Annotated in this window: 47 protein-coding genes and 1 tRNA gene (1 of these 48 running past the window's edge); 25 read left to right on the top strand and 23 right to left on the bottom strand. The window is 69.4% G+C overall.

The window, feature by feature from the left end:
• On the bottom strand, positions 1 to 662 hold the 5' portion of the coding sequence (locus B7K20_RS11145) for an NADH:flavin oxidoreductase/NADH oxidase (protein WP_084102599.1). Its footprint begins 430 nt before the window's first position; only the first 662 of its 1092 coding nucleotides appear in the window; its start codon is at positions 660 to 662; the stop codon falls past the left edge of the window.
• A 431-nt stretch (positions 663 to 1093) separates the two neighbouring features.
• Here B7K20_RS11145 and B7K20_RS11140 point away from each other — a divergent pair, with 431 nt between their 5' ends.
• The 7 genes from B7K20_RS11140 (at position 1094) to B7K20_RS11110 (ending at position 8808) form a co-directional block, all read left to right on the top strand.
• Positions 1094 to 2116 (top strand): ABC transporter substrate-binding protein, encoded by a 1023-nt coding sequence (locus B7K20_RS11140; RefSeq protein ID WP_200809083.1) that lies wholly within the window; start codon positions 1094 to 1096, stop codon positions 2114 to 2116.
• A 114-nt stretch (positions 2117 to 2230) separates the two neighbouring features.
• Positions 2231 to 3775 (top strand): sugar ABC transporter ATP-binding protein, encoded by a 1545-nt coding sequence (locus tag B7K20_RS11135; protein ID WP_084102598.1) that lies wholly within the window; start codon positions 2231 to 2233, stop codon positions 3773 to 3775.
• The gene (locus B7K20_RS11130) at positions 3772 to 4851 is read left to right on the top strand and encodes an ABC transporter permease (RefSeq protein ID WP_084102597.1); all 1080 of its coding nucleotides are present in this window, start codon (positions 3772 to 3774) and stop codon (positions 4849 to 4851) included. Before B7K20_RS11135 ends, B7K20_RS11130 begins: the two co-directional genes overlap by 4 nt.
• A complete protein-coding gene (locus B7K20_RS11125; protein WP_084102596.1) occupies positions 4848 to 5864 on the top strand; it encodes a sugar ABC transporter permease YjfF in 1017 nt (338 codons plus the stop codon). The genes B7K20_RS11130 and B7K20_RS11125 overlap by 4 nt, the downstream gene beginning before the upstream one ends.
• A gap of 74 nt (positions 5865 to 5938) precedes the next feature.
• The gene (locus B7K20_RS11120) at positions 5939 to 7477 is read left to right on the top strand and encodes a sugar ABC transporter ATP-binding protein (RefSeq protein ID WP_084102595.1); all 1539 of its coding nucleotides are present in this window, start codon (positions 5939 to 5941) and stop codon (positions 7475 to 7477) included.
• Positions 7478 to 7489: 12 nt separating this feature from the next.
• Entirely contained in the window at positions 7490 to 8512 is a 1023-nt protein-coding gene (locus tag B7K20_RS11115) for a LacI family DNA-binding transcriptional regulator (protein ID WP_084102594.1), read from the top strand.
• Positions 8509 to 8808 (top strand): hypothetical protein, encoded by a 300-nt coding sequence (locus B7K20_RS11110; protein WP_084102593.1) that lies wholly within the window; start codon positions 8509 to 8511, stop codon positions 8806 to 8808. Before B7K20_RS11115 ends, B7K20_RS11110 begins: the two co-directional genes overlap by 4 nt.
• 19 nt (positions 8809 to 8827) lie before the next feature.
• Here B7K20_RS11110 and B7K20_RS11105 read toward each other — a convergent pair.
• A tRNA-Arg gene (locus B7K20_RS11105) sits at positions 8828 to 8900 on the bottom strand.
• A 166-nt stretch (positions 8901 to 9066) separates the two neighbouring features.
• On the opposite strand from B7K20_RS11105, the gene B7K20_RS11100 reads away from it, so the two are divergent.
• The 6 genes from B7K20_RS11100 (at position 9067) to B7K20_RS11075 (ending at position 15896) form a co-directional block, all read left to right on the top strand.
• Positions 9067 to 10656, top strand: a complete 1590-nt coding sequence (locus tag B7K20_RS11100) for a dynamin family protein (protein WP_084102592.1) — start codon at positions 9067 to 9069, stop codon at positions 10654 to 10656.
• On the top strand, positions 10653 to 12008 hold the full coding sequence (locus B7K20_RS11095; protein WP_084102591.1) for a GTP-binding protein: 1356 nt from the start codon (positions 10653 to 10655) through the stop codon (positions 12006 to 12008). Before B7K20_RS11100 ends, B7K20_RS11095 begins: the two co-directional genes overlap by 4 nt.
• On the top strand, positions 12005 to 12817 hold the full coding sequence (proC, locus tag B7K20_RS11090; protein ID WP_084102590.1) for a pyrroline-5-carboxylate reductase: 813 nt from the start codon (positions 12005 to 12007) through the stop codon (positions 12815 to 12817). Before B7K20_RS11095 ends, proC begins: the two co-directional genes overlap by 4 nt.
• Positions 12818 to 12951: 134 nt before the next feature.
• On the top strand, positions 12952 to 13443 hold the full coding sequence (locus tag B7K20_RS11085; protein ID WP_084102589.1) for a single-stranded DNA-binding protein: 492 nt from the start codon (positions 12952 to 12954) through the stop codon (positions 13441 to 13443).
• A 133-nt stretch (positions 13444 to 13576) separates the two neighbouring features.
• Positions 13577 to 15259: an energy-dependent translational throttle protein EttA gene (ettA, locus tag B7K20_RS11080; protein WP_084102588.1), complete on the top strand. Its 1683-nt coding sequence runs from the start codon at positions 13577 to 13579 to the stop codon at positions 15257 to 15259.
• Positions 15260 to 15380: 121 nt separating this feature from the next.
• Positions 15381 to 15896 carry a thioesterase family protein gene (locus tag B7K20_RS11075; protein WP_084102587.1) on the top strand — a complete coding sequence of 172 codons (516 nt, stop codon included), beginning with the start codon at positions 15381 to 15383 and terminating at the stop codon, positions 15894 to 15896.
• On the opposite strand, the gene B7K20_RS13365 is transcribed toward B7K20_RS11075, so the two are convergent.
• The 5 genes from B7K20_RS13365 to B7K20_RS11050 all read right to left on the bottom strand — a co-directional run bounded on the left by B7K20_RS13365 (position 15829) and on the right by B7K20_RS11050 (position 21319).
• On the bottom strand, positions 15829 to 16422 hold the full coding sequence (locus B7K20_RS13365; RefSeq protein ID WP_255372769.1) for a DapH/DapD/GlmU-related protein: 594 nt from the start codon (positions 16420 to 16422) through the stop codon (positions 15829 to 15831). The two genes, B7K20_RS11075 and B7K20_RS13365, sit on opposite strands and share 68 nt — an antisense overlap.
• Before the next feature lie 168 nt (positions 16423 to 16590).
• Positions 16591 to 17514 (bottom strand): glycine betaine ABC transporter substrate-binding protein, encoded by a 924-nt coding sequence (locus B7K20_RS11065; RefSeq protein ID WP_084102585.1) that lies wholly within the window; start codon positions 17512 to 17514, stop codon positions 16591 to 16593.
• Between the two features lie 143 nt (positions 17515 to 17657).
• Positions 17658 to 18605, bottom strand: a complete 948-nt coding sequence (locus tag B7K20_RS11060) for a proline/glycine betaine ABC transporter permease (RefSeq protein WP_084102584.1) — start codon at positions 18603 to 18605, stop codon at positions 17658 to 17660.
• Entirely contained in the window at positions 18605 to 19876 is a 1272-nt protein-coding gene (locus tag B7K20_RS11055) for a glycine betaine/L-proline ABC transporter ATP-binding protein (protein ID WP_234985810.1), read from the bottom strand. The genes B7K20_RS11060 and B7K20_RS11055 overlap by 1 nt, the downstream gene beginning before the upstream one ends.
• Positions 19877 to 20260: 384 nt before the next feature.
• The gene (locus B7K20_RS11050) at positions 20261 to 21319 is read right to left on the bottom strand and encodes a glycosyltransferase family 2 protein (RefSeq protein ID WP_084102583.1); all 1059 of its coding nucleotides are present in this window, start codon (positions 21317 to 21319) and stop codon (positions 20261 to 20263) included.
• 105 nt (positions 21320 to 21424) lie between these two features.
• Here B7K20_RS11050 and B7K20_RS11045 point away from each other — a divergent pair, with 105 nt between their 5' ends.
• Genes B7K20_RS11045 through B7K20_RS11035 form a run of 3 tightly spaced genes read left to right on the top strand, consistent with a single transcriptional unit; the run spans position 21425 to position 24436 of the window.
• Positions 21425 to 22468: a hypothetical protein gene (locus tag B7K20_RS11045; RefSeq protein ID WP_084102582.1), complete on the top strand. Its 1044-nt coding sequence runs from the start codon at positions 21425 to 21427 to the stop codon at positions 22466 to 22468.
• A gap of 1 nt (position 22469) precedes the next feature.
• A complete protein-coding gene (locus B7K20_RS11040) occupies positions 22470 to 23465 on the top strand; it encodes a DUF6473 family protein (RefSeq protein WP_084102581.1) in 996 nt (331 codons plus the stop codon).
• Positions 23462 to 24436, top strand: a complete 975-nt coding sequence (locus tag B7K20_RS11035) for a sulfotransferase (RefSeq protein WP_084102580.1) — start codon at positions 23462 to 23464, stop codon at positions 24434 to 24436. Before B7K20_RS11040 ends, B7K20_RS11035 begins: the two co-directional genes overlap by 4 nt.
• Before the next feature lie 52 nt (positions 24437 to 24488).
• Here B7K20_RS11035 and B7K20_RS11030 read toward each other — a convergent pair whose 3' ends face one another.
• Positions 24489 to 25817 carry an oligosaccharide flippase family protein gene (locus B7K20_RS11030; RefSeq protein ID WP_084102579.1) on the bottom strand — a complete coding sequence of 443 codons (1329 nt, stop codon included), beginning with the start codon at positions 25815 to 25817 and terminating at the stop codon, positions 24489 to 24491.
• Between the two features lie 182 nt (positions 25818 to 25999).
• On the opposite strand from B7K20_RS11030, the gene B7K20_RS11025 reads away from it, so the two are divergent.
• The gene (locus B7K20_RS11025; protein WP_084102578.1) at positions 26000 to 27016 is read left to right on the top strand and encodes a glycosyltransferase family A protein; all 1017 of its coding nucleotides are present in this window, start codon (positions 26000 to 26002) and stop codon (positions 27014 to 27016) included.
• Between the two features lies 1 nt (position 27017).
• On the opposite strand, the gene B7K20_RS11020 is transcribed toward B7K20_RS11025, so the two are convergent.
• The 5 genes from B7K20_RS11020 to B7K20_RS11000 form a co-directional block, all read right to left on the bottom strand.
• Complete coding sequence (locus B7K20_RS11020) at positions 27018 to 29090, bottom strand: family 16 glycosylhydrolase (protein ID WP_084102577.1); 2073 nt, start codon at positions 29088 to 29090, stop codon at positions 27018 to 27020.
• Positions 29087 to 29998: a glycosyltransferase family 2 protein gene (locus tag B7K20_RS11015; protein ID WP_084102576.1), complete on the bottom strand. Its 912-nt coding sequence runs from the start codon at positions 29996 to 29998 to the stop codon at positions 29087 to 29089. The genes B7K20_RS11020 and B7K20_RS11015 overlap by 4 nt, the downstream gene beginning before the upstream one ends.
• Positions 29995 to 31002, bottom strand: coding sequence for a glycosyltransferase family 1 protein (locus B7K20_RS11010; RefSeq protein ID WP_144018658.1), 1008 nt, complete (start codon positions 31000 to 31002; stop codon positions 29995 to 29997). The genes B7K20_RS11015 and B7K20_RS11010 overlap by 4 nt, the downstream gene beginning before the upstream one ends.
• A complete protein-coding gene (locus B7K20_RS11005; protein ID WP_084102574.1) occupies positions 30999 to 32093 on the bottom strand; it encodes a glycosyltransferase in 1095 nt (364 codons plus the stop codon). Before B7K20_RS11005 ends, B7K20_RS11010 begins: the two co-directional genes overlap by 4 nt.
• Before the next feature lie 240 nt (positions 32094 to 32333).
• Positions 32334 to 32939, bottom strand: coding sequence for a YveK family protein (locus tag B7K20_RS11000; protein WP_084102573.1), 606 nt, complete (start codon positions 32937 to 32939; stop codon positions 32334 to 32336).
• 65 nt (positions 32940 to 33004) lie between these two features.
• On the opposite strand from B7K20_RS11000, the gene B7K20_RS10995 reads away from it, so the two are divergent.
• From B7K20_RS10995 to B7K20_RS10985, 3 genes are all read left to right on the top strand, one after another.
• Positions 33005 to 34375, top strand: a complete 1371-nt coding sequence (locus B7K20_RS10995) for a hypothetical protein (RefSeq protein WP_084102572.1) — start codon at positions 33005 to 33007, stop codon at positions 34373 to 34375.
• A gap of 172 nt (positions 34376 to 34547) precedes the next feature.
• The gene (locus B7K20_RS10990) at positions 34548 to 35690 is read left to right on the top strand and encodes a glycosyltransferase family 4 protein (RefSeq protein WP_084102571.1); all 1143 of its coding nucleotides are present in this window, start codon (positions 34548 to 34550) and stop codon (positions 35688 to 35690) included.
• 235 nt (positions 35691 to 35925) lie between these two features.
• Positions 35926 to 37263 (top strand): sugar transferase, encoded by a 1338-nt coding sequence (locus B7K20_RS10985; RefSeq protein ID WP_144018657.1) that lies wholly within the window; start codon positions 35926 to 35928, stop codon positions 37261 to 37263.
• Between the two features lie 18 nt (positions 37264 to 37281).
• Here B7K20_RS10985 and B7K20_RS10980 read toward each other — a convergent pair whose 3' ends face one another.
• The 3 genes from B7K20_RS10980 to B7K20_RS10970 are packed head-to-tail and all read right to left on the bottom strand — an operon-like array spanning position 37282 to position 39748.
• Positions 37282 to 38160 (bottom strand): acyl-CoA thioesterase II, encoded by an 879-nt coding sequence (locus B7K20_RS10980; protein ID WP_234985809.1) that lies wholly within the window; start codon positions 38158 to 38160, stop codon positions 37282 to 37284.
• Complete coding sequence (locus tag B7K20_RS10975; RefSeq protein WP_084102569.1) at positions 38161 to 38598, bottom strand: globin; 438 nt, start codon at positions 38596 to 38598, stop codon at positions 38161 to 38163.
• A gap of 16 nt (positions 38599 to 38614) precedes the next feature.
• On the bottom strand, positions 38615 to 39748 hold the full coding sequence (locus B7K20_RS10970; RefSeq protein WP_084102568.1) for a mechanosensitive ion channel family protein: 1134 nt from the start codon (positions 39746 to 39748) through the stop codon (positions 38615 to 38617).
• 113 nt (positions 39749 to 39861) lie between these two features.
• On the opposite strand from B7K20_RS10970, the gene malQ reads away from it, so the two are divergent.
• Entirely contained in the window at positions 39862 to 42003 is a 2142-nt protein-coding gene (gene malQ / locus B7K20_RS10965; RefSeq protein WP_084102567.1) for a 4-alpha-glucanotransferase, read from the top strand.
• Positions 42004 to 42029: 26 nt separating this feature from the next.
• On the opposite strand, the gene pepN (B7K20_RS10960) is transcribed toward malQ, so the two are convergent.
• The 3 genes from pepN (B7K20_RS10960) to B7K20_RS12975 form a co-directional block, all read right to left on the bottom strand.
• A complete protein-coding gene (pepN, locus tag B7K20_RS10960) occupies positions 42030 to 44585 on the bottom strand; it encodes an aminopeptidase N (protein ID WP_084102566.1) in 2556 nt (851 codons plus the stop codon).
• Between the two features lie 147 nt (positions 44586 to 44732).
• Positions 44733 to 47321 (bottom strand): aminopeptidase N, encoded by a 2589-nt coding sequence (pepN, locus tag B7K20_RS10955; RefSeq protein ID WP_084102565.1) that lies wholly within the window; start codon positions 47319 to 47321, stop codon positions 44733 to 44735.
• A 71-nt stretch (positions 47322 to 47392) separates the two neighbouring features.
• Complete coding sequence (locus B7K20_RS12975; RefSeq protein WP_144018656.1) at positions 47393 to 48049, bottom strand: hypothetical protein; 657 nt, start codon at positions 48047 to 48049, stop codon at positions 47393 to 47395.
• Between the two features lie 126 nt (positions 48050 to 48175).
• On the opposite strand from B7K20_RS12975, the gene B7K20_RS10945 reads away from it, so the two are divergent.
• A complete protein-coding gene (locus tag B7K20_RS10945; protein WP_084102563.1) occupies positions 48176 to 49546 on the top strand; it encodes an MFS transporter in 1371 nt (456 codons plus the stop codon).
• Here B7K20_RS10945 and B7K20_RS10940 read toward each other — a convergent pair.
• Positions 49531 to 49914 (bottom strand): MarR family transcriptional regulator, encoded by a 384-nt coding sequence (locus tag B7K20_RS10940; protein WP_159449398.1) that lies wholly within the window; start codon positions 49912 to 49914, stop codon positions 49531 to 49533. The two genes, B7K20_RS10945 and B7K20_RS10940, sit on opposite strands and share 16 nt — an antisense overlap.
• 234 nt (positions 49915 to 50148) lie before the next feature.
• Positions 50149 to 50616, bottom strand: a complete 468-nt coding sequence (locus B7K20_RS10935) for a tRNA (cytidine(34)-2'-O)-methyltransferase (protein WP_084102561.1) — start codon at positions 50614 to 50616, stop codon at positions 50149 to 50151.
• Positions 50617 to 50706: 90 nt separating this feature from the next.
• Here B7K20_RS10935 and B7K20_RS10930 point away from each other — a divergent pair, with 90 nt between their 5' ends.
• Positions 50707 to 52614, top strand: a complete 1908-nt coding sequence (locus tag B7K20_RS10930; protein WP_234985808.1) for an ABC transporter ATP-binding protein — start codon at positions 50707 to 50709, stop codon at positions 52612 to 52614.
• Positions 52615 to 52626: 12 nt separating this feature from the next.
• Here the strand turns inward: B7K20_RS10930 and B7K20_RS10925 are convergent, their stop codons facing one another.
• Entirely contained in the window at positions 52627 to 54384 is a 1758-nt protein-coding gene (locus B7K20_RS10925) for a chloride channel protein (protein ID WP_200809081.1), read from the bottom strand.
• A 69-nt stretch (positions 54385 to 54453) separates the two neighbouring features.
• On the opposite strand from B7K20_RS10925, the gene B7K20_RS10920 reads away from it, so the two are divergent.
• A complete protein-coding gene (locus B7K20_RS10920) occupies positions 54454 to 54906 on the top strand; it encodes a MarR family winged helix-turn-helix transcriptional regulator (protein ID WP_159449397.1) in 453 nt (150 codons plus the stop codon).
• Positions 54907 to 55177: 271 nt separating this feature from the next.
• Here the strand turns inward: B7K20_RS10920 and B7K20_RS10915 are convergent, their stop codons facing one another.
• Positions 55178 to 57115, bottom strand: coding sequence for a M13 family metallopeptidase (locus B7K20_RS10915; RefSeq protein WP_084102559.1), 1938 nt, complete (start codon positions 57113 to 57115; stop codon positions 55178 to 55180).
• Between the two features lie 78 nt (positions 57116 to 57193).
• Between B7K20_RS10915 and B7K20_RS10910 the strand changes: the two genes are divergently transcribed.
• On the top strand, positions 57194 to 57643 hold the full coding sequence (locus tag B7K20_RS10910) for a ribose-5-phosphate isomerase (RefSeq protein ID WP_084102558.1): 450 nt from the start codon (positions 57194 to 57196) through the stop codon (positions 57641 to 57643).
• Positions 57644 to 57671 lie beyond the last annotated feature (28 nt).

Below are 57671 nucleotides of genomic sequence, written 5' to 3'. Positions count from 1 at the left end.
CGGCGCACCTCGCGCACCACCTCGAGGAGGAAGCGGGCGCGATTTTCCAGCGAGCCGCCGTAGTCATCGGTGCGGTCGTTGCTCAGCGGAGAGAGGAACTCGTGGAGCAGGTACCCGTGCGCGGCGTGGACCTCGAGCACCTCGAAGCCGGCGTCGAGCGCGCGGCGGGCGGCCTGGCCAAAGGCGACCACGGCATCGGCGATCTGATCCTGGCTCATGGGTGTGGGATCGGCAAGCCCGTCGAAGGCGAGGTCTGACGGAGCGAGGGGAGTCCAGCCGCCCTCGCCGTGGCCGACGTGCCCGTGCCCCGACCAGGCGCGATACGTCGAGGCCTTGCGGCCCGCGTGAGCGAGCTGGATCCCGGACTTCGCGCCCTGCGCGTGCATGAAGGTCACGATGCGCGCCCACGCATCGCGCTGCTCGTCGTTCCAGATGCCCGTGTCCCACGGGGTGATGCGGCCCTCGGGAGCCACGGCGGTCGCCTCGGCCATCACGAGGCCCGCGCCGCCGCGGGCGATGCCTCCCAAGTGTGCGAGGTGCCAGTCGGTGGGAACGCCGTCGCGCTTCTCGACCGAGTACTGGCACATGGGCGCGGTCCACAGGCGGTTGCGGAAGGTCGTGGAGCGGAGGGTGAACGGTGTGAACAGTGCGGACGCGGGCATGACGGCCTTCCTCGACTCGGGTGGGGGCTTGATCTCAACGCTACGCCTGGGGTGAGGGATTCCAGGGTGTGGGGGCCGTGCACTCGTGTGTCCCAGGAGCCGATGAGTGCACGGTTTGTGTGCTGGTGCTCCTGAGGAGCCATCGAGTGCGCGCTTTTCGCCGAAAGCGGGCACTGGGTGGCTCCCAGGAAGCGCGCGGTGGAGTGGAGGCGCCGCGAGGTGAACCCTCACATTCGGCAGCCCCCGAACTGCCGCAAATGACCCCTTTTGCGCCACGAGGGCACCGTCTCCGTTACGTAATCGTGATGTGAGACCTCTTGTGAACGCTCACAATGTGAGCGCTATCATTCGAGTGCGGCATCGCTGACGATGCCGGGGATATCACCAGCCTTCCGGCATTGACGCCGGGATAGAACGAGGAGGTTCTAGGCATGAAGAAGCGTTTCCTGTCCACCTTTGCCCTCGCCGGGGTTGCCGCCCTGACGATGGCCGGTTGCACCACCGAGACGGGCACCACCACCGAGGAGACCGCCGGAGAGACCACCACCGAGGCCGGTGGCGGCGAGGAGGCGGCGTCGGACGTCATCACCGTCGGCTTCGCCCAGACGGGCGCCGAGTCCGGATGGCGCAGCGCCAACACCGAGTCCATGCAGACCGCGTTTTCCGAGGACAACGGCTTTGAGCTGATCTTCAACGCCGCGGACAACGACCCGGCCGCGCAGATCTCCGCCGTGCGTAACTTCATCAACCAGGGTGTGGACGCCATCGTCATCGCCCCGGTCGTGGAGGACGGCTGGGACGACGTGCTGGCCGAGGCCGCATCGGCCGAGATCCCGGTCATCCTGGAGGACCGCACCGTGTCCGCCTCCGAGGACCTCTACGCCAGCTGGGTCGGTCTCGACTTTGAGGCCGAGGGCGTGAAGGCCGGCGAGTGGGCCGCGGAGCAGTACGGCGACACCGAGACCAAGATGGTCGTGCTCGAGGGCACCACCGGATCGGCGCCCGCCAACGACCGTGCCGCGGGCTTCGCGTCCGCGATCGAGGGCACCATGATCGAGACCATCGACTCGCAGACCGGTGACTTCACCCGTGACGGCGGCAAGTCCGTCATGGAGGGCTACATCGCCAACTACGGCATCGACGGCATCGACCTGGTCTTCGCCCACAACGACGACATGGGCCTGGGTGCCATCGAGGCCATCGAGGCCGCCGGTGGCGTCCCCGGTGAGGACATCAAGATCATCACCATCGATGCGGTCAAGGACGGCATGCAGGCGCTCGTCGACGGCAAGATCAACTACATCGTCGAGTGCAACCCGCTGCTGGGCGACCAGGCCGCGGACCTCGTGAAGAAGGTCCTGGCCGGCGAGGACGTCGACAAGGCCTACTACGTGGAGGACCAGGCCTTCGACCAGGCCGCCGCCGCCGAGGTCATCGACTCGCGTCCTTACTAAGCCGATCTAGGCCACAGTAGGAACAGCAGTCACCGCTGCCGCCGGGAGGTCCGGTCCTCCCGGCGGCAGCGCCACCCTCGCACATCACGTGCTCGACTCAGAGGTCTCACCGATATGACCGTGGACACCGACGTCCGGCCGCTCGTCTCGATGCGCGGCATCACCATCGCCTTTCCCGGCGTCCTCGCCCTCGATGGCGTCGACTTCTTCCTGCGCCCCGGCGAGGTCCACTCGCTCATGGGCGAGAACGGCGCGGGAAAGTCGACCCTCATCAAGGCACTGACCGGCGTCTACGCGATCGACGCGGGCACCATCGAGGTCGCCGACGAGGAGCGCGACTTCGCCTCGACGGCCGATGCGCAGGCTGCAGGCATCTCGACCGTGTACCAAGAGGTCAACCTGTGCGCGAACCTCTCCGTGGGCGAGAACGTCATGCTCGGCCACGAGCCCCGCGGGTTTGCCGGCATCAGCTGGAACGCCGTGCACCGCGAGGCGGCCCGTCACCTCGCGAGCCTGGGCCTCGACCTCGACACCCGCTCGCCGCTCGCGAGCCACTCGATCGCCATCCAGCAGCTGGTCGCCATCAGCCGCGCCATGGTGCTCGACGCCAAGGTGCTGATCCTCGACGAGCCCACCTCGAGCCTCGACCGCGGAGAGGTCGAGCAGCTCTTCGCCGTCATCCGCTCCCTGCGCGACCGCGGCGTCGCCATCCTCTTCGTCTCCCACTTCCTGGAGCAGGTCTACGAGATCTCCGACCGCATCACGGTGCTGCGCAACGGCGCCCTCATCGGCGAGTACCTCGTCGAGGACCTGCCGCGCGAGGCCCTGGTGACCGCGATGATCGGGCGCGAGCTCGACGAGCTCTCGGCGCTGTCGGGAGCCGCCGAGCGCGCCATCGACCGCACGGGCACGCCCGTCCTCAGCGCCGAGGGCGTGGGACGCAAGGGCGTGCTCGAGCCCGCCGACCTCGATGTATTCGAGGGCGAGGTGGTCGGCATCGCCGGACTCTTGGGTTCCGGCCGCACCGAGATGGTGCGCCTTCTGTACGGCGCGGATAAGGCCGATGCCGGACAGATTTCCGTAGGTGGCGAGCGGGCCAAGATGCACGCACCTCGCCACGCGATCGACCGGGGCATCGCGTTTTCCTCCGAGAACCGTCGCGCCGAGGGAGTGGTTGCCGAGCTGTCGGTGGCCGAGAACATGATCCTGGGTGTCCAGGCCCAGCGTGGTTGGATGCGTCGCCTGAGCAAGGCCGAGCAGGACGCGATCGTCGCCGAATACATGGAGGCGCTCGGCGTGCGTCCCGCCGACCCGACCGTGCCCATCGGCACCCTGTCGGGGGGCAACCAGCAGAAGGTGCTGCTGGCCCGCTGGCTCGCCATGCAGCCGCGCCTGCTGATCCTCGACGAACCGACGCGCGGCATCGACGTCGGTGCGAAGGCCGACATCCAGCGCAAGGTGGCGCAGCTCGCCGCCGAAGGCCTCTCCGTGGTCTTCATCTCCTCCGAGTTGGAGGAGGTCCTGCGCATCACGCAGCGCCTCGCGGTCCTACGCGACCGGCGCAAGATCGGCGAGCTGGACCCGACCGAGGTCGACCTCGACGGACTCGTCGACTACATCGCCAATGCCGGCCACACCGAAAGGAGCGCGACGCGATGACCCTCCTGAAGCATCGCCTGTTCTGGCCCGTCGCGGCCCTGGTCACGCTCGTCGTGGTCAACGTCATCGCGAACCCCAACTTCGCCAAGGTCACCATGCGCGACGGCGACCTTTACGGCAACCCCGTGACCATCCTCCGTGAGAGCGCTCCCCTGATGCTGGTCGCGCTGGGCATGACGCTCGTCATCGCCACCCGCGGCATCGACCTCTCGGTGGGTGCCGTCATGGCGGTCTCGGGCGCGGTGTCGCTCACGATCATCGCGGACTCTCCCGACCCAGGGAGCCTGGGCACCGTGACCGTCGCCATCGTGGTCGCCGTGCTGGTGGCACTCGTGCTGGGTGCCTGGAACGGCTTCCTCGTCTCGGTGCTCGGTATCCAGCCCATCATCGCGACGCTCGTGCTGATGCTTGCCGGCCGCGGCGTGGCGCTGCTCATCACGGGCGGCGCGATCACGACGGTGACGAGCGCGCCCTACAAGTTCCTGTCCAACGGCTACCTGATCCTGCTGCCGGTCGCTTTCTTCATCTGGGTCGCGGTGGTCGCGATCGTGGCGCTCGTCGAGCGACGCACCGCGCTGGGCATGCTCACCGAGTCGGTCGGCATCAACCCCGAGGCCTCGCGCCTCGCGGGCGTGCGCTCGCGCGGCATTATCTGGGCCGCGTACATGGTGTCCGGATTGCTTGCGGGAGTCGCGGGCATCATCAACGCCTCCAACACCATGGCGGCGGATTCGAACAACGCCGGCTACCTCATCGAGCTCTACGCGATCCTCGCCGTGGTGCTCGGTGGCACCAGTTTGATGGGCGGCAAGTTCTCGATCGCGGGCACCGTCATCGGTGTGCTGACGGTCACCACGCTCGACAAGACCATTCAGTTCTTCGGCGTCCCGCCGGCCCAGAGCCCCGTGTTCTTCGCCGTCGTCGTCGTGATCGTGGTGCTCGTGCAGTCGCCCCGCGTGCACGCGTGGGGACGTGCGGCATCGGCCCGGATGCGCCGTACGCCCTCGTCAGGCGAGCCGCCTACGGGCCCAGGTGCGGCATCGGCCGCCAAGAAGCATGAGGAGGTGGCGGCATGACTGCCGTCGTGACCGAGACCCCCGAGGTCTCCACCATGGACCGCGTGCGCACCTTCGCGGCGCGTCGCGCGTCCGTGCTGCCCACCCTTGCGGCGATCGCGATCCTGATCGTGCTGCTGATCGGCGCGCAGGTCGAGTTCGGCAACTTCCTCACGCCCCGCAACCTCTCGGCGCTGCTCCTGGATCACGCGTACCTGCTGGTGCTCGCGGTCGGCATGACGTTCGTGATCGTTACCGGCGGCATCGACCTGTCCGTCGGCTCGGTCATGGCGTTCACCGGCATCCTTGGTGCCCAGATGCTCGCCAGCGGCATCCCTGTGTGGATCGTGGTGCCCGTCATGCTCGCCGGCGGCGCAGCGATCGGCACGCTGATTGGTGTGCTGGTGCAGTACTTCAATGTGCAGCCGTTCATCGCCTCGCTCGCGGGACTGTTCCTCGGGCGCGGCCTCGCCTATGTGGTGAGCCTGTCCTCGATCCGCGTCGAGAACCCGCCCATCCTGTGGCTGCAGCAGACCCGCTTCCTCATCGGCGAGTGGTACATCACGCCCACCGGCATCATCGCGCTCGTGGTGGTTGCTGCCGGCGCCATCGTGATGGCCGTCACCCGCTTTGGCCGCACGGTCTACGCGATCGGCGGATCGGAGCAGTCGGCGCGCCTCATGGGCCTGTCCGTGGCGCGCACCAAGGTCATGGTCTACGTGATCTCCGGGCTGTGCGGCGGGCTCGCCGGTCTGTTGCTGACCGCCTACTCGGGCGCCGGCTACCCGCGCTACGGCATCGGCACCGAGTTGGACGTCATCGCGTGTGTGGTGATCGGCGGCACGCTCCTGACGGGCGGGCGCGGTTACGTGCTCGGCTCGATGGTCGGCGTGTTCGTATTCGCCACCATCACGACGATCATCTCGTTCATGGGGGCCGAGCAGGCCTGGACCCACATCATCGTCGGCGCCCTGCTGCTGCTGTTCATCGTGGTCCAGCGCGCGATCGTGGCCCGGTCCGACCGCCAGACATGACGGATCGCGGCGGCGCGGCGGGCGCACACCCACGCGCCGCCGCGCCCGCGGCGGGGGCTCAAATGCCCGGGCCGATGCCGTGCCAAGATGGCCCGGTGAGCGAGGCACAGGCGCTGGTACAGATCGCGGGTGCCACCGTGCGCTTTGGGGCCTTCACCGCGCTGGACGGTGTGGACTTTCGCATGTTCCCCGGCGAGGTGCACTCGCTCATGGGCGAGAACGGCGCCGGCAAGTCCACGCTGATCAAGGCCCTCACCGGGGCGCTCGCGCTCGACGAGGGCACGGTCGTGATTGGCGGTTCTGAGCGTCGCTTTGGCGGCCCTCGCGACGCCCAGGACGCGGGCGTATCGACGGTCTACCAGGAGGTGGACCTGCTCGAGAACCTGTCGGTCGCGGAGAACATCTTCCTGGGTCGTGAGCCGCGCCGATGGGGGGTCATCGACCACCGCACCATGCGCCGCGACGCCGCGGCGGTGCTATCCGGCCTGGGGCTCGACGTTGACCCTGCATCGCCGCTGGGGCGCTACCCGTTGGCCGTCCAGCAGCTGGTCGCGATCGCCCGCGCCATCTCCACGGACGTCAGGGTGTTGGTGCTCGACGAGCCCACCTCGAGCCTCGACCTCGACGAGGTCGCCGAACTGTTCCGCGTGATCCGCGAGCTCAAGGAGCGTGGCGTCGCGATCCTGTTCGTGAGCCACTTCCTTGACCAGGTCTACGAGATGAGCGACCGCATCACGGTGCTGCGCGACGGGCAGCTGGTGGGGGAGTACCTCACCACGGAGCTGCTGCGCATCGACCTCGTGAAGAAGATGCTGGGCCGGGACGTCGCCGAGATCGCCCCGCGCGAGCATGTGGTGGAGCCGGAGATGCCCGCGGACCCGGTGCTGTCGGCGCGCGGCCTCACGCGCACCCCCGGCATCGCGAACGCGGACGTCGACATCGCCGAGGGCGAGGTGCTGGGCGTCGCCGGGCTGCTGGGATCGGGGCGTACGGAACTCGCGCGGGCGCTCACAGGCGTGGACCGCGCGCATGCGGGGATCATCCGCATCGAGGGCCAGCCCGCAAGGCTCGACTCGCCGCGTCACGCGATGAACCTGGGCGTCGTGTACTCGTCGGAGAACCGGCGCACCGAGGGACTCATTGGCGACTTGTCGATCGAGGACAACATCGTGCTTGCGCTGCAGGCGCAGCAGGGTGCGCTGCACCCCATCTCCGCGCCCCGGCGTCGCGAGCTCGCGCTCTCCTGGATCGAGGCGCTCGGCATCAAGCCGGCCGACCCCGACCGTCCCGTCCGCACGCTCTCCGGTGGCAACCAGCAGAAGGTCATGCTCGCCCGGCTGCTCGCGCTCAGCCCCCGCGTGATCGTGCTCGACGAGCCCACCCGCGGCATCGACGTGGGCGCCAAGGTCGAGATTCAGCGGCTGGTGGGAGAGCTCGCCGACAACGGGTTGTCGGTGGTCTTCATCTCCGCCGAGCTCGAGGAGGTGCTGCGCGTGGGTGACCGCGTCGCGATCCTGCGCGAGGGGGAGGTTGCGGAGACGGTCGCCGCGGCTAGCCTGAACCCCGACACGCTCATGGCCCTCGTCGCCCAGCCGGACCTTCCGGAAGCGTAGGAGGGGACCGAGGTGGCCCAGGACAAGCCGGCACGCGCCGCGAACATCTTCGATGTCGCGCGCCTGGCTGGCGTGTCCCACCAGACCGTCTCTCGCGTGATCAACGGCATGCCCAACGTGCGCCCCGCGACCAAGGAGCGCGTGGAACAGGCGATGAAGCAGCTGCGGTACAGCCCCTCGCCGGCCGCGCGCGCACTCGTCACCCGTCGCACCCGCACCCTGGGGCTCGTCACGCCCGCGGTCGCCGACTTCGGCCCCACGTCGATCGCGATGCACTTCAACATCGCGGCCCGTGCGGCGCGCTACAGCGTGGATGCGGCGCGATCGGCCGACGCCGAACCGGCCACGATCCGCGCCACCGTCGAGGGGCTGCTGCGCCAGCGGGTCGATGCCGTGGTCCTGATCCTCACCGACGCCACCGCTCTCGAGGCCGTGCAGGCGCTCGACCTCAACGTGCCGCTCGTCGCCGCCGCCTCCACCCCGCGGCGCTCGCCCCAGGTGGTCCAGATCGACCAGTACCGCGGCGCGCGGGCCGCCGTACGCCACCTCGCGGAGCTGGGCCACGCGCGTGTGCTGCACCTCGCCGGGCCCGAGCGGGCGTCCGACGCCGCAGAGCGCGAGCGCGGATGGCGCGACGAACTCGCCGAGCGCAGGCTCGAGGCGGTCGATCCGCTGCGCGGCGACTGGTCCGCACGTTCGGGATACGAGGTCGGGGAGCGCCTTGCCGTCGAGGCTGGTGACGCGATCTTTGTCGCCAACGACCAGATGGCCATCGGCCTCATGTCGGCCCTGCGCCACCGCGGGCTCGAGGTGCCGCGCGACGTCTCGCTCGTGGGCTTCGACGACATCCCCGAGGCCGCCTACCTCTACCCGCCGCTAACGACGGTGCGCCAGGACTTCGCGGCGCTGGGCCAGATGATGGTGCAAAAGGTGCTGGTGGCGCTTGAGGAGGACGGCGAGCCCACGGTGGACACGCCGCTGCCCGCGCACCTCATCGAGCGCGAGTCGGCCCGGCGCGTGGGGGCAGGCGCGTGATCGACGGGCACCGGGGCATTCGCGTGATGAACGACTACAGCTGCGGCTGGCCGCTGTGGTGGCTCGAAGGCGGGATGCTCGAGCGCGACGATCTTGAGTTATCGGCACCCCTCGCGGCGACCATTCGCGCCTGGGCGCGTCATTTCAACGCGCAGTTCGACCACCTCGACGGCTGGAAGTCGGCGCAGGCGCGTGACGCCCACGTGCAGATGGCCGAGGAGGTGCTGGCCGGGCTCGCGGACGAGGTCGGAGACGATCTCGAGATCCATCCCCGCCTGTGGGAACTCGAGGACTAGGCGGATGCGAAGCGAGAGGCGCCCCCGGCAGGACTCGAACCTGCAACCTACGGATTAGAAGGCCGTTGCTCTATCCATTGAGCTACGAGGGCGTGGCGGCAAAAAGCCGACCACGACCAGGGTAGTGGGAAGCGTGAGCCGCCCACGGCATCGGCCTACATACAGCCGTCCAACGAAGGCCGTGCGAACCGGCGATAATAGACGGCGGACCAGGCACGGTAGCCTGTTCGAAGCCTGAGGACGGAGGTAGCGCGCGGCATGTCGATCCGCCCCATCAAGACGTGGTCGTACCCCGGCGCGCTGCTCGACGCTCTCGTCGACACGCGCCGCGTGGTCGGCGGCGTCGAGTTGCCGATCCCCCTGGGGGATGCGGAAGCCACCCGCGAGCTGGTCGCACACATGGTCGACCAGCTCGACCACCACCTCATCCCGCGCGTGCGCGAGGAGGCCTCCCCGGCCGTCGTGGTGGTCGCGGGATCCACGGGCGCGGGCAAGTCGACCGTCGTGAATGCCCTGCTAGGCGAGCCGTTGACGCCCGCGGGAGTGCTCCGGCCCACCACTCGCGTGCCGCACGTCTTCCACCACCCGCTGGACGCCGAAGTGCTGACCTCCGTGGCGGACGGCTCCGAGGTCATCGCGACCGACGCCGTGCCGCGCGGGCTCGCGCTGGTCGACTCTCCTGACCTCGACTCGGTGCGCGGCGAGAATCGCGACGTCGCCGAGAAGCTGCTCGAGGCCGCCGACCTGTGGATCTTCGTCACGACCGCCGCGCGCTACGGCGACGCGGTGCCGTGGGACGCGCTGCGCCGGGGCGCCGAGCGCGGCGCCTCGATTGCCATGGTGCTCAACCGCGTGACGGCCGATGTCGCCGCCCAGGTGCGCCGCGAGCTCGTCGAGCGCCTGGCCGCCGAGCAACTCGAGTCGTTGCCGCTGTTCGTGATTCCCGAGGACGAGGTGGGCGGAGCCGAGCTTCCCCACGACGTGGTCGAGGGGCTGGGGCGCTGGCTCGAGGGCGTCGCCGCCGCATCGGCCGCCACCATCGTCGAGCGCACCATGCACGGCGCCACGGAGTCGCTCAAGGAGTGGCTCGAGACCCTCGCCGAGCGCATGGACGACCAAACCGCGGCTGCCCGCGAGGTACGGTCCGAGGTGCGTCGCTGCGCCGCGCACGCCGAGGCCAAGGGCGGATCCGAGTGGTACCTCGAGATCTCCACGGGATCGCTGTCGGCACGCTGGGAGGCGGCCTCGTCCGAGGGTGGCCCGCTGCACAAGCTGCGTCACTCAGCCTGGGCCAAGCGCCGCCATGCGCGCGAGCGTCGCGACGCCGTCCTGCGCGACATTCACAAGGATCTGCTCGAGTCGGTGGAGGCGGTCCTCGCGCTCGCCGCCGCCGATGCCGCCACGTCAATGGTGGAGACCCTGACGGATGGCGACGAGTCGCCGGGCGTGTGGCTCGCCTCGCGGCGCGACGCTCGCGATGCTCGTGTCATCCGGGAACGACGGGCGGCCGATGCCGCACGGGCTTGGGTAACGAAGTGCGGTGAGCAGGTGATGAGGCTTCCCGGCGCCGCTCGCGGCGCCGAGATCGTAGGCGAGGAGGGGCTCGCCGTGGCGATGGCGTGCGCCGCTCTGGGGGTTGAGGAAGCCCGCACCGTCCTGGGCGTGCTGGTCGCCCCGAGCCTGTCCGAGCCCATCCACCTCGCGCGCGCGGAACTCACTGGCGCGCGGCGGTACTGCATCAACCGCGAGGCCCTGGACATGATGAGGCCCACGGACGTGCCGAGCCTCACGGCCGAGGCGTCCTCGACCGTGCGCCTGCGCCGCGCCGAGCTGCGGGGTCTGCTGTGACCATCCAGTTCGAGGCCATCGAGCAGCCCGACGAGGCCGAGGGGCTGCGCCAGCGCGTGGCGCGCCTGCGCTCGTCGATGGAGTGGGCATCGGACGCTATCCCGCAGTCCGTGCGCGAGGAGGTCACGGCGACCATCGAGCGCTGCGACGAGCGCCTGGCGTTGGGCGTGGAGCACACCGTGGTCGCGCTCGCGGGCGGCACCGGATCGGGCAAGTCGACGCTGTTTAACGCGATCTTGGGCCGCGAGTTCGCGGTCGCGGGCGTGGCGCGGCCCACGACGTCCGCGGTCAGCGCCGCCGTGTGGGGCGGGCGCGGCGACGCGCTGCTGGACTGGCTGGGCGTGGATGCGCAGCGCCGCCTGTCGCGCACGATTGACCAACTGGATGACCCGGACGAGGACCAGCTGCGCGGGATGGTGCTGCTGGACCTGCCCGACCACGACTCCGTGAACCCCGAGAACCGTGCCGTGGTGGACCGCGTGGTGCCCATGGCGGACCTGCTGCTGTGGGTCGTGGACCCGCAGAAGTACGCCGACCACGCGCTGCACTCCGCGTATCTCGAGACCGCGTCGCGCCACGGCAGCCCGTCGCTCGTGGTGCTCAACCACGTGGACCGCCTCACCACCAAGGACGCGTGGGCCGTGGCCCGCGACCTGCAGCGCCTGCTCGCCGTCGACGGTATGACCCAGGTGCCGGTGATGCCCGTGAGTGCCAAGACCGGGCACGGCATGGACATCCTGCGCGCCGAACTCGCCGGAGCCGTTGCCGCGCGGTCGGTGGCCGCGGAGGCGGTGCGCGCGGACCTGGTCTCCGCCGGCCGCGCGCTGGCCGGGGCCCTGAGCAAGGGTGCCGACCCTCAGTTGCCTGACGCCGAGGAGTTGGTCACCGCGCTCGCACGTGCGGCGGGGGTCGAGGCGAGGGCGGAGTCTGCAGCGGCCGTCGCACGAGGCGCGAGCGCGGGGGAACGTGCCCCCATGCGGCTGTCGATCGCGACCGTGGAGCGCGAGCGGCTGGACTGGGTCGACGCCGCCACCGACGGCCTCCCCGCCCAGTGGCGCCACGTGGTCGCCGAGAGCGTACTCGACGCGCCGAGCCTCACCGCCCGCATCGAAGAGGCGCTGGCCGACGCCGCCTGGCCGTCCGTCGACCCACCCCAGGGGTGGCGGGCGCTGTTTGCCAAGGCGACCCTCGCATCGGCCGCCCGCAAGAAGACCCTCGAGACCGGCCGCGCCGCCGTGCGCGCCGTCATCGTGCCCGACGTCGTCGAGCCCACCGAGACCATCCACCAGGCCTATCGCGCCCTCGACGAGCTCACGGAGCTCGAGGCGGGGGCCGGCGAGGAGCAGCAGTGACCGAGACCCTTCGCACCGTCGCCGTCCTGGGCGCGGGCAACATGGCGGGAGCCATCGCGCAGTCGCTCGCAGGCGCTGGAGACGTCGAGAGCATCCGTCTCACGACGCGCACGCGCGAGCCGGAGTGGGCCTCGGAGTTTGCGACTGTCGAGCACCGGGCGCTGTCTGTCGATCAGGGGGCGACGGCGTGGGCCCTCGACGGTGCCGATGCCGTGATCCTGGGCGTGAAGCCCTACCAGATCGTCGAGTTGTGTTCGGAGATCGCGCCGCTGCTGGCACCTGGTGCGGTGGTGATCTCCGTCGCCGCCGGCGTGCGCCTGGAGCCGATGCGTGAGGCGCTCGGCGAAGGAGCCCGCGTGGTGCGCGCGATGCCCAACACGCCCACGGCGATCGGGCGTGGGGTGACGGCGCTGGCCGGCGACGAGGCCGATTGCGTCGCGGCCGCGACTCTCCTCGCGCCCACCGGCCTCATCGAGATCGTCGACGAGTCGCTCGTGAATGCGTTTGCCGCCGTCGCGGGCTCCGGTCCCGCCTACGCCTACGCCTTCGTCGAGGCTCTCGAGGCCGCCGCGGTGCGGATGGGCTTCGCCGGCGACCAGGCCACCCGCGTGGTCACCGCGACCATGCTGGGCTCGATGGCCTACCTCGACGGCTCGGAGCATGACGCCGCAGAGCTGCGCCGCCAGGTGACGAGCCCTGGCGGCTCGACGGCCGAGGCGCTGCGCGTCTTCGGCGAGCGCGACCTGAACGCGACGGTGGCCGATGCCCTCGCGGCGGCGCTCGCTCGCAACGAGGAGATGGGGAAGTAGGGCGCGCGCCCGTCGTCCCCAGGCGCTACGCGCCGACGGCCCCTTCCACAGATGTGGTGGGGGCCTCTCGCTGTCCTCGACGCCCGCCGCAGGCTGAACATGAGGCCGCAGGGTGCGGCTCATGGGAGGACACGATGAGAGACCTGGAGATCACGGTGACGGGGTGGGCGGCGACGAGCCCCGCGATGGTGGTGCGCCGCGACGGCAGCATGACCGACATGGCGACGTTCCGTGTCGCGCAGACCCCGCGCCGCTTCAACCCCTCGACCAACGAGTGGGCGGACGGTCGCACCGAGTGGTTCGACGTGCGGGTGCGCCGTGACGCGGCGGCCTTCGTGGTGTCGTCGGTGGAGAAGGGCCAGCCGGTCGTCGTGACCGGGCGCCTACGCACCGAGGAGTGGGCGGGACAGGACGGCGCCACGCGGTGGGCCATGCGCGTCGACGCGACGGCCGTGGGTCACGACCTCACGCGGGGTACGGCGACGTTCCAGCGAGCGACGGTCGACTCAAGCGGGGAAGTGACCACTGCACCGCCGAAGGCAGAGGACACCGAGACTGGCGAGGCCGACGGACTCGACGAGCGCGACGACGAGGAGGCCAAGGAGCCCGCGGCGGCATCCGTGTAGCCGCGGCCACAGACGGGCTCCGCGCGGCCGCCCCTCCGGCCGTGCGGAGCCGTCGGCGCTCCGACCGCGTAGGCTGGTACGCGGTTCATTCGGGCGCCCGCGCGGCGCCGCCCCACGAGTTCACGGAGCAGCAGTGGCAGAGTTCATCTACACGATGCAGAAGGCGCGCAAGGCGCACGGCGACAAGGTCATCCTCGACGACGTCACCATGGCGTTCTACCCGGGCGCGAAGATCGGCGTTGTCGGTCCCAACGGCGCTGGTAAGTCGACCATTCTGAAGATCATGGCCGGCCTCGAGGAGCCTTCGAACGGCGAGGCTCGTCTGAGCCCCGGCTACACCGTCGGCATCCTGCTGCAGGAGCCGCCGCTGAACGAGGAGAAGACGGTCCTCGGCAACGTCGAGGAGGGCGTCGCCGAGATTAAGGGCAAGCTGGACCGCTTCAACGCGATCTCCGAGGAGATGGCGAACCCCGACGCGGACTACGACTCGCTGTTGGCGGAGATGGGCACGCTCCAGGAGGAGCTCGACCACGCCGACGCGTGGGACCTCGACGCCCAGCTCGAGCAGGCCATGGACGCGCTGCGCTGCCCGCCGGCCGACGCCGACGTCTCGGTCCTGTCCGGTGGTGAGCGCCGCCGCGTGGCGCTGTGCAAGCTGCTGCTGGAGAAGCCCGACCTGCTGCTGCTCGACGAGCCCACCAACCACCTCGACGCCGAGTCGGTGCTGTGGCTCGAGCAGCACCTGTCGAAGTACCCCGGCGCCGTCATGGCCGTCACGCACGACCGCTACTTCCTCGACCACGTCGCGGAGTGGATCTGTGAGGTCGACCGCGGCCGCCTGTACCCCTACGAGGGCAACTACTCGACCTACCTCGAGAAGAAGCAGGAGCGCCTCCAGGTCCAGGGCAAGAAGGACGCGAAGCTCTCCAAGCGCCTCAAGGAGGAGTTGGAGTGGGTGCGCTCCAACGCCAAGGGACGCCAGACCAAGTCGAAGGCGCGCCTGGCCCGCTACGAGGAGATGGCTGCCGAGGCGGAGAAGACCAGGAAGCTCGATTTCGAAGAGATCCAGATCCCGCCGGGCCCGCGCCTGGGCAACGTGGTGATCGAGGCCAAGGATCTCAAGAAGGGATTCGACGACCGCGTTCTCATCGACGGCCTGTCCTTCTCGCTGCCGCGCAACGGCATCGTGGGCGTCATCGGCCCCAACGGTGTCGGTAAGACCACGCTGTTCAAGACCATCGTGGGGCTCGAGGCGCTCGACGGCGGCGACCTCAAGGTCGGCGAGACCGTGCAGGTGTCCTACGTGGACCAGTCGCGCGGCGGCATCGACCCGAACAAGTCGCTGTGGGAGGTCGTCTCGGACGGCCTGGACTACATCAACGTCGGCAAGGTCGAGATGCCCTCGCGTGCGTACATCTCGGCGTTCGGCTTCAAGGGCCCGGACCAGCAGAAGGCCGCAGGGGTCCTGTCCGGCGGTGAGCGCAACCGCCTGAACCTGGCGCTGACGCTCAAGGAGGGCGGCAACGTCCTGCTGCTCGACGAGCCCACCAACGACTTGGACGTCGAGACCCTTGGTTCGCTCGAGAACGCGCTGCTCGAGTTCCCCGGCTGCGCCGTGGTGGTCAGCCACGACCGCTGGTTCCTCGACCGCGTCGCGACGCACATCCTGGCCTACGAGGGTACCGAGGAGAACCCGGCCAACTGGTATTGGTTCGAGGGCAACTTCGAGTCCTACGAGAAGAACAAGATCGAGCGCCTGGGCGCCGAGGCCGCGCGCCCCAGCCGCCAGACGTACCGCAAGCTCACGCGCGACTAAGCGCTACCGAGCCGCACGCGACGAGCCCCCGCCGTTTTCGGCGGGGGCTCGTCGCGCGTGTGTTCGCTTTACCGCGCACACCCGCACACGCAGTCCCCGCTACCGCCGATAGCGTGAGGGCATGAGCCGCATTCACGTCCCCATCTCGCTGCGCTGGTCCGACATCGACGCCTACGGGCACGTCAACAACGCGGAGATGCTGCGGCTTCTCGAAGAGGCCCGCATCCAGGTCTTCTGGGCGGACGATGCCGTGGCCGGCTCGATCGCCGACGCTGAAGGAGGGCAGGGGGCGGGTTCGCCGACAGCCGTGCTGTCGGGCGGTCCCGGCGCCGAGACCCATACGCTCATCGCGAGCCAGCAGATCGAGTACCTGGCGCCCGCGCCGTTCCAACGCCAGCCGCTCGACGTGCAGCTGTGGATTGGGCGGCTTGGGGGAGCGAGCCTCGAGATCTGTTACGAGGTGCGCTCGCCGCTCGTGCAGAATGGCTCCCCGCAAGAGCAGGCCGTCTATGCGCGGGCGGCGACCACGCTGGTGCTCGTCGACGCGGCAAGCGGCCGCCCGCGCAGGCTCACCGACGACCAGAAGGTGGCGTGGGAGCCCTACGTGGACGAGCCGGTCCAGTTCCGGCGGAGGTAGCGGGCCGTGACGGCCGCTCGCTGGGCTCGAGATCGCGGATCCGTCGTGCCGGAACGCCTCCATAGAGTCCGTCAGGCTCGGTGTCCTTCGTCACGACCGCACCGGCGGCAACCACACACCCGCGCGCGATCGTGACTCCGGGTAGAACCATCACTCCCGCGCCCAGCCATGATCCATCCCCGATGGTGACGGGCCGGCTGGTGAGCTCACCTGCGCGCTTGTCGGATGTCCCCAGCGCGTGGGTGGTGGTCACGATGCGGACCCCGGGGCCAAAGCTGACCTCGGCCCCGATGGTCACGGGAGCTGCCGTGTCGATGCGGGCGTCGGAGTTAATGTAGGTGCCTTGCCCGACCCTGAGCCTCAGGTCGCCCGACGTGGCGTTGTCCACGATGATGCCCTCGCGTAGCTGGCAGCCGACGCCGACCTCTACCCCGCATCGTCGAAGCACGAGAGGTCGGAGTCGATGCGGGAGAACTCGCGCCGAGGCGACGCTCACCAGGATGTCACGTCCATATCTGCGCCTCATGGTGCCCCCTCGGCCCTTTGTGCACGTCGCCGCCATGAGACATGTACCACATGGCCGCGTCTCACAGGAAGCGATGGAGAGTAGAGCCGCCCCATGACAACGCAACGACGCCGGTCACCCAAAGGCAACCGGCGTCGTTGCGTGCCGCAGAAGCGACGCGAATGAGACTTACGCGGTGAGCGAGTCGGCCCACTCCTGGTTCTCGGCGATCCAGTCGGCCACGATGCCCTCGAGGTCAGCGGTGTCCTGGTCGCGCATCTTGTTCTCAAGGTCGTACAGCAGCTCGGCGTCCATCTGGAAGTTGCCCAGCCACTCGGTGACCTGCGGGAACTCTTCGCCAAAGCCCGAACGACCGTAGGTCACGATCGACTCGGCCTCACCAAGGGTGCCCTCGGGGTCCTCGAGGTTCTTGAGGTCGTAGGCGCCGTAGGCCCAGTGGGGCTCCCACAGCGTGACCGCGATGTTCTCGCCGTCCGACAGCGCCTTGTCCAGCTCGGCGAGCATGGCCGGGGTCGACGAGATCGCGAACTCCATGTCCGACAGGCCGTCGTACGTGGGGATGGTGGCGTCCTGCATGGTCGCGGTCAAGCCAGCGCCTGCCTCGATGCCCACGATGCGGTTGCCGAACTCATCGGCGGCCGCACCCAGCTCGGTAAGCGAGTCGATGGGGGCGTCGGCGTTCACGGCCACGGTGAGGGCGGCGGAGTCGAACCACGCACCGATTTCTTCGATGTCGTCACCGAACTGGTCGATGTACGAGGCGTGGGTCAGCGGCAGCCACACGTCGGTGAGGACGTCGTAGTCGCCGTCGGCGAGACCCTGGAACCCGGTGCCCGCGTCGGCGTACTCGACAGTAGCGTTGTAGCCCTCGGCGTTGAGCAGGTTCTGCCAGACCAGCGAGGTCGCGATCGACTCGTCCCAGCCGTTGAAGGCGACCAGGGTGATGTCGCCGCCCGCGGCCTCCTCGGTGGTCTCCGAGCCGGACGCCGCGGCGTCGGTGGTCTCTTCGGTCTCGTCGGCGGACGAGCAACCGGCGAGCACGAGGCCCGCGGTGGCGGCAACCGCGAAGGCGGCTCCAGTGCGCTTGAACATGTGTCTTTCCTTTCTCGGCATGGGGATCTCCTCACGCCGGGGAAGCACCCGCCCGCTTTGCGGGGCGGGATGCCCACGGCCGCTCAGCGGCAGCCGCGAAGTCTTGCGGTAGGCATCGGGCATGGCCGATGCCGGGGTCGGGTTTACGCCGTGGCGCCCACGCCGGTGGCGCGACGGCCGCCGACGGTTTCCTGTGCGGCGTCGATGCGTGCCTGCTCGTCGTCTTCGCGCTTGGCGCGGCGCCTCTTGGACCATGCCGCGTACAGGCCCATGCCCTTGCCGAAGGATGCCGTGAAGCGGTCCAGGAGGATAGCGAGCACCACGACGGACAGCCCGGCCTCGAAGCCAAGGCCCACGTTGAGTGAGGCGATCGCTTGCGACACGTCCTGTCCCAGGCCACCGGCGCCGACGAGTCCGGCGATGACGACCATCGACAGCGCGAGCATGATGATCTGGTTGATGCCGGCCATAATCGACGGCATTGCGAGCGGGATCTGAATCTGGCGCAAGATGCGGCGGGGGGTCGCGCCGAACGCCTCGCCGGCCTCGACAACTTCCTTGTCGACCCCGCGAATGCCGAGCTCGGTCAGGCGCACGCCGGGGGCCATCGCGAAGATCAGTGTCGCGATCACACCGGGCGCGATGCCGATGCCGAACAGCGCCAGCGCAGGCACGAGGTACACGAACGCGGGCAGCGTCTGCAGGAAGTCCATCAGAGGCTTCACAAACGCCGAGACCACGTTGTTGCGCGCGGCCCAGATGCCCAGCGGCACCGCCAGCACGACCGCCAGCAGGGCAGCGACGATGACGAGCGCGAGCGACTCGACGGTGTTGTCCCACTGGTTGACGCTGACGATGAACAGCAGTCCGACGGCCGAGCCGATGGCGAACTTCCAGCCGCGTGCGAGGAGGGCCAAGATGGCCACGACGAGGATGACGGCCCAGTCGGGTGGGGTGTGGAAGACCCACTCGACGGCGCCCACGATGGCGTCAAGCACATCGGCGAGCCCGTCAAAGAACGCGCCGAGCGTGGCCTCCAGCCAGTCGAAGAAGTTCTCAATCCAGTCGCCTACACGAATGCGGATATCCATTACGCGTCTCCCTTCGTCGACGACGCCCCAAGCACCTTGTCGACCACGTCCGTGGGCAGCGGCTCGATCACGGGCTCGGCTGAGGTGGCGGCCTCGGGCTCGCCGCCCAGCGTCGCGAGCAAGGTCACGCGCGGCACCACGCCCACGAGGCGGTCACGCTCGTCGGTCACTGCCAGCGCCAAGGCGGCCTCGAGTGAGGGGATAAAGATGTCGACCAGGGGAGTGTCCTTGGACACGGCGCCGTGGTCGGACTGGATCGCGGGGGTGAGCGACTTCTCGCCCTTGCGCACCAGGTCCAGGACGTCGCGGTCGCGCACCCATCCGACGATGGTGCGGTCGCGCTTGGTGACGTACAGGGCCGAGATCTCGTGTTCGCGCATCGCGGCGAGCGCGGCGCGAGGGCCGGAGCCCTCGTGCACGGTGACGCGCGGCTTGCGCATCACAGACTCGGCAGTGAGCACGCGCGAGCGGTCGACGTCCTGCACAAACTGCTCGACGTAGTCGTTCGCGGGGTTCGTGAGGATGTCCTCGGGCGAGCCGATCTGGACGATCCGGCCGTCGCGCATGACGGCGATCCGGTCGCCGATGTACATGGCCTCGTTGAGGTCGTGGGTGATGAAGATGATGGTCTTTCCGAGCTCCTGCTGGAGCTCAAGGAGCTGGTCCTGCATCTCGCGACGGATCAGCGGGTCGAGAGCGGAGAAGGCCTCGTCCATCAGCAGCACGTCGGTGTCGGCCGCGAGTGCGCGGGCGAGTCCCACGCGCTGCTGCATGCCTCCCGACAGCTCGGAGGGGTACTTCTCCTCCCAGCCGCCTAGCCCGACGATCTCGGTGACCTTGGCGGCGCGCTTCAGGCGCTCGGCCTTGTCGATGCCCTGGATCTCAAGCCCATACGCGACGTTGTCGATCACGGTGCGGTGCGGCAGCAGGGCGAAGTGCTGGAACACCATAGAGATGCGGTGGCGGCGGATCTCACGCAGCTTGGCGGGGCTCACGCCGGTAATGGAATCCCCGCCCACCTCGACGGTGCCCGCGGTCTGCGGGTGAAGACCATTGAGCATACGGATGAGGGTGGACTTGCCGGAGCCGGAGAGCCCCATGACGACGAAGATCTCGCCCTTCTTGACCTCGAACGAGGCGTCGATGACGGCGGCGGTCGCACCGCCGAGTTCGTCGCGAGAGGCACCATTGCGGAGCTTCTTCACGGCGTCGTCCGCGCCGCGGCCGAAGACCTTATAGAGGCCCTCCGCCTTCAATACGATGTCGTTCACTGATGTCCTCAGCTGCCCCTCGCGTCAGAGTGGGGCACAGTTGCGGCCTCGATCATGCGAGGGGGCACGCAGCCGTCGGACGGCAGTCACGGGCCCTCGGGCGCCCCCATGGGGAGGCCGCCGCGCTCGCCTGGGGCGCAGCCGAATTCGGCGCAGCCACAAGGCCTGGGCTGGTCATTGGCGACTCGGTCGTGACTGACGCGAACCCCGAGACGGCTTGATGACGCTATCGGGGCTCCATGCCGAACTTCAAGCGTGCGCGCGGGAATAGCGGCCCGACACGCCGCGAGGCTTCGATCAAACTGCCTGGTAAAAATGCAACCTTGGCGATTGTGTCACGATTTGGTAAAGAGAACGCCTCGGCTTCACCTGAGTCCTATTGAGTCAGCGTAATGGCCTGATGATGCCCTCCGCGACCAGGTCATGCGGTGCGCCGTATGTGCGAGTGGGGAGCCCTACGAACGACGTCTCGTCGACGCGGGAGTATGCGTTGTACTCGGCGGTGTGTTGCTCAAGGTTCGCGCGATCGGAGAACTTTGCGTGCGACAGCGAGGTGAAGGTGAAATGCAACAAGGCCGCCTGCGGAGCCTCAGATTGACGGTTGAGCGCGCGGGGGACGAGCCTGTGTGCGACTTGCGCAAACGCGTAGCCACGCTTCCACTTCACGAGCGGAGTTTTGTTGAGGGCCGGGCCAGCGTGGATATCGGGAAAGAACAGCCGTCCGCGCACACCGCCCTTAATCCACGTGGTCAGCGACAGTGGGTCGAAGAAGTGTTCGTAGCCTCCGGCGTCGTAAAGCGCACACACGGCCAGAGGATCTGTCCCGGCTGGTACGTCATTGCGCGATGCCGGTTGGTCGGAGTACATATCGAGCATGAGGGCGTGAACCGCGCGCTGGTGTCTTGAGTCGAGGTCGGCGCAGGCGGCCTGCAGGCTCTCGTATCCGGGGATCACCAGCAACTCGTCGGCGTCGACATGGAGGATCCACCGGCCCGCGCAGTGCCTGGCCGCGATGGTGTTGACCCAGTCGATTCCGTAGCGTGCCGCGGCGAACCCGCCGTGCGCCGCGTACATCGAGATATCCGGTTCGCTGGCGAGCGTAGCGCTCAGCCCGTCGGTCGACCCATTGTCGATCACAATGAAGTGGTCCACGCCGGCGCGGCGGTAGTACTCCAGGAGGTAGGGGAAACGCGTCGCCTCGTCTTTGACGACGAGAACCGCAATGAGGTGGGCATCACCCAGCGTCGGCGCGATATGCACCGGATGGAGTTCGCGTTGCTTCCATAATCTGCGCAGGTGCGCCGCGCCCCATTCGCGCGCGGCGTAGCGCGCGACCCGAACGCGTGGTACGGCCTTGGGTGCGGTCGTGAGATCTGTCATTGTCGTTCCCCCCATGGCCCAATGTAGGGCTACGAGCCGCGCGGCGCTCGGTAACTTCGGCATTGCCCTCGCGGTGGAGGCCGGTCGTGGCTATGGTGTGAGGCAGGGGGGAGCGCGGGTTGGCCGCGCCTCGCAGACGCCTCGGTGGGGACCGAAAGGTAGGCGCTCATGCAATCGATCATTTTTGTGAACCCGTTCACCAATACGGAGAACGCGTACATCTCGCGTCAGATCGAGTTGTTGGCTCGCTGCGGCTACGAGCCCCGTCCGTTGTCTCTCAAGGCGGTTGTCACGGGCCGATGTCGGGGGCTGTGGGCGCGAGAGAACACGGTCATGGTGCACTGGCTCGAAAACCGGGTGTTCACCGTGGGGGTGAAGGCCCGCGGAGTGAGCATCAGGGGACTCGCCGAGTTCCTCGCCTACACCGCCATCCTGATCACCGCGCGCGCACGGGTGGTGCACGTGGTGCACGACCACGAGGTGCATGACGTCAAGGATTCCTTGCGCTGGCTCTCACGGGCTGCGGTACGGCTTTTGAGGTCAGTGGCCGATGCCAAGGTCGTCCACGACCCGAGCTTCGCCGAGCGATATGGCGCTCACTACCTGCCGCATCCGCTGTATAGCGAACCCATCGGTTCTCCCCCTCGTCACGACCGCGACGTTCCGCATTTCGCGGCGATGGGCGCGATCCGTCCGTACAAGCACCTTGCTGAGGTACTCGAGGTGTGGCCTCCACAGGTGCCGCTGCTCATCGCGGGACGCGGCGACGGTGAGTACGTCGCGAGGCTTCGCGAAATCGTCGCGCGGCGCGGGCTTGACGGCATGGTTTCGATCGAGAATCGGTTCCTCTCTGAAGCCGAGTTCTTCGACACGTTGGGGGATCAGGACGTGTTGCTGTTGCCGCATCGTGAGGGCGCCAACCTGGTCTCCGGGGCGTTCTTTGCGGGTGTGGGGCGCGTGCGCATGGTGCTCGCGCGCCGCAGCCCCTTCATCGACTGGGTGGCGAGCGAGGGCGACGGTGTGATGGTCTTCGATAGCGATTCTCGGTTGGCCGATACCGTTGAGGACATAGCGCGGCGGTGGACCACTCTGCGTGACGCAGACCTCACCCCCAAGGCCGTAGAACTCTTCGGCGACGCGGCCTGTGAGCAGGCATATCGCGCATTTCTTGCACGGCAACCGCACGTGCTGGTGCCTGAGGGGAGGCGCTGACATGGCCGATCACCTGTCGGGATATCAGGCCCGCGACTGGGACGTCGTCGACTACGAGATGTATCAACACGGCGGGTCGCAACTGTGGTTCCGGGGTCCGCGGCCGCGGGCGCTCGAACGCGGTCGCTACGTGGTGTGCCTGGGAGCGGCGCAAACGTTCGGGTGCTTTGTCGCCCAGCCGTATCCGCAGTTGCTCGAGGCTGAGCTCGGGATGCCGGTCGTGAACCTTGGCTATGGCGGGGCGGGCCCACGGTTCTATGTCCGCCATCCGGAGCTGTTGCCGCTGATCAACGGTGCCGCGGCGGTGGTGGTGCAGGTGATGTCTGCACGGAGTGAGGACAACAGTCGTTTCGCCAGTGGCGGCCTCGAACTCCTGACCGACCGCGCGACGGGTGAACAGGTCTCCGCTGCGCATGCCTACGCGGGGCTCCTTGCCGAGCACGACGATCGCCTTCGTCGGCTCCCCGGCCCACTGCGCAAGGCTTGGCGCGTCCTGAAAGGCCCGCATGAGGTGGTCAAGGTGCTCGACGAAACCCGCACAGCGTGGGTCGACAGTTACGGCGAACTCATGAGTGCCATCACCGCGCCCACGGTCGTGCTGTGGTTCTCCAAGCGCAGGACTTGGCTTCACCGCACGCCGAGAGCGGCGTGGTGGTGGCAACGCTACGACGACGTCAATGCGATGTTCGGCGACTACCCGCAGTTGGTCACGCCCAGCATGGTCCGAGCGGTGCGTCCTTGGGCCGACGCCTACGTGCGCTGCGTCACGGACCGTGGCTCTCCGCAGCCTCTCGTCAGCCGATTCACCGGCGAGCGCATCTCCGTCGACTACGGCAGGGACCGTCCCGACCTTGCCGAGGTGCGCACGGACAATCCCTACTATCCGTCCCCGCAGATGCATGAGGATGTCTGCGCAGCACTGGTCGAGCCGGTGCGCGCCCTCGTGAAGCGATCCACGGCGACCACGCCGGAGCGCCGTTCTGGGGCCCGGGCATGAGCGCGGTGCGGGGGGCTCGGCCGATCGTGGTCACGGGCTGCCCACGCTCGGGCACCACGTGGGTCGGGTCGACCGTGGGGGCGGCGTCGGAGGTCTTCTATCTGTACGAGCCGTTCAACGACGAGGCGCCCCACCCGCTGCGCGTGAACGAGCGCTATCAGTACGTGGACCCTGCAGCGCCAGCCGATGCGATTGCCGACGTGGCGACGCTCGTGGACATGGGTCGGCTAGGCCCAAGGGTGCGCGCCACGGCGCGGGCGGCGCGGCTGGGCACGGGCTTTCGTGCCGAACTGCCGGCGCATCTCGCGGTTCACGAGGCGGTTCGCGCTCCCGGTCGCTACGCGGGAGCGCGCCGTACGCTCTTCAAGGATCCCTTGGCGTTCTTCGCGGCAGAGTGGCTCGAGGCGCAATACGGCGCGCTCGTCGTGATGATGGTGCGTCATCCGGCAGGGATGATCAGCAGTTACCTCAAGCTCGAGTGGCCCTGCGAGGTCGATTCACTGCTCCGGCAACCCAAGATCGTGAAGAGGTTTGCGCCGCCGCTTGCGGCCGAGATCGCACGCTACCGCGCGGACCCAGACGACCGCCTCGGAGCGCTCATCCTTCAATGGAAGCTCTTCGCTCACGCGGCACTCGTCTTGCGCGACCTCCACCCCTCGTGGATCTATATGTCGCACGAGAACGTGTGTGAGGCCCCTGTCGACCAGTACCGTGCGCTGTTCTCGCACCTGGGTTTGATGTGGACCCCGCGCATCGAACGCAAAGTGATCGCGGACAGCACCTCGTCTCAGGTGGATCCCGCGCAGCACCGCCAGCATGCGCTCCAACGTGACAGCCGTGCCGTCGCCGATGCGTGGCGCGCGCGGCTCGGCGCGGACGTGGCCGGGCGCATCGAGGACGAGGCCGGCGCCCTCTGGGAGCAACTGAGCGCGCTCGCCATGGGGACGGGGGATATCGCCGCCACGGCGTGATGAGGGCGGCGTGTGAGCGCTGTCCTGTTGCCGGTGCGATTCTCGCGGCGCGTCAGCGCCGGCCGGAAAGGCGCCCGAGGAGCGCTGCTACCTCGTCCCTGGCAAGGATCATGTCGGCGCGGCCCGGGACGAGAAACTCGCGAGCGCTGACCGAGAGCACCCGTGCCCCGGTGAGGACGGAGAAGGCCGTCAGCGTAGTGGTGCCCGCGATCCCGGCGCATGCCGCACCCCAGGCTCCCCAGGTCGGAACGAGGAGGACGAACGCCGCCGCGTACACGACAAGCGATGCGAACAAGGCAGCGGAACGCAGCGCCGGCCGACCCCATGCCGCCAACCCGCTCGACGCCATCAAGCCTGGGATGAGGACCACCGCCGAGGCCAGCAGGATGACCGTAGGCCACGCGGCCGCGGTGAACTCGTCGCCAAAGAGCGGGCCCAGCCACCACGGCAACGTGACGCCCATGACCATCACGCCCGCCAGCCCGATCACCAGTGAAATGCGGGACGTGCTCGTGACACGCGTGACGTCCGAGGAGCGACTGCTGACGCCGAACAGGGTCCCTTGGACGGCGAGTGCCACCACGAGCGGCACGTCCGCGATGGTGGTCGCGACCGTGTACAGGCCCAGCGCCTCGGCGCCCGCCATGGGAAGCATGAGCAGCCCGGCGAGACGGCCGATCACCATGCTGGCAATGCTGCCGAGCCACACCACGGAGCCGTAGCGGAACATCGGGGCGGCCACACGAGAATCCTCGACGTCGTGGTCTGCTCCCGCGGGCGGTCGTCGCAGGAGCCCGACGTAGACGAGCCCCGAGAGGACCGGCATGATGACGCTCGCGAGCACGGCGGTCTCGACCGTGAGGCGCCCGGCGATCAAGAGCGCGAAAAGGACCCCCACGCGTGCGACCGTGAGCGCAATGCGTTCCCACGCCACCAGCCCCCACCATTGCCGTCCCGTCGCGGCTCCTCGCAGCACGGCGACGACGAGCGCGGGCACGTTCCAGATGGTCGCGACGAGGATGAGCCGTGCGAGCTCGGGATCGCCCGCCGAGAGGAACGGCAACAGCGCCCAGACAAGGGCTACGCTGACGGCGCCGAGTCCCACGGTCGCGAGGCTCGCCCAGGCAAGCGCCCGTCGCGTGATGCTGGGGCGCTTGGCGATGAAAAAGGTGAGCGCCTCGGGAAGGCCCAGCGTGGCAATCCCGAGCATGAGGGTCGCGGGAGCGAGCGCCGCGGCGAGCTCGCCGCGACCGGCGGCGCCGAGGCCCTGGGCGAGGACCGGCGCGGTGACGAGGCCTCCGAGCGGCACGAGCATGCTCGTGGAGGTCATGAGCAGCGTCGCGCGACGGTAGCCGGGAGACGCGTCGGAAACAGCAGTCATCTCCGCCTCCCCCCGTCGGCCGATGCTTCTCACAGTAGGGGAGGATGCTTGCCCGTGCCATCGGTGGAGCCGAGTTTCGCTTTCGCCCTGCGCTCAAGGGCAGGCCGTCGCTAAACTGTGGCCATCGTGACGGTGCCGCCGGGGGGCGCGCCGCGCGCGCACGTCGTGATGGGGGAGATCCGATGCGCCGACTCAGCGTGGTCATGCCGAACTACAACTACGAGGCATACGTGGGGGCCGCGATCGATAGCGCTCTCGCGGTGCGCTGGCCCGACGTCGAGGTGATCGTCGTCGACGACGGCTCGACGGACCGTTCACGGGAGATCATCGCCTCCTACGGCGACACGATCACCGCCATCTTTCAAGACAACGCGGGACCGCGCGCCGCATGCAACGCGGGGTATGCGGCCTCCACGGGCGATGTCGTCATCTTCCTCGACTCCGATGACGTGCTCGAGCCGGCGATCGCCGAGCACCTCGATCAGGCCATGCGGCCGGGCGTGAGCAAGGTGCAGTTTCCGATGACTCGTATCGACGGTGAGGGCCGACCGGCCGGCGGCGTGTTCCCTGTGCTCGATCCGCCGCCGACCGCCGCACAGGTGAGGCGCTGGATGATCGCCACGGCCGCCTATCCCACGCCACCTGGTTCGGGTAATGCCTACGCGCGTGACTTCCTCGAGCGGCTCTTCCCGCTCACGGATCGCTGCGGCGAGGACACCGACGCGTCCACGCTGGCCGCCGCGCCCTTCCTCGGTGACGTGGTGACCGTCCCCATCCCTCTGGTGCGCTATCGACTTCACGGCGACAACCGCAGTTTCCTCTTGATCGACGATGCCCGCTTCGGCGAGCAGGTCGACCAGGCGTATCGCCGGCACCTTTTCGCGCTCGAGGTGTCGGGCCGCGAGGCCGACGGCCTGGCGCCGCTGTTCCGTGGCCGCCACCTGCTCCAACTGAGGGTCGCGCACCGGCGCCTGCGACCCGATGAACACCCCATCCCCACGGATTCCCGCGCGCGAATGCTGCGCAATGCGCTCGCGGCCCCCTTCGCGCCGGGACCGGAGCCGGTCAAGCACCGCATCTTGGTCGCGGGCTGGTCCGTCGTCACCCTGCTCGCTCCCGAAGGCGTGGCGCGCCGCCTCATTGAGGCGCGGTTTAGCCAAGGGGCGGCTGCGGCCGCGCCCGTAGCCGCGGCGGCCTGAGTCACGTCGAGACGCGAATCCAATCGACATAGAGGTCCGCGACGCCGCCTGTCGGGTCGAGCGCCACGGGCCACCCGCCGCCAAGGGCGAGGTTGACCATGAAGAAGTACGGCAGCGAGTCACGGATGAGGCCGTCTTGCGTCGCCACGTGGTCGCCGTCGATGAAGTACTCCGCCCCGCCGGGCCGGATGCGCACGCCGTAGGTGTGCCATGACAGCGCCCAGTCCCCGTGCCCGTTGTCCTCGAGGCAGGGCGTGCCCGTGACGTCTCCCGATCCGGCGGGCCAGTTGTGAGCCGAGTGGCATGAGCCGGACGGATTGTGGCCGTACAGCTCGACGGCATCGACCTCGCCCGCAGGGCCCTCGGGGTTGACGGCGCTGCCGGTGTCGAGCATCCAGAAGGCGGGCCACGTGCCTCGGCCTGCCGGAGCCAGCATGCGCGCTTCAAAATACCCGTACTGCGCGGAAAAGCCGGCCCCGCCAACCGCCGTCGACGACAGTAGCCCGCTGCCGAACTGACGATCCCAACCCCACGGATCCTCGCCGTCGAGCGGCGCGACGCGGATGCGCAGCCAGCCCTCATCGGCCGCGAGCAGCTCGCGGCCCTGGGCGGGATCGACAAAGACCGCCTCGCCGAATTCCGACCCCGTGTCGCCGGCAGGCTTGGTCCCCGCATACGTCGCGCCCGTGCCGTCCCACGTTACGGACAGGGGAGAGTCGAACTCCTCGACAAACTGCACGGTAGCGCCCGGCGGCGCCGTCGACTCGGCGGTGACGACCTCGCCTGCCTCGTTGACCAGTTGCACGTACAACGGCGCCGCGGCACCCGGAGTGTCGAGTCGCACCGCGAAGGGGCCATGAGGAAGGTCGGTGGTGGAAAAGGTGAGGGTCGCGGTGCCCGTGCTCCCCACCACACTCGCCGCGACATCGCCCGGCGCCCCGCCCGAGTCGTCGGAGAGCCACGCCGTGGCGCTGACCACCTGCCCAGGCGGTCCGGCGACCACGATGGTCGCCTCCGGTCCCACTCGTGCTCCTACCGGCGGGCACACGAGGCTGAGCGGCGGGCTGACCGACGCCTTGTTGATTGCCGCCGGCGCCGAGCACTCGGCGCCGTCGACCGCGGTGACGGCCAGGCCGTCGCTCACGGGCCACACGGGTGGCGTCGACTCCGATCCGTACGGCACGAACTCCTCGACGAGAGTCGTGGGCGAGTCGAGTTCAAGCCGCACCGACGTCACCGTGCGGGGCGTGAAGGCCACCGTGGTGACCGGTGGAGGGTCGGGTCCGATGCCGGCGATGGGCACGCTGCTGCCGTCACCAAAGTGGAGGGTCGCCCCGGTTGAATTCTGGTCTCGGGCGGCCACCTGAACGCTCGCGATCGCGACCGGGGTGTCCCACGAGTAGGCGACCCATGCATCGGCCTCCGTGGAGACCCACGTGGCTCCGGTGTCTCCCGTCGCGATGTCCCCGTCTGCGACCTGAGCAGCGGCGCCGCTCGAGCTGCTGATGGTAGCGCCGCTGGGCTGGCGCACCTCCGCTCCGCCGTCGTCGATGAGGAAGGCGTGCAGACCCACCGACGTGGCCGTCGCTGCAAAGCTCGCGAAGCGTAGGGTCGCGGTCCGCGCGGTCCGTTCCTCGATATCGACCAGAACGTCCCCGTCGCCATCGGGCGTGACGTGGACGGCGCTGCCGTCGTCAAACTCGACAACGGCGGACGTGTACGAGCCGCCGGCGCCGTCAATGCGGATGCGGCTCACGGCGGTCGGCTCCGCCCAGGTCAGCCTCACCCATGCGCCGCTGGTCTCGCCGTCGGACGCCCACGTCGCGGTGCGCGTGGCCCTCACGGGGGCGGTGGCCGCACTGACCGATGGTGCGGGCGTCGCCCGCGCGCGCTCCACGAGCGCCTGGGCGCTCGTGCCGGGCAGGGTGGACGACGCAGTCACGGCAATGTCGGTGGGCGGGCCTGCGCGCCCCAGCCACCAGACCACCGTGGCCACGGCAAGGAGCACGGCCACCACCGCAACCAGGATGACGGTGCGGCGCCCACGACTACGCGCGGGCGGTGCGCCGTTCATAGCTCGACAATGCGTTCGGGAGTGTCTCGACCGCGCAACGCATCGCCGAGACCCATGAGGTTGCCGCGCAGCCGCTCACGCCGCCACGGCGACTGGGCACCGGCGACCGCATAGGCGAGGTTCTTCGCCGTGGGCCGGGCGATCTCCCAGCCGGCGAGCCACGCGGGGAAGCTCCCGGAACGAGCCAGGTGCACCGGGTTCATGAGCTGCGAGTAGCCCAGTCGCACGTGGTTGGTGCGGCCTCCCGAATCGGCGCCGCGGTGAACCACCACGCAGTCGTCGACGGCCGCGAGCGCCCCGTGGCGCATGAGGCGGCGGGCAAAATCGTGGTCCTCAAGCCACGAATACAGGGGCAACCGAGCGTCGAAGCGCAGCGTCGGCGCCGCCGCGAGACGATAGGCGAAGTTGCATCCGTAGAGCGTGCGCCGGGGGTGTCTCACCCCACTGGGGGTCGCCTCCCACGACTGGGCAAGTGCGGCATCGGCCGTCGCGACCGACACCTCCCCCGAGGAGTGTGCGGCCCCGTCGAGCAGCACTTTGCCGGTGAGCCCGGCGAGGTCGGGCCAGCGGGTGAAGGCGATGAGTGTCTGTGCGAGGTAATCGGAGCGCGGCACGGCATCGTCGTCGAAGAACACGACGACATCCGCAGCGCCCGAGAGCGCGTCCAGCCCGGCATTGCGTTGGGCAGCAAGTCCCTTGGTGCCGGTCACGACCGTCCAGCCCGCGGTGTTCGCCGGCAGGCTCGACGCATCGGGAACCGACAGGATGCGCTCGCAAGGCGCGACGCTTTGGCTCTCGACATGCGCCATCGCCTGCGCGAGCAGGGCGGGGCGTCCCGCTGAGGCGAGGATGACGGCGCTGCCGAGCGGTTGCGTCGCGCCCGGTTGCGTCGCGCCTGGCCGCGTCATGCCGGCACCTTGGCCAGCCCGAGCGCGGTCGCGATGCGCGACGCGGAACCCTCCCAGGTGAAGCGCGTGAGATCCACCGCCGGTGCGGGACCATTGCCGGCCACGGCGGCCGCGAGGCCCTCGGCGATGGAGCCGACCGAGCCCGGGTTCACGTAGGTCGCGCCGTCGCCGCAGATCCACCGGAACACGGCCAACTCGGAGATGACCAGGTGACGTGCGCCCGCCGCGGCAGCCTCGACCAGCGGCAGTCCAAACCCCTCCGCGAGGGAGGGGAACACCACGGCGCGCGCGTCGCGATACAGGGCCGCGAGGTCCTCGTCGGACACATATCCCAGCGCGGTCATACCGGCGGGCCACGTGGTGGACGAGTCTCGGTAGATCGACGCACCCCCACCGACGACGACGAGAGGGTGGGCCCGGCGGGTGGCGTCACTCAGCGCACCGTACGCCTGGGCCAGGCGGTCGAGGTTCTTGCGAGGGTCCAGGCTGCCGACCGTGAGGAGGTACTCGCCGGGAGTGAGGCCGTACGGATCGATCGAGCCGGTCGGTGCCGACCGGAACACGTCGCTCGGGGCGTTCGGCGCAACGATCGCCTCGCGTCCCACTGCGGCATGGATCTCCTCGGCGGCCGGTTCGCTGACGGCAATGATGACCTCGGCACGACGCAGTTGCGCCCGCAGCACGGGCGCGTGCGTCGCAATGTAGCGACGCGAGTACCACTCGGGGTGGGTGAGCACGAAGAGGTCGTGGACGGCTAGCGCCTGCGCCTGCGACAGCGGCGCGCGCGAGGTCAGCGATACGAGCGTCGAGCCCGCGGCACGCCGAGGCAACCGCACGAGGGTCCACGCCCACTCGCGTTCGGCCGAGCCTTTCCACCTCCCGTCCGGGCGGGCCTCGACGACGCCCTCGAGTCGTAGAAGCCGGTCGGCGATTTCCGTGGCATAGCGCTGCTGGCCCGTCACGCGTTGCGAGCGGAAGGCTCCGTTGACGACGACCCCGCTCATCGCCCCACCCACTCACGGATCTGCTCGTTGAACCGTTCTCGCGAGTACGTGCGGGCGTGGGCGCTGACGACGTCGCGATTCGCGGTGAGTGCGAGAGCCATCGCGTGTGCGATGTCGTCGTCTTCCTCGAAGCGGGAGAGTGCCCCCGACACTCCCGGCGCGACGCTTTCCGCGGCGCCGCCGACGGCCTGACCGACGACGGGGCAACCTGCCGCCATCGCCTCGACCGGCATGATGCCGAAGTCCTCGATCGCGGGGAAGACGTACACCAAGGCCTTCGCATACAGTGCGCGCAGGAGAGCGTCGCTGGGGCTATGGACGAAGGTCACCGGGACCGTGGCATCGGCCGCACGGCTTTCGAGGTGGGCACGTTCTGGGCCGCGCCCCGCGAGGACCACGGGTGTGCGTGTGATCTCTCCGGCGCGAATGACGAGGTCGAGTCGCTTGTAAGGGATGAATCGCGACGCGCCGAGCACGAAGGCGTCGGGCAGGGCGTCGTACTGCTCCCGCTCGGCGTCGGTCAGCTCGTCGACCCAGGAGCGCGACTGAATCGCGGTGACCTCCACCGGCGGGTGAATCACGCACGCGTCGACCCCCCAGGCTTGGGCGATCCGGCGGCGCACAAACTCGCTGTTGGCGGCGAACTGTGCGCCCTCACGCGCGCGCCGACGGTCCACGCCCTTGAACGCCGCCGCGATCGCCCGCGCGGGGGCGGTGGCTCCGCGCGCGTCGAGTTCGGGATTCCAGATGTAGCGCGCGGGCGTATGGACGTAGACGTGGCGATCGATCCCGGGGTCGCGGAACGTGACGTGATGCGCGAACAGGTGGGAGCTCACGAGCGCCCATTCGTAGTCGCGATCGCGAAGGGTCCTCCACGTCACGGGCATGAACGGCAGCGCGGCGGCCTTGCTGCGACGCAAGGGGGAACGGGCGAGCCAGGTCTCGCGGATCCTGTCGTCCTCAAATCGCCCGCGCGAGTCGTTCCACAGGCACACGATCTGGGCGTCGGGGTAGACCTTCCCCATGGCTTCGAGCACGTTCTCGCTGCCGCCGGACTGCGCGATCCACTCGTGGACCAGCACCCCCGTCATGGCGCGCTCCTTGCCACGTGAGCGAGCCCGCGAGCGCGCGCCGGCACTGCGTGCCTGTCGTGCGCCACGCATGGCGCACGTCCCCCCTGGATGATCATGATGCCCCCCGGCTCACGGTCCGCGGCCCCCCGGCCGCACCGTAGTGTGTGATCTCCTGGCGCTGACGTTACCTCAAAGTGAGGCGCGGCGCCGTGCGAGCGGCGATTCCCGCGAGAGAGCCGTGCCTACGCGGACCGGCGCCTACGCGGGCCTGCGCCTGAGGACGTCGATCACGAGCGCGGCCGCGATGCCCGCGCACAGCCCCAGCGCGACAGCGATCACCATCACGCCCTTGGCGTCCGGCGAGAACGGCGCGGACGGCTCCGCGGCCTCACGCAGGACGGTCACGGCGAGCGGGAGGTCGCCGCTTTCGCCATCGGCGCCGAGCAGTGCGGGCAGCTCGTCCTGAGCAGCCTGCGCCGCGGCGTTGGCCGCCTGGGCCGCCGTGGCGGGGGAGTCGCTCATCGCCACGATGTCGATCGTCGACGTCAGTGTCCGTGACGTCACGGAGATCATGTCCGCGAGTCGCTGGGCGGAGTAGTCGTCGGTGGCGGCAGCCTCGAGGAGCGCCGGGGAGTCGATGATGGTCGCCGCGGTCTCCGCGAGCTGCGTGGTGGTGGAGACGCCTTGCGCGGTCTCGCCGATGGTGGTGGGGGAGTTCGCGATCAGCACGATCTCGGAGGATGCCTGGTAGACGGCCGGCGTCACCGCGATGTAGCCGTACGCAGCCGCGCCCGCAAGCACCAGGCAGCCCAGCACCGCCCACCACCGGCGCGTCAGCGCCCGCCACAGGTCTCTCAGGTCCATCGCGGCTGACCCCTCCCTCAGACGGTTCCCCACCACAGTCCTGAGGGGCACGCTACCGTACGGCTATGTCGGTCCTCATGGTCACGACAGCAATCGCCGTCGTGTATGGGCTTATCTCAGGCCGCTACGAGCGTGCTCTCGCGGTCGGTGCCGTCACGCCCGCGGGCGCAGCGTTCGTGGCCGGCGGTGAGGCACTACCGACGTTCTATGCGACGGCGGCAGGCGGCGCGGCGCTGCTCGCCGGACAGTGGCTGGTGCGGCGCGGGCGGCCGGGCTCGCCGCCGCTGGGACGTATCCCCGGCGTGGGGCTGTTGCTGATCATGCTCGCGTGGGCGGTGGTGGTGGTCCTCGTCGCGCCGTTCATCGCGCCCGGCGCGCGCACCGTGACCGATCCCGCGTGGCTGCTGGTGCCCGGCCGGTGGGAGATTTCCAACGTGGCGCAACTGTTGTATCTCGCGCTCAGCATCGTCGTCGTGATCGTCGTCGCACGCTCGACGACCACGACGACGAGCCTGCTCGCGATCCCTCTCGCCGCTGGCGTTCTGCTGTCCCTGTGGCGCTACCTGTCGATCCACGCAGGCGTGCCATTCCCCGAAGGTGTCTTCGCCAACTCGCCGGCGTTTCGGTACATCGAGCAGGCGCCCGGGGGTGTGCCGCGCTTCCGCGGCATCCACTCCGAGCCGTCGGCGCTTGCGTCAACGTCCATGATCGCCGTCGCATACTTCACGTCGTTCGCCGTGCGGGTGAGGGGACTGGCCCGCGTAGGCAGTCTCGCGATGGTGGCGGGTGCCATCTTCTTGGGGATCGTGTCGACATCGACCACGTTCCTCGTCGCGGGCGCCGTGGTGGGTGGGTGCGCGCTCGCGGCGCTCGTGGTGCGCCTCGTCACTCTGCGGCTCAGGGTCTCGGTGATCACCGTGTGCACGGCGCTCGCGGTCGTCGCGGCGGCGATCTTTGTGACGCCTGGCTTGCTTGACGCCTTCACCTCCGAGGTGGACGCCAAGCTCGGGTCGGACTCGTATGACGACCGCAGCGACGCCGATGCGCTGGCGTTCGAGGCGTACCTGGAAACCTGGGGTTGGGGGATGGGACTGGGCTCGGTGAGGGCCTCGTCGCTGGTCTTCACGCTGCTGGGCGCCGTCGGCACCATTGGCACGCTTCTCTTTGTCGGCGCCCTCGCGACGACGGTGCTGTCCGCGGCCCGCATCTCAAGCTGCGCCCCGGTGATCTGGGCGCTCACGGCGTCGCTCGTGGTCAAGGTGGTCTCGAGCCCCGATCTGTCCGACACCTCCGGGGTGTTGTGGCTCGGGCTCGGCATTCTGGCGCGCGCGGTCGTCGCGCAGCGCGAAGGGGTGCCGATGCCCGTGATGGGGTCGTGGCGCTCGCGCGGTGCGCCACAGGATGCGCTAGCCCCTGCGCGCGAGCCCGTCGCGTAGTAGTGTCAACGCCAGGCCCCTCGCTGTGAGGTTTGTCACACAGCGTGTATGGGGGGCGGGGGAGAAGGCTCGGGGGGGGGGGGCCAACGTGGCAGATTCGTCAACGCCACCGGTGGGCGGCGCCGGTACGAGTTCTGCCGCGCGCCCTGACGGGCAGCCTCCCCTGCGCGTGATGCACCACCTGAAGCACGCCAGGCGTGGCAACGGCAGCGTGCACGTCGCGGTCGATCTCGCCTGTGCGCAGGCCCGCGATGGCCATGCGGTGTCGTTCGTGGCGGGTGAGGGTTCGTACGACGACGTGCTTTTGGGCCACGGCGTCGACGTGGTCTCCATCCCCGAGGCCTCCGGGCTTCGCGGGGCATGGCGGGCGTTCACTGCCACCGTGGGTGTCGCGCGGCGGGTGCGCCCCGACATCGTCCACGCGCACATGATGTCGTCCACCGTGATCGGGTGGGTGGTGGCTCTCGTCGCCCGCGCGACGCTCGTGACGACCATGCACAACTCATTCGATTCCCACTCGCGACTGATGCGCATTGCACGGGTCACGGTCGCCGTGAGCCGCGCCGAGCGCGACCTCTTGGTCGAGCGGGGATTCCCGGCGCGCCGGGTCCGCACGGTGCTCAACGGGGTGGTCGGTTCGGCCCGCGAAGCGATCGCTGTCGACGAGATCGGTGACATCGCGGGGCCTTGCCTGGTGACCCTGTCCGGACTGCACGGACGCAAGGGCATCGACGACGTCATCCGTGCATTCGCCCTCGTGGCGCAGGATTTCCCACAGTGGCACGTGAATGTCATCGGATGGGGGCCCGCCCGGGAGGACCTCGAGGCGCTCGCCGCCGCGCTCGGGCTCGCCGACCGCGTTCACTTCTGCGGTCCCACCCTCACGCCATGGCGGCAGCTCAGTCAGGCTCAGATCTTCGTCACCGGCGCGCTCGCCGAGCCCTTTGGCCTCAACGTGATCGAGGCGCGCGCGGCCGGGTGCGCCGTGGTGGCGACGGACGTGGGTGGGATTCCGGAGGCCCTCGACGGGGGCTCCGCGGGCCTGCTTGTGCCGCCGGCCGACCCGGTCGCGATGGCGGCCGCGATGCGCTCGCTCATGGGGGACCCAGCGCTGCTCGAGACGTGGCGCGAGCGCGCCCGGCAGGGCATCGACTACTTCAGCGTGTCCCGCATGGCGCGGGATTACACCGACGTCTACCGCGAGGCCATTCCTGCGCGACGCCGGCCACCGGTAGAACCGACGTCTCCCACGCCTCAGGGGGCTGTGGCGCGGAGACGAGGCATGGAGCCAGGGAGGTCCGTGCATCAGCACTAGCGTCCGGCGAGGCGTGCTGTCGGGGGACACCACGCACCACCGGATCACACCATCGGGGGGAGTCACTCACGTGGCGACAACAGAATCGCTTGAAGGAACCAGGAGTACGGCCGCGGCCGTCTCACCGCGGGCACTTACGCGTCTCATCCGCGCGAGTGCCTACCGCGACGCGACGACCGCGACCCAGCGGGTGAGCGCGCCAGGATGGAGCGACCGCTATCGCGCTCGCCTGCGCGTGACCGATACGGTCGTGCTGGCGACGGTGGTCGTGGTCGGGATGGTGGTGTGGGACCTCGTCCTCACCGGAACGCTCCACTGGGCACCTGCGCTCACGGGCGCCGCGCTCGCGGCCGGATGGCTCACGGCCATCACCCTCGCCGACACCAGGAGCCATCGGGTCACCGGCGTGGGCATGGCCGAGTACCGACGCTTGTGGGACGCGACCCTGACCGTCGTGGCGACGGTCGCGGTCATCGCAGTGTTCTTGCCCGATGCGGGACTCACCGGGGCGCTGGTGCTCGCCATGCCGCTGGGGTTCGTGGCGCTCATGGCAGAACGCGCCTGGTGGCGCTCGTGGCTCAAGCACAAGCGCCGCTACGGACGGTGGAGCACCCGCGTGCTGTTGGTGGGCTCCGGGCCGTCGGTGAGGAACATTCGCGACGAGTTCCACGCCAATCCTCAGGCCGGCTTCCGGGTCGTAGGAATGTGTGAACCCGAGGGGGACGGTGCGGGGGTCGCCGCTCACGTGCGTCGCGAATTGGCGGCGACGGGGGCGGACACGGTGGTGGTGACGGGCTCGGATGTGCTCCCGGCGGAACGTGTCAAGGAGATCAGCTGGATGCTCGAGTCGGGCCATCAGCACCTGATGCTCGCGCCCAGCCTGACCGACATTGCCGGGCCTCGCATCCGCACCCGCCCCGCGTGCGGGCTGCCGCTGATCCACGTCGAGACGCCTCGCCTGACGCGCTCGGCGCGGCTCACCAAACGCTCCTTCGACATCGCCGTGTCTCTCGGCATCATCGTGCTCGTGGCTCCGGTGCTCGTGGCCGTAGCCCTCATCGTGAAGGCGTCCGGGCCCGGGCCCGTCCTGTACCGCCAGCAGCGCATCGGCCTGGGTGGGCGGACCTTTGAGATGCTGAAGTTCCGCACCATGCGCGTGGGCGCCGACGCGGAGCTGGCCGCCCTCCTCAAGGCTCAGGGCACGGCCGAGACGCCGCTGTTCAAGATCAAGGACGACCCGCGGATCACGCCGGCGGGGAGGTTCCTGCGCAAGTACTCTCTCGACGAGTTGCCGCAGCTCTTCAATGTGCTCAGCGGCACGATGAGCTTGGTGGGGCCGCGCCCGCAGATCGCGAAGGAGGTCGCGCTGTACTCGGGTTCGCAGCGCCGGCGGCTCCTCGCAAGCCCGGGAATCACGGGTCTGTGGCAGGTCAGCGGGCGCAGCGCCATGGACTGGACGCGTGCCGTGCGGCTCGACCTCTACTACGTCGAGAACTGGTCGCTCATCACGGACGTGGTGATCCTGCTGCGCACCTTCCGTGCGGTCATCGCGCCAGGAGAGACGGCGCACTGAGTGCGCGCGGCGAGCGGCTTACTCGGGCAGGCGGAACATGCCCTCCTGGGCGGCCGATGCCACGAGCCGGCCGTCCTCGGAGAAGATCCACGTCCCGCCGAGCCCGCGCCCGCCCTGCGCGGTGGGGGCGTCCTGGAGGAACAGCAGCCACTCGTCGGCGCGCGCGGGGCGGTGCCACCACATCGCGTGGTCGAGGCTCGCGAAGTTCAGCCCCGGCGTCATCCACGAGGCGCCGTGGCGGCGCAGCAGCGGTTCGAGCATGACCTGATCACAGCCGAAGGCCAGCAGGGCGCGGTGCACCAAGTCGCTGGCCTCGATGGGACGACGTAGCCGCACCCACGTGGTTTGGTACTGCTTGGGGCTGCCATCGGGCGAGAACAGCAGCGAACCCTCGATGTGTCGCAGATCGAACGGCGTGCGCTTAAGCCAGTAGTCCGCGCGAGCGTGGCCCTCGTGCGGGGCGAGCAGGTCGAGCGCCGAGACCACGTCATCGGGCCGCGGCACCTCGGGCATCGTCACCTGGTGCTCCGGTCCGGGCTGCGGGAGCTGGAACGACGCGATCATCGACAGGATCGGCTTGCCGTCCTGGAACGCGTGGGTGCGCCGCGCGGAGAACGAGCGGCCGTCACGCAGGATCTCGACCTCGAAGGTGATCTCTCGCGAGGCGTCGCCGGGACGCAGGAAATACCCGTGCATCGAGTGCATGAGCCGCTCGTCGTCGACGGTGTGGCCCGCCGCGATGAGCGCCTGCGCGAGCACCTGCCCGCCGTAAGCACGCCCGCCGGGCATAGGCAGCGAGTCGCCCTCGAACGACGTGTCGCCCAGGCGTCGCAGGTCGAGCACCTGCATGCCCGACTCGACGGCCTGATCGGCCCAGATGTCCTCGGCGTGCTTCACTTAGGCCTCCTCAGCGGGTGAGCCCGGCGTGGGCTCGAAGGTGTTGATCATCGAATGTGCCGCGCGCTCGAGGTAGTCCATGAGCGTCACGGCATGCAGGGGGGACAGGTTCTCCGCTGCCACCGCGTCACGCATGAGTGAGACCCAGTGGTCGCGCGCCTCCGGGTTCACATGGAAGCCGTGGTGGCGCATGCGCAGGCGTGGGTGGCCGCGCTGGTCGGAGTACGTGGTGGGTCCGCCCCAGTACTGCTCGAGGAACGCGGTGAGGCGCCACTCGGCGCCCTCCATGTCGTGCGAGGGGTACATCGGCCCCAGAACCGGGTCGCTCGCGACGCCTTGGTAGAAGCGGTGGACGATGCGGGCGAAGGTGTCGTGCCCGCCGATCGCCTCGAAGAACGACTGGCCCTCGTCCTGGGTGGGGCCGGAGCCCACGTTCATACCAGGTGTCGTCACGTCAGTCCGACTCTCCGTCGCCGTCGAGATCGCCGGAGTCGGGAGGCAGGGGCTTGCCATCCTCGTCCTTGGGCTGCTCCTCGCCACGCTTGCGGGGCGAGTCAGGCGGCGTCAGCTCGGACGTGTCCTTCGCGTGACTGTCGACCACCATGGCGTCGCCCGGCACGGCGAGGCGAATGCCGCGCTCGGCGAAGATGCGCCGCATCTCTCGGCGCACCTCGCGCTGCACGTCCCACTGCATGGCGGGGTTCACCTGGCACATGAGGCGCAGCATGACCGCGTTGTACTCGAGCGACTCGATACCCGCGACCTCGGCCTCGCCCAACAGGTTGGCGGCGACGGACTCGGACTCGGCCGATGCGGCGGCGACCGCATCGATCATGGCCTCCTTGGCCGCCTCGACGTCCGTGTCGTACGCGAAGCGCACCTCGATCATCACGCGGCTCCACAGGCGCGTCATGTTGCCCACGCGCGTGATCTCGCCGTTGGGGATGTACCAGACGGTGCCGTCGAGTGCGCGCAGCCGGGTGCAGCGCAGGCCCACCTCCTCGACGGAGCCGGAGGCCTCGCCCAGGTCCACCACGTCGCCCACGCCGTACTGGTCCTCGATCAGCATAAACACGCCCGCGAGGATGTCCTTGACCAGCGACTGCGCACCGAAACCGAGCGCCACACCCAGAATTCCCGCCGAGGCGACCATCGGACCCACGGGAACACCCAGCACGCTGAGCACCGTCATCAGGAGCAACACCACGATGAGGACGGCCAGGGCGGAGTCGAGCACGCGTTTGACGGTGTGCGCGCGCTGGCGCCGCCGCTCCGCCTCAAGTCGCGCCTCCGTCTCGTCCGCCTGCGGCACCCTGATGCGCGCCTTCTTGAGGGCGGCAAGCGTCTTGGGGTCGGACATGGGAGCGCCGCGCTCCATGCTCGTGGTGAAGGCCTTGATGAGGTAGTGGCCGATCAGCCACACGACCAATGCGATCACCGCGGCGGCGATCAGCCCTCCCGCGCGGTCCTCGACACCCTCCCACCACGTCGAAATCTCGTCGGTGCTGGGCAGCTCGACGGGCCCCGGTGTGGTGCTGGTCGAGGGCTCGGGGCTCGTGGACGCAAGAACGATGCTCAAGACAGACACGCCTCCCAGGGTAACCACGTCCCCTGACGATCGTGACGCATCGGCCGTCAATGTGGGCCCGGTGGTACCAAAATCACCCTGGAAAACTGGTGTGAACCTGGCAGGATAGACGAGTGGACACGCACCTCTCACCAGAAGCTGAGGCGCCCAGCGAGGCGCTCGCCGCCCTCGCGCGCGCCTGCGGCGTGTCCCTGACCTACACCGGATGGGACGGCAACTCCCGCACCAGTTCGATCGCGGCCGTGCGTGCGGCCCTCACCGCGATGGGTGTCGCGGCCGGCGACGACGCCGAATGTGAGGCCTCGCGCGCTGCGCTGGAGGATCTTCCGTGGGCCCGCATGGTGCCGCCCATCACCGTGGTGCGCATCGGTCAGCGTCACGACCTTCCGGTGCACGTGACTCACGGCGAACCCGCCGCCGCGGCCCTGACGCTCGAGGACGGTTCCGCCCGCGACCTGGGGCAGCTGGACGTGCTGGTCGAGCCGCGCCAGGTGGGACCGCGCCTGATCGGCCGGGCGACCTTCGATATCCCCGCCGACCTGCCGCTCGGATGGCACAGGGTCGAGGCCCGCACCACTGGCGTGCGGGCTCGCGGCTACGTCGTCGTGGTGCCCGACCGGGTGCCGCTGCCCGCAGAGGTGAGCGCACGCCGTCCGTGGGGCCTGGCCGCGCAGCTGTACTCGGTGCGCTCGGAGCGCTCGTGGGGCATCGGCGATTTTGGCGACCTCGCCGACCTGGGAGCGTTGTCCGCCGCCGCCGGAGCCGACTTCATCCAGATCAATCCGCTCCACGCGACCGAGCCGGTGCCTCCCATCGAGCCGTCGCCCTACCTCCCCACGTCCCGGCGCTTCTTGTCGCCGCTGTACATTCGCGTCGAGGACATCACCGAGGTCGCCTACTTGCCGTCGCAGCAACGCGCCGTCCTCGAGTGGGAGGCCGAGCGGCCGCGGCGGGTCAACTCCAGCACCGACCGCATCGACCGCGACAGCGTGTGGCGGATGAAGGCCGCGGCGCTGGAGAAGGTGTTCGCCGCGCCGCGCTCGGCCGGCCGGCAGGCGGCCTTCGAGGCGTTCTGCCTGCGCGAGGGTCGCTCCCTCGAGGACTTCGCGACCTGGTGCTCGATCGCCGAGGCTCACCGGGGAGTGCCGTGGCCCGACGAACTCGCCCAGCGACTGCCCGCCGCCGTGGACGCCTGGCGCGATGAGCACGCGGACCGCGTCCTCTATCACGCGTGGCTGCAGTGGATCTGTGACGAGCAACTGTCACGGGCGCAGCGGGTGGCGCGCGACGCCGGCATGAGTATCGGCGTCATGACAGACCTTGCGGTCGGCGTACACCCCGAGGGGGCCGATGCCTGGGCCCTGGGCCGCGTGCTCGCCGACGGTATCGCGGTGGGCGCCCCGCCGGACATGTACAACCAGATTGGCCAGTCGTGGTCGCAGCCCCCATGGCAGCCGCGCGCACTCGAGGCGGCGGCGTACGTGCCGTTCCGTGACGTGGTGCGCGCCGCGGTGAGGCATGCGGGTGCCCTCCGCATCGACCACATCCTGGGCCTGTTCCGCCAGTGGTGGGTGCCCGAGGGGCACGCGCCCTCGGACGGCGTCTACGTGAACTTCGACCACGAGGCGCTGATCGGCATCCTCGCCCTCGAGGCCGACCGCGCCGGCGCGATCGTCATCGGCGAAGACCTCGGCACTCTCGAGCCGTGGGTGTCGGACTACCTCAACGAGCGCGGGCTGCTCGGCACCGTCGTGGCGCTTTTCGAGAAGCAGTGGGACGGCTCGCCGACCCCACCCGAGCACTACCGGTCCGATGCCCTGGTGTCCGTCACCGTGCACGACCTTCCGCCCACCGCGGCGTACCTTGCCGGCGAGCACATTCCTGTGCGCCAGGAGCTGGGCCTCATCCTCGACGACGTCGCGACGGTCACCGCCCAGGCCGATCAGGAGCGCGAGCGCATGGTCGCCTACCTGCGCGAGCGCGACTGGATGATCGAGGACTGGAACGAGGAGGACCTCGTCGCCGGTGTGCACCGCCTCGCGATGCACACCCCCGCGATCCTCACGGCCGTGGCGCTCACCGATGCCGTGGGAGAGCGCCGCTCTCAGAACCACCCGGGCACGCACACCGAGTACCCCAACTGGCAGGTGCCGCTGGCCGACGCCAATGGCGTGCCCGTGCTCGTCGATGAGATCTTCGAGCACCCGCGTGTGCAGCGGCTCCTCGAGGCGGTGCGCACGGCCCGCGAGGCCTGACCCGCGCCCAGGAAGCCCGGCCCTGCTTAGCGCGCCTGCTGGGCGCGCTCGGAGCGCCGGATCTCGTCGAGACCCTCGGTGACGGCCTTCAGCAGCGTCGAGGGCGCATCGGCGTTGTCCGCGAGCCACGCCTCGACGCGCCCCGTGAGCCCGGGCACGCGCCCCGCGAGAGCGGTGGGGAACACGTAGTTCGCGACGCGCAGCGCCATGAAGGACGCCATCGACTCGTACATGGGGCGCAGCCCCGCAAGGATCTCGTCGAGCAGCGGCTCGAGGTCCTCGGGACGGTGAGAGCGGCCCAGCCCCAGTGCGGTCGCGAACGCGATGGCGTTGGGTGGCACGGCGCCGTCGGGGTGCGCGATCGAGTCCCAGGCGCGACGCTTGGCCTCGGCGCCGGCGAGGGCCGCACGGGCCCCGGCGGCACGGCGCTGACCGGCCGTCGAGGGGTCGGCCGCGAGGCGCTCGTCGATCCCGGCGTCATCCATGCGGCCCGCCTGAGCCAGGGCGGTCACGAGGTCCCAGGTGAGCTCGGAGTCGATCTCACGTCCCTCGATCGAGGTGACGCCGTCGAGCAGCTCTGCGGCGATCTGCGCCTGCGCGTCCGTGGTCACGAGCGACGCGAAGCCGCGCAAGAGCTGCAGCTGGGCGTCCGATCCGGGTGCGGCCTCGCCCAGCAGCTGCCACAGGCGTTGCGCGGTCGAGCCCGCGAGCTCCTCCCGGGAGGCCGGGGGAGCGTAGCGGCGGATCGCCGTGGCGATCTGTGCCAGGTGCGCGCCGAGGACCTCGGAGTTGGTGAGCGTCCCTGCGGCCTCGAGCACCACACCCACGTAGCGTGCCGCGGGCAACACGCCGTCGCGGCACGAGTGCCACAGCGAGTCGAGCACGAGGTGCTGCGCCATGGGGTCGGAAAGCTCCGCGATGTGCGCCTCGACCGTGGCGAGCGAGCGCGCGTCCAGGCGCACCTTCGCGTAGGTGAGGTCGCCGTCGTTCACCAGCAGGAGGTCGGGCGCGGCCTTCCCGATCGCCTCCGCGATCGACACTCCCGCGCCGTCGTCGCCGACCGCCACGTCCGCGCTGACCTTCCAGCGGCGTGTGAGGCCCTCGTCGCTCAGCGTGTAGCCGCCGATGACCAAGCGGTGGGGGTGGTGAAGGGCACCCTCGGGCACCTCCTCGTCGACGATGAGCGAGGTGACGGCCCCCGCATCGTCGGTCGTCACCTGCGCCGACAGCGTCGTGACGCCGGGGGTCTCGAGCCACGCGCGCGACCACGCGGACAGGTCGCGCCCGGAGGCCGACTCGAGCTCGGCGAACAGGTCCGCGAGCGTCGCGTTGCCGTGGTGGTGGGCGTGAACGTAGGACGCGACGCCGGCGAAGAACACGGGCAGGTCGAGCGTCGCGGCGAGCTGGCGCAGCGCGGAGGCGCCCTTGGCGTACGTGATCATGTCGAAAGTGCCCGTGACCGCCTCGACGGTCGGCACGTCGCCCAGCACCGGGTGCGTGGTGGGCAGCTGATCCTGCACGTAACCCACCGACTTGCGGCCCGCGCCGAACGCGACCCACGCGTCCGTGTACTCCGTGACCTGGGTCGCGGCATGGTGCGCGACGAAGTCCGCAAAGGACTCGTTCAGCCACAGGTCGTCCCACCAGCGCATGGTGACAAGGTTGCCGAACCACATGTGCGCGAGCTCGTGCAGCACCACGTTGGTGCGGGCCTCGAGCTCGGACTGGGACACCTCGGTGCGGAACAGGTAGCGGTCCTCGGAAATCGTCACGCAGCCCGCGTTCTCCATGGCGCCCCAGTTGTACTGCGGCACGTAGATCTGGTCGTAGCTGTCGTACGGGTACTCGGTGGCGAAGATGCGCTCGTACAGCGAGATGCCGGCCTGCACGTCGGCGAACAGGCGCGCGGACGCGAGGTGGTCGGCGACCTCAGGGCGGCCGTACACGCGTGCGGGGATGTCGCCCTTCGCGGACTGCAGCACCGCCTCCTCGTAGACGTACGGACCGGCGACAACGGCAGCGGCGTAGCACGGCAGCGGCACCGTGGGAGCGAACTCCCAGGTCAGCGCACCCTCGCCCGACTCGACGGGCGCGGGCTGCGCCGTGTTGGAGATCACCTGCCAGGCCGCCGGCGCGGTCACGGTGAACTGGAAGGTGCCCTTGATGTCGGGCTGGTCGAACACGGCGAAGGCGCCGCGCGCGTCGTCCGTCGCGAACTGGCTGTACAGGTACCAGTCGCCCGTCGCGGCGTCGATGAAGCGATGAATCCCCTGACCGGTGGTGCGGTAGTCGCACTCGGCCTCGATCACGACCTCCGTGGGCCCGTGCATCCCCGACACGTAGACGCGGTCGTCGACGTGCACGGTCGCGGGGTCGAGCTCCTCGCCGTTGACCCGCACGCTCACGGCTTTGCCCACCAGGTCGAGGAAGGTTGCCGAGTCGCGCGCCGCGTCAAAGATCACCGTCGAGGTCGAGCGGAAGGTGTCGCCCGTTCCCGTGAAGTCGAGATGGACGCGGTATTCGGCGGACGACAACACGGCGGCGCGCGCCGTTGCCTCGTCCCTCGTGAGGGTGGTGGCCATGCGGGCCAGTCTCCCATGTCATGGCCGGGGACGTGAGACGGGCCGATGCCGTGGCGGGCCCTCGTACGAAGCCCCGCCACGGCATCGGCCGCATAAAAAACGACGGGGACGGCCAGGCGGCCGTCCCCGTCGTGAAAGCGCTATCGCTTAGTAGTCGCGCTCCTGGTTCGCCAGGGCTCGGCGCACGCCGTCGCGGCCCTCGACGATCAGGCGCTTCAGCGCGTCATGCGCGTCCGCGTTCGCCTCGAGCCACGCGTCGGCCTTGTCCTGCAGGTCGGCCACGCGACCGGCGAGCTCGGCGGGGTAGAGCCCCTCGATGAGGTTGGTCGCGATCTCGCTGGTCTTGTCCGCGTAGATGCGGCGCACCGAGGCGAAGTACTCGTCGACGTAGGGCGTGAGGAGCGCGAGATCGTGCACGTGCGTGAAGCCCGCGGTCGCCTCGTACTGCAGTGCGTTGGGCATGTCCTTCTCGGCGTTGACGAGCGCGTCCCAGGTGGCGCGCTTGCCCTCGGCGGTGGGGATCGCTGCACGGGCGTGGGCGGCGCGACGCTGTCCCGAGGCGGATCCGTCCTTCGCGAGCTGCAACTCGATCGCCACCTCTCCCGCGCGGCCCCCGGCCACCAGGCCGATGAGCAGGTCCCACTGCAGGTCCTTGTCGATCTCGAGGCCCTCGAGGTGGAGCTTCTCGTCGATAAGACCCTGGAGGTTGTCCAGGTGCAGGTCGGACTGGGCATGGGCGGCGAAGGCGCGCACAAACTGCAGCTGGCTGTCGGAGCCGGGCAGCGCCTCGATGGCGAGCTTCCACAGCTGCTCGGCGACGTGCTGCGCCGCGTCCTCCTCGTGGGCGGGGTGGACGTACAGCGCGAGAGTGGTGGTCAGCTGGCGCAGCAGCACCATGACCGTGGTCGACTCGGTCTCGCGGCCAATGTTCTTCAGCACCAGGTCGATGTACTGGCGTGCAGGCATCTCGCCGTCGCGCGTCATGTCCCATGCGGCCGTCAGCACCATCGAGCGGGCCAGCGGGTCGGTGAACGCGCCCACGTGCTCGACCGCGGTCGCGAGGGACTGGTCGTCCAGGCGCACCTTCGCGTAGGCGAGGTCGCCGTCGTTGACCAGGATCAGCGCGGGGCGGTGCTTGCCGACCAACTCGGCGACGTCGGTGCGCTCGCCGCTGACATCGATCTCGACGTGCATGGACTGCTCCAGGCGCGTCACGCCCTTCTCATCGACGACCACGTCGTAGCCGCCCAGCCCCACGCGGTGAGGACGCTGCGTGGGCCACTCGGCGGGCACCTCCTGCAGCACTTCGAACGCCGCGATGTCGTCGTTGGAGTCCACCTCGATCTGCGGGCGCAGCGTCGTGATGCCGGCCTTCTCGAGCCACACCTCAGACCATCCCGACAGGTCGCGCCCGGAGGTCTCCTCGAGCTCGACGAGCAGGTCGCGCAGCGTCGTGTTGGAGTGGTGGTGCTTGCGGAAGTACTCCGCGACACCCGCGAAGAACTCGTCCTGGCCCACCCAGGCGGCGAGCTGGCGCAGCACCGAGGCGCCCTTGGCGTAGGTGATGCCGTCGAAGTTCACCTCGACGTCCTCGAGGTCCTTGATGTCCGCCATGATCGGGTGCGTGGAGGGCAGCTGGTCCTGGCGCGCCGCCCACGTCTTCTCGAGGGCATTGAAGGTGACCCAGTTGTTCTTCCACTTGGTGGTCTCGACGGTCGCGACCGTCGAGGCGTACTCGGCGAACGACTCGTTCAGCCACAGATCGTTCCACCACTTCATGGTGACGAGGTCGCCGAACCACATGTGGGCGAGCTCGTGCAGCACGGTGACGGTGCGTCGCTCGACGCGGGCCTGCGGCGGCTTGGAGCGGAACACGTAGTCCTCGAGGAACGTGACGCAGCCAGCGTTCTCCATGGCGCCTGCGTTGAACTCGGGGACGAAGATCTGGTCGTACTTCTCGAACGGGTAGTCGTACTGGAACTTGTCCTCGTAGAAGGTGAATCCCTGCTGGGTGTCGTCGAGGATGACGTCCGCGTCGAGGTATGGCGCGAGCGCGGCGCGGCAGTAGACGTTGGCGCGCAGCTCGCCCTTGCGCGACTGCACCGTGCCCTGCACCTCGTGGTACGGGCCCGCGACGAGCGCGGTGACGTAGCAGGGGAGCTTCACGGTCTCGGTGAACTCCCAGCGGACCTTGGCGCGCTCGACGTCGGCAATGGTGATGGTGCCGTCGACGGGGGAGGAGGTGCCGGGGTTGTTGCTCAGCACGTGCCAGTGCTGGGGCGCGGTCACCGTGAACTGGAAGGTGGCCTTGAGGTCGGGCTGCTCGAACACGGCGAACATACGGCGCGTGTCGGCCACCTCGAACTGGCTGTAGAGGTAGACCTCGCCGTCCTCGGGGTCCACAAAGCGGTGCAGGCCCTCGCCGGTGTTCATGTACGCGCACTCGGCTTCGACGACGAGCTCGTTGTGCTCGGCGAGGTCGGACAGCGTGATGCGGCTGTCGACGAAGTGCTCGGCGGGGTCCAGTTCGGTGCCGTTGAGGACGATCCGGTGGACGGCCGGTGCGATCAGGTCGATGAAGGTCGTCTCGCCGGCGGTGGCGCCAAAGCGGACGGTCGACGTCGAGCGGAAGGTCTCCTCGGAGGTGGTGAGGTCCAGCTCGACGGCATACGCCTCGGTGGAGACGATGGCGGCGCGGGCCTCGGCTTCCGCGCGGGTGAGGTTAGTACCAGGCATGAGGCGATTCTGTCACGCGTGGCGCAAACGGCACGCATTGGACGCCTTGGCCGTCAGCGAACGGGGCGGCGTCAGCGCTCCTCACCGTGCGTGTGCTGTGCCATCTCCTCGGCGAGGCGCTCGGCCACCTGCAGGCGGTTGGCGTCGTCGGGAGCGGAGTAAATCACCTGGTGCACCACCCCGGCGAAGACCACCACCACCGCCGCGAAGCCCTCTCCGTCGCCGCCGAAGGCCACATCCGCGCCGTCGATAGCGAGGTGGGTGTGGGGCAGACCGGCGGCGTCGGCGTCGGCGGTGGCCTGCTCGACGAATTCGTCGATGTCGGTGATCGTCGGGTCGACCATGATCGTGACCTCGGCCGCCAGCGTCGCGTCGCCACCCGTGTCGACGGACACCCAGCGGCAGGTGGGCAGCGCGTCGGCGTGCGAGTCGGGGTCGTCCGCAGTGGCGGTCGGCTCCATCGCATGGCCCGTCGCGCTCGCGAGGGTCGCGCCGTCGAGCAGGCCACAGGCCGATGCCGCGATCGCCGCTACCGACGCCCCGCCTGCGGTCGCTCCCGGATGGGGCTCTGTTCCTGGCTCCGTTGTCGCGGACGCATCCGCGGTGGGAATGGCGGGGGGCACGAAGGTGCCAGGTCCGGAAAGACATCCGGTGAGGATGAGCGCGCCGACGACGCCGGTCGCCCACGCGCCCGCCTGGGCGCGTGCGTGAGGTGAAACGTGGTGCACGCCGACCTCCCCTCAGCTCCGCGGGTGGGCCTCCCGTGGCTCGCCCGCGCCGGGTCCCCTCGCCCGATGTTTCGAGGCTAGAACCTCGCAGCCACGGTGTCACGCGCTCGCCCGTAGACTGCCGCGGTGAGTCACGAGGAGCCGGGTACGGCCGCACCGCCAGCGCGCCGGCGCCACCTGGTCGACCTTGCACCCTTGAAGGAGTCGCCCGCGTTCGCGCGTCTGTGGATCGGCGGCGCCGTCGCGGGCATCGGCGCGCAGATGACGGTGGTCGCCGTCGGCCTGCAGATCTACGAGATCACCGCCTCGACGTTCGCCGTGGGACTCGTCGGCGGCATCGCCCTGCTGCCCATGATTGTGGCTGGGCTGTGGGGCGGCGTGCTCGCCGACGTCTTTGACCGCCGGCGGCTCCTCATCGTCTCGTCGCTCGTGGCGTGGTCGTCGACGCTCGCCCTGGTCGCGCTTGCGGCCTGGGACGTGGCGCTCCACGCCGGTGGTGGCCATGCGCCCGTGTGGCCGTTCTACGTCGTGACGACCCTGAACGCGGTCGCCTCCACCATCTCGAGCGCCACACGCGGCTCGGTGGTGGGACGCATCCTCGAGCCGCATCTGGTGTCGCGCGCCACTGCGCTCAACGGCATTGCCTTTGGCGCGACGCTGACGCTGGGGCCGGCGCTCGCGGGCGTGATGGCGTCGTCAGTAGGTCTCGCGTGGACGTTTGCGATCGACGCGATCCTGTTCACGGCGGGCTTCCTCGGCGTGTGGACCCTGCCGGCGCTGCCGCGCCTGGGACGTCGGGTTGAGGCCGGATGGGGCATGCTCCGCGAAGGGGCGGGGTTCCTACGGCGCAGCCCCAATATCAGGATGAGCTTCATCGTCGACGTCGTGGCGATGACCTTTGGCCGCCCCTATGTGCTGTTCCCGGCGCTCGGCGCGACGGTGGTGGGCGGCGGCTCGCTCACCGTGGGCGCGCTGACCGCCGCCGGAGCGGTGGGAACCATCCTGGTGTCGCTCTTCTCCGGACCGGTCGCGCACGTGCATCGCCATGGCGTGGCGATCGCGCGCGCCATCACCACGTTCGGCGCCTTCGCGGTGATGTTCGGCGTGGTGGTGCTCGTGATGGAGGGCGTGGATCACACCGCCGCGCCGGGCTGGGACGGCATCTTCTGGCCCGCAATGATCCTGCTTGCCGTCGCTATGGCGGGGCTGGGTGCCTCCGACGAGGTGAGCGCCATCTTCCGCCAGACCATGATCATCCAGGCCTCGCCCGACGAGATGCGCGGACGCCTCCAAGGGATCTTCGTGGTCGTCGTCACCGGCGGCCCGCGCGTGGGCGACATGTATGCGGGCATCCTCGCTACCGCCGTGGGCCTGTGGTGCCCGCCGCTGCTGGGAGGGCTCGCCATCATCGGCCTGATCGCGGTCCTCACCCGCGTGCGCCGCGCCCGCACGGGCGAGACGTTCCGCCAGTACGACGATCGTCACCCGGTGGCGTAGCGCCGTCCCGTGACCTCGGGTTCGCGCCTCCACAGCTCGAGCCCGGCCTGCGCGTACCCCTCGATGGAGACGGCGCCGCCTAAGCGCATGTGTCTCGACGCATATCCGCTCCACAGCTGGTCCTGCTGGACGGCAATCGAGAACACCCGCTCGTACTCGTGGTACCCCTTCGCCGTGGGTGTGACCAGTCGGCACCTGCCGTTCTCCGGGTCGCGCTCGACATCGATGAAACCGCGTAGGGCCATGCGCCGCACCATCTGAGTCACGGCGGCGGCGCTGGTCAGCGCGTGGTTCGCGAGCACCACCAGCGGCACACCACTAGGCCTGCGCGCCACGTGCTGAAACAGGAACGCCTGGTGCAGTGTCATGAAGAAAATGGGGTCGGGCGCGACATTGGCCGCCACATCCCGCTGACGCGCCTCCAGAATCCTCACGGTGTTCACGAGCGGCGCGTGTTCGCTGAGGGAGGGGGGTCTCTCGTCTCGCATAGTTAACACGTTAAGGATTGGCGACGAGGGTGTGCCCCTCCTACCAGGGACGGTGGAGACGGCCGATGCCGTGGTGGGCCTGTGCAGAACGCTGGGCCTGCGTATGGGGCGGGCTCAGGCGGCGAAGCCGCCTTGGCGCCAGGCCTCGTAGGTGACGAGCGCCGCGCAGTTGGCCAGGTTGAGCGATCGGCGCCCGGGGAGCATGGGGATGCGCACCCGGCCCGTGACGCGCTCGTGGGCCATGACCTCCTCGGGAAGTCCCGTGGGCTCCGGTCCGAACAGCAGCACGTCGTCGGGCCGGTACTCGATGTCGGAGTAGACGGTCTCGGCGTGAGCCGTGAACGCGAAGACGCGGGAGTGCGGCATGGCCGCGAGCATGGCCTCGAAGTCCGCATGAACGGTCATCGAGGCGAGGTCGTGATAGTCCAGGCCGGCGCGCTTGAGCTTGGGTTCCGACAGGTCGAAGCCGAGCGGCTCGATGAGATGCAGCGGTGCCCCGGTACAGGCGGACAGCCGGATCGCGTTGCCCGTGTTGTTCGGGATGCGAGGCTCGAAGAAGACAACATGCGGTGCGCTGGACATGAGGCCATCCTCCCAGGCGGTGAGGTGAAGGCCGCACCTCAAGCGCAGACCGGTGAGGGAGGGGAGCAGCGCCGCCCTAGGCTTACCGCCATGAGCATGTCTGCCCCGCCCGGATCGCGGCGCGCCGCCCTCGGTGGAGGCGGCGGCCACCGCGGAATCTCGGGACGTGACGAGGCCGCACAGCGTGCCGCCAACGCCGACGCACCCGTGATCCCCGACTTGTGGAGCCGCGTCCTCGCACTGTTCCGTCCGTACAGGGGAGCGCTGGTCCTCACCGCCGTCCTGGTGGTGCTGACGGCATCGGCCGGAGTGGTGCCGCCGCTCATCATCGAGCGCATCTTCGACGATGCGCTGTTCCCGCCCGGCGACGCGGGCCCCCAATTGGTGCTGCTCGCGGAGCTCGTCGCGCTCGTCATCGTGATCTTCATCGCGACGGCCGCGCTGGGGGTGTGGCAGACCTACGTCACCGCGAGCGTGGGCAACCGCGTCACCGGCGACCTGCGCACCCGGCTGTTCGACAAGCTCCAGTCCATGGACCTCGCATTCTTCACGCGGACCAAGACCGGTGTGATCCAGTCTCGACTTCAGAATGATGTGGGCGGCGTCTCGGGCGTGCTCACCACCTTCGTCTCGTCGATCATCGGCAACACGGTGACCGTCCTGGCCTCCCTCGTCGCGATGATCCTCCTCGATTGGCGCCTCACGCTCGTCGCTGTGATCCTCATGCCCGCGCTGGTCGCCATTCAGCGTCGGGTGGGCCAGGTGCGGGCGCGGCTCGCGTCGCGCACCCAGGAGTCGCTGTCGGAGATGACCGCCATCACGCAGGAGACGCTGTCCGTCAGCGGCATCCTGCTGTCGAAGGTCTACAACCGTCAGCGCCTCGAATCGGAGCGCTACGGAGCCGAGAACGCCAATCAGATCGACTTGCAGGTGCGCCTGTCGATGTCGGGGCAGTGGTTCTTCGGGCTCGTGACGGTGATCATGAGCTCCGTGCCCGCGGTCATCTATCTCGTGGCGGGCCTGCTGATCGCGCGCGCGAACGGCCAGGGCGTGGAGCCGACCATCACCGCCGGCACCATCGTCGCGTTCACCGCGATCCAGGGGCGGTTGCTGTTTCCGCTCATGGCGCTCATGCGTGTGGCGCTCGAGATCCAGACCTCGAAGGCGCTTTTCGCACGCATCTTCGAGTACCTGGACCTCACGCCCGCGATCGTCGACTCGCCGGACGCCCGTGACGTGGCGTCCGCCCCCGGTCCGATGGGGTGGGTGGCGTTCCGCGACGTCGTCTTCCGTTACCCGGACGCAGGCGCGGACCGCGCCGCGACGCTGGACGGCGTGAGTTTCGTGGCCGAGCCCGGTCAGACCGTCGCGTTCGTGGGTCCGTCGGGCGCGGGCAAGACCACCATCGTCTACCTCGCGGCCCGGCTCCATGAGGCGTCTTCCGGCGCGGTGGAGTTCGCGGGCGCCGACGTGCGCGAGCTCACGCACGAGTCGATCGTCGACCGTATTGGTGTGGTGAGCCAGGAGACCTACCTGTTCCACGCGTCGATCGCCGAGAACCTGCGGTACGCGCGGCCGGAGGCCAGCGACGCCGACCTCGAGCAGGCCTGCCGCGCGGCCAATATCCACGACCAGATCATGACGTTCGAACACGGCTACGACACCATCGTGGGGGAGCGCGGATATCGGCTCTCCGGTGGTGAGAAGCAGCGCATCGCGATCGCTCGCGTGCTGCTGAAGGACCCGCCGGTGCTGCTGCTCGACGAGGCCACGAGCGCGTTGGACACCGTCTCCGAGCGCGTGGTGCAGGCCGCGCTCGATCGTGCGGCCGAGGGGCGCACCACGCTGGTGGTGGCCCACCGCCTCTCGACGATCGCGGACGCTGATGTGATTCACGTGGTCGACGGTGGGCGCATCGTGGAGACGGGCACCCACGGCGACCTCATTGCCGCGGGCGGCCTGTACGCACGTCTGGCCGCCGAGCAGCGCCGGGACTGACGCACCCCGGGCTCAGGCGGTCTGCGTCACTGCCTTGAGAACCACGTCGTGGCCCAGCCACCCGACCACGCGGCCAGCGTCGTCGAGCACGGGCAGGCCATCGTCGGCGTCGCCGCCGAGCATGGTGTCGAGGACGCCGTCGAGGGCCTCCTCTGGCCCGATGTGGTCGCGCCACTGCGACACGTCCGCGACGACGAGGCTCTCGGCCTCGTCGTCATCCGCGAGGGCCCGGGCGGCGGCGTCGGCGGTGACGATGCCCACATAGAGGCCGTCGTCCGAGACCACGGGAAGGCTCGAGCGACCCGCGGCGAGGATGCGCTGGGCGGCGAGTGTGGCTAGCGTCCCCGTCGCCAGCGTGGGAGGGGTGGGCGCCATCAGTTCGCGCACCTGGACGTGAGCGAGCCGGGCGGTGCGCGCGGCGTGGCGCGTGAGGTCGATGCCGCGCCGGCGCAGCTTCGCCGTGTAGATCGTGTCGCGGCTGAGCAGCGAGGAGGTCGCGGTCGCGATCACCACGGCGAGCATGAGCGGCAGGATCACCGAGTACTCGCCGGTGAGTTCGAAGAGGATCAGCACTGCGGTGATCGGCGCGCGCGACGAGCCCGCGAACACGGCCGCCATGCCCACGATCGCGTACGCACCGGGAGACAGGTCGAGCCCGGGAAGGACGGCATCGGCCGCCTGCCCGACGGCGGCGCCCAGCATGGCGCCGAGGAAGAGCGAGGGCGCGAACACCCCGCCTGAGCCGCCGATGGCGATGGTGAGGGACGTGGCGACGACCTTGGCGGCAAGGAGAACCAGGAGGAACGGAACCACGTACTCACCCATGACCGCGCCCTCGAGCACGGGATAGCCCACGCCGTACATCTGTGGGAGCACGAAAACCAGCACGCCCAGCAGAAGGCCACCCGCGGCGGGCCGGAGCCACTCGGGCCCGCGCCAGATGCGGTCGGCCGCGTCCTCAAACCAATAGAGCACCTTGGAAAAGCCCACGCCGAGCGCTCCGGCGACGAGTCCCAGGGCCGCGAAGATCGCGTACTCGCTCACGTGGCCCACGGAGAACTCCGGCAACACGAGGAACGCCTCGTTGCCGAGGATGCCGCGCGCGATGACGGACGCGGTCACGGAGGCGATGACCACGGCGGCGAACGAGCCCACCGCGAACGATCCGAGCAGGAGCTCGAGCGCGAAGAACACGCCGGCCAGCGGCGCGTTGAACGTCGCCGCGATGCCGCCCGCGGCGCCGCAAGCGACGAGCAGGGGCAGCTGCGCCCCGGGGACGCGCACCATGCGGCCCAGCGACGAGGCGAGCGCGGAGCCGATCTGCACGATGGGTCCCTCGCGGCCCACCGAGCCTCCCGAGCCGATGGTGACCGCGGACGCGACCGCCTTGACGAAGGCGACCTTGCCGGCGATCCGCCCGCCCTTGCGCTGGATCGCGTACATGACCTCGGGCACGCCGTGGCCGCGCGCCTCGCGGGCGAAACGGTGCACCAGTGGGCCGTAGATCAGGCCGCCGATGACGGGAACGAGGATCACGAACCAGCCGCCGAGGCCGGGCAGCCACGGATGCGAGGGGTGATCGGTGGTCGCGGCGTAGTCGGCCTGGCCAGACAAGAGCAACGTGGCGTGCTCGACGAGCCAGCGGAAGGCTACGGCGCCGAGCCCCGACAGGACGCCCGCGACGACGGCGAGTCCCATGAGGGTGGCGCGATCGGAGCCGGCGACCCGGAGGGTGGGGCGCCATTGGACGAGGGGGCGGGGACGGGTCACTCGGCTTCCAATACTTGCTAGGGTGCAACTGTTGCACCCTAGCACTCGCCCGCGCCTACGATGGGCGCCATGAAGTCCTCCGCCGACGCGACGATGGCAGCCTCGCGCGCCCTGCTCGGGCACGTGGCCCGCTCCCTCCAGGGCGCCCTCGAGCACGTCACGCTTCCGCAATACCGCGCACTCGTGGTCCTCGCCGCGGCCGGCCCCCAACGCATGGGCGCGCTCGCGGACACGCTGGGCGTCCACCCCTCGACCCTGACGCGCACCGTCGAGCGCCTGGTCGCGGGGGACTTCGTCACGCGGGAGGCCGCGCCCGACAATCGCCGCGAGGTGGTCATCGCCCTCGCCCCCGCGGGGGAGGCGCTAGTGGCCGATGCCATGGCCAGGCGCCGTGACAGCGTCGCCGCGACGCTCGAGCGCCTGTCTCCCGACGAACGGGAGGCGGTGCGCCGGGGCATGGAGCTCTACGCGGCGGCCGCGGAAGAGCCGGGTGCCCCCGACCTCCTGACGCTGGGCATGTAAACCCAGCCACGGCATCGGCCGTCGTCAAGAAACGCCGAAGGGCGGGACCCGATCCACTGGATCAGGCCCCGCCCTTCGGGTCTAGAAAGGTTGCGGGTCGACTAGTTACCGCAGCCGCAGCTTCCGCCGCAGCAGCCGCCGGTCTTCTCGGCGGCCGCGCTGTCCGCGGTCACGTCGATCAGGTCGATGTTCGTCTTCTCAGCCATATGCGGCCTCCCGTCTCACGGTGACAGCCCCACCACGGGGCCTGTCACCACTGTAAACCCGCTGGCTACCAGATGGATACCCGCGCCTCGGGGGTCAGGTAGAGCTCGTGGTCCTCGCTCACGCCGAACGCGTCGTACCAGGCATTCATGTTGCGCACGATGCCGTTGACGCGGAACTCGCTGGGGGAGTGCGGGTCCATCGCGATGCGGGTGATGAGGGCCTCGGAACGGACCACCATGCGCTCGGTCAGCGCGTAGCCGATGAAGAAGCGCTGCTTGGCGGTGAGGCCGTCGACCTCGGGCGCCTCGTCGATGGGGTGGCCCAGCGCGATCTCGTAGGCCTTGAGCGAGATCTCGACTCCCGCGAGGTCGCCGATGTTCTCGCCCACGGTCAGCGCGCCGTTGACGTGGTGCGAGCCCTCGAGCTGGCGCGGCGAGTAGCCGTTGTACTGCTCGATGAGGGCATTGGCGCGCTCCATGAACGCGCTGCGATCCTCCTCGGTCCACCAGTCCTCGAGCGCGCCGCGGCCGTTGTACTTGGAGCCCTGGTCGTCGAAGCCGTGGCCGATCTCGTGTCCGATCACGGAGCCGATGCCGCCATAGTTGATCGCGTCGTCAGCCTCGGGGTGGAAGAACGGCGGCTGCAGGATCGCGGCGGGGAAGACGATCTCGTTGGCCATCGGCAGGTAGTACGCGTTGACCGTCTGCGGGGTCATCAGCCACTCGGTGCGGTCCACGGGCTGGCCGATCTTCGACCATTCCCAGTCCTCCTCGAACGCCGAGGAGGCACGCACGTTGCCCACCAGGTCGGTGGGATCGGCGCTGAGGCCCGAGTAGTCGCGCCACTTGTCGGGGTAGCCGATCTTGGGCGTGAACTGCGCGAGCTTGTCGAGCGCGCGCTCCTTGGTCGCAGGCGTCATCCACTCGAGGCCCTGAATCGACACGCGGTACGCCTCGATGAGATTGGCGACGAGCGCGTCCATGTCCTGCTTGTGCGACGGCGGGAAATGCTCCTTGACGTACTCCTGTCCCACCAGCTCGCCCGCGACGGCCTCGACGAAGCCCACGCCGCGCTTCCACCGCTCGCGCTGGGCGAGGGCGCCCGAGAGGACCGTGCCGTAGAACTCGAAGTTCGCCTTGGAGATCTCCTCGGTGAGGTAGGCGGCGCGCGAGTTGACGATGCGCCAGGCGAAGTAGCGCTTCCACGTGTCGAGATCGGTGGACTCCCACAGTTGGGCGATCGCCTCGATGTAGCTGGGCTCGCCGACCACGAGCAGGTCGTGCGCGGCGGCCGGCATCTCGATGGCGTCGGCCCACGCGGCCCAGGGGAACGCCGGGGCCGTCGTCGTCAGCTCGCTGAGCGTGGTGGGGTTGTGGGTGAGCTCGGCCTCGCGCGACTTCACCACGTCCCAGTGGTGCTTGGCGATCGCGGTCTCGAGCGCGAGCACGTCCGCGCCGGTGAAGTCGCGGCCCGTGAGCGCGGCCATGCGGTCGATGTGTGCCGTGTACTTCTCGCGCACCTCGGCGTAAGAGTCCTCGCGGTAGTAGGCCTCGTCGGGAAGGCCGATGCCTGACTGGCTCATGTAGACCACGTTGCGGTCGGGGTCGATCTTGTCGGCGAAGACGTAGTAGCCCACGAGACCCGTCACGCCCGTGCGCTGGAGGCGGCCGATCGCCGCGGCGAGCGCGTCGTGATCCGCGGCGGCAGAGAGCTCGTTGAAGTCTGCTGTGAGGGGCTGGGTTCCCAGCGCGCCCAGGCGGCCCACGTCCATGAAGGACGCGTACAGGGCGCCGATGAGGGAGTCCTTGTCGGCCGCCTCGATGATGGCGCGCGTGTGCTTTTCCGCCTCGTCGCGCAGGGTGTAGAAGCTGCCGTCGGCCGAGCGGTCATCGGGGATGACGTGGGAGTCCTCCCAGGGACCGGAGACGTAGCGGAAGAAGTCATCGCCGGGACGGATGGTGGGCGAGAACTCGGACGTGTCGATGCCGGAATGCAGTGCCATGGACTCACCCTAGGGGCGCGCGCTGACGCGTGCCGTGCCGTTTCGCTCTCGGCGTGGCCCGTACGGCATGATGGGCGCATGCGCATCCACATCGCCGCGGACCACGCCGGATACGAGCTCAAGGAGCACCTCAAGAAGCACTTCGCCGACGGAGGCTACGAGGTCGTCGACCATGGCGCCCACGAGTACGACGCCCTCGACGACTACCCCTCGTTCTGCATCGCCGCAGGCGAGGCCGTGGTGGCGTCGGGCTCCGACCTCGGCATCGTCATCGGCGGCTCAGGCAACGGCGAGCAGCTCGCCGCGAACCGGGTGCCCGGCATCCGTGCCGCCCTGATCTGGTCGGAGGAAACCGCTCGCCTGGCGCGCCAGCACAACGACGCCCAGATCGGCTCCATCGGCGCACGCATGCACTCGCTGGATGAGGCCGCTGCCATCGCCGACGCGTTCATCCACGAGCCCTTCAGCGAGGACGCCCGTCACCAGCGCCGCATCGACGAGATGATGGCGTACGAGTCGCAGCGCTAAGCGCCGCGCCCTCTCGCCCGCGCGCCAG

The sequence above is a fragment of the Demequina sp. NBRC 110051 genome (assembly GCF_002090055.1).
In the GTDB taxonomy this organism is placed as follows: domain Bacteria; phylum Actinomycetota; class Actinomycetes; order Actinomycetales; family Demequinaceae; genus Demequina.
Note: the sequence above shows the minus strand (reverse complement) of the source record. Positions and strands in the feature narration are given on the sequence as shown.

Bases quoted from the DNA above. Each gene is read 5' to 3' on its own strand.
- B7K20_RS11060 (WP_084102584.1), bottom strand. From the start codon at position 18,605: ATGGATATCCGCATTCGTGTAGGCGACTGGATTGAGAACTTCTTCGAC.
- B7K20_RS11025 (WP_084102578.1), top strand. From the start codon at position 26,000: ATGCGCCGACTCAGCGTGGTCATGCCGAACTACAACTACGAGGCATAC.
- B7K20_RS13365 (WP_255372769.1), bottom strand. From the start codon at position 16,422: ATGAGGCGCAGATATGGACGTGACATCCTGGTGAGCGTCGCCTCGGCG.
- B7K20_RS11125 (WP_084102596.1), top strand. From the start codon at position 4,848: ATGACTGCCGTCGTGACCGAGACCCCCGAGGTCTCCACCATGGACCGC.
- B7K20_RS11015 (WP_084102576.1), bottom strand. From the start codon at position 29,998: ATGACGCGGCCAGGCGCGACGCAACCGGGCGCGACGCAACCGCTCGGC.
- B7K20_RS11075 (WP_084102587.1), top strand. From the start codon at position 15,381: ATGAGCCGCATTCACGTCCCCATCTCGCTGCGCTGGTCCGACATCGAC.
- pepN (WP_084102565.1), bottom strand. From the start codon at position 47,321: ATGCCTGGTACTAACCTCACCCGCGCGGAAGCCGAGGCCCGCGCCGCC.
- B7K20_RS11140 (WP_200809083.1), top strand. From the start codon at position 1,094: ATGAAGAAGCGTTTCCTGTCCACCTTTGCCCTCGCCGGGGTTGCCGCC.
- B7K20_RS10915 (WP_084102559.1), bottom strand. From the start codon at position 57,115: ATGGCACTGCATTCCGGCATCGACACGTCCGAGTTCTCGCCCACCATC.
- B7K20_RS10990 (WP_084102571.1), top strand. From the start codon at position 34,548: ATGCACCACCTGAAGCACGCCAGGCGTGGCAACGGCAGCGTGCACGTC.
- B7K20_RS11000 (WP_084102573.1), bottom strand. From the start codon at position 32,939: ATGGACCTGAGAGACCTGTGGCGGGCGCTGACGCGCCGGTGGTGGGCG.
- B7K20_RS11010 (WP_144018658.1), bottom strand. From the start codon at position 31,002: ATGAGCGGGGTCGTCGTCAACGGAGCCTTCCGCTCGCAACGCGTGACG.
- B7K20_RS10940 (WP_159449398.1), bottom strand. From the start codon at position 49,914: ATGACACTGCACCAGGCGTTCCTGTTTCAGCACGTGGCGCGCAGGCCT.
- B7K20_RS11120 (WP_084102595.1), top strand. From the start codon at position 5,939: ATGCCGTGCCAAGATGGCCCGGTGAGCGAGGCACAGGCGCTGGTACAG.
- B7K20_RS11135 (WP_084102598.1), top strand. From the start codon at position 2,231: ATGACCGTGGACACCGACGTCCGGCCGCTCGTCTCGATGCGCGGCATC.
- B7K20_RS10910 (WP_084102558.1), top strand. From the start codon at position 57,194: ATGCGCATCCACATCGCCGCGGACCACGCCGGATACGAGCTCAAGGAG.
- B7K20_RS10975 (WP_084102569.1), bottom strand. From the start codon at position 38,598: ATGAACGTGGGCTCCGGCCCCACCCAGGACGAGGGCCAGTCGTTCTTC.
- B7K20_RS11050 (WP_084102583.1), bottom strand. From the start codon at position 21,319: ATGCCGAAGTTACCGAGCGCCGCGCGGCTCGTAGCCCTACATTGGGCC.
- B7K20_RS11130 (WP_084102597.1), top strand. From the start codon at position 3,772: ATGACCCTCCTGAAGCATCGCCTGTTCTGGCCCGTCGCGGCCCTGGTC.
- B7K20_RS10930 (WP_234985808.1), top strand. From the start codon at position 50,707: ATGAGCATGTCTGCCCCGCCCGGATCGCGGCGCGCCGCCCTCGGTGGA.
- B7K20_RS11065 (WP_084102585.1), bottom strand. From the start codon at position 17,514: ATGTTCAAGCGCACTGGAGCCGCCTTCGCGGTTGCCGCCACCGCGGGC.
- B7K20_RS11020 (WP_084102577.1), bottom strand. From the start codon at position 29,090: ATGAACGGCGCACCGCCCGCGCGTAGTCGTGGGCGCCGCACCGTCATC.
- B7K20_RS11040 (WP_084102581.1), top strand. From the start codon at position 22,470: ATGGCCGATCACCTGTCGGGATATCAGGCCCGCGACTGGGACGTCGTC.
- pepN (WP_084102566.1), bottom strand. From the start codon at position 44,585: ATGGCCACCACCCTCACGAGGGACGAGGCAACGGCGCGCGCCGCCGTG.
- B7K20_RS11030 (WP_084102579.1), bottom strand. From the start codon at position 25,817: ATGACTGCTGTTTCCGACGCGTCTCCCGGCTACCGTCGCGCGACGCTG.
- B7K20_RS10995 (WP_084102572.1), top strand. From the start codon at position 33,005: ATGTCGGTCCTCATGGTCACGACAGCAATCGCCGTCGTGTATGGGCTT.
- B7K20_RS11100 (WP_084102592.1), top strand. From the start codon at position 9,067: ATGTCGATCCGCCCCATCAAGACGTGGTCGTACCCCGGCGCGCTGCTC.
- B7K20_RS11085 (WP_084102589.1), top strand. From the start codon at position 12,952: ATGAGAGACCTGGAGATCACGGTGACGGGGTGGGCGGCGACGAGCCCC.
- B7K20_RS10935 (WP_084102561.1), bottom strand. From the start codon at position 50,616: ATGTCCAGCGCACCGCATGTTGTCTTCTTCGAGCCTCGCATCCCGAAC.
- B7K20_RS11045 (WP_084102582.1), top strand. From the start codon at position 21,425: ATGCAATCGATCATTTTTGTGAACCCGTTCACCAATACGGAGAACGCG.
- B7K20_RS11005 (WP_084102574.1), bottom strand. From the start codon at position 32,093: ATGACGGGGGTGCTGGTCCACGAGTGGATCGCGCAGTCCGGCGGCAGC.
- B7K20_RS10920 (WP_159449397.1), top strand. From the start codon at position 54,454: ATGAAGTCCTCCGCCGACGCGACGATGGCAGCCTCGCGCGCCCTGCTC.
- B7K20_RS11035 (WP_084102580.1), top strand. From the start codon at position 23,462: ATGAGCGCGGTGCGGGGGGCTCGGCCGATCGTGGTCACGGGCTGCCCA.